General features: G+C 37.8%; 55 protein-coding genes and 3 riboswitches (2 of these 58 cut by a window edge). Of the genes, 13 read left to right on the top strand and 42 right to left on the bottom strand.

Features of this window, described 5'->3' with window-relative positions; all coding sequences use genetic code 11:
• Nucleotides 1–339 carry the 5' portion of an NfeD family protein gene (locus JFU50_RS21475; protein ID WP_053346546.1) on the bottom strand. The gene continues 180 nt to the left of window position 1, outside the view, so the window shows 339 of its 519 coding nt (coding positions 1–339); it begins with the start codon at nt 337–339; its stop codon lies beyond the left edge, outside the window.
• 359 nt (nt 340–698) lie between these two features.
• Between JFU50_RS21475 and JFU50_RS21470 the strand changes: the two genes are divergently transcribed.
• The gene (locus JFU50_RS21470) at nt 699–1,265 is read left to right on the top strand and encodes a biotin transporter BioY (protein WP_201224026.1); all 567 of its coding nucleotides are present in this window, start codon (nt 699–701) and stop codon (nt 1,263–1,265) included.
• A 412-nt stretch (nt 1,266–1,677) separates the two neighbouring features.
• Here JFU50_RS21470 and JFU50_RS21465 read toward each other — a convergent pair whose 3' ends face one another.
• The 5 genes from JFU50_RS21465 to JFU50_RS21445 form a co-directional block, all read right to left on the bottom strand.
• Nucleotides 1,678–2,163, bottom strand: coding sequence for a YusW family protein (locus tag JFU50_RS21465; protein WP_201224025.1), 486 nt, complete (start codon nt 2,161–2,163; stop codon nt 1,678–1,680).
• Between the two features lie 114 nt (nt 2,164–2,277).
• Nucleotides 2,278–2,922 (bottom strand): PAQR family membrane homeostasis protein TrhA, encoded by a 645-nt coding sequence (trhA, locus tag JFU50_RS21460; protein ID WP_201224023.1) that lies wholly within the window; start codon nt 2,920–2,922, stop codon nt 2,278–2,280.
• 234 nt (nt 2,923–3,156) lie between these two features.
• Complete coding sequence (locus JFU50_RS21455) at nt 3,157–3,756, bottom strand: cell wall hydrolase (RefSeq protein WP_201185341.1); 600 nt, start codon at nt 3,754–3,756, stop codon at nt 3,157–3,159.
• A gap of 133 nt (nt 3,757–3,889) precedes the next feature.
• Entirely contained in the window at nt 3,890–4,468 is a 579-nt protein-coding gene (locus tag JFU50_RS21450; RefSeq protein ID WP_201185342.1) for a GNAT family N-acetyltransferase, read from the bottom strand.
• Between the two features lie 42 nt (nt 4,469–4,510).
• Complete coding sequence (locus JFU50_RS21445; protein WP_201185343.1) at nt 4,511–4,909, bottom strand: secondary thiamine-phosphate synthase enzyme YjbQ; 399 nt, start codon at nt 4,907–4,909, stop codon at nt 4,511–4,513.
• A gap of 196 nt (nt 4,910–5,105) precedes the next feature.
• On the opposite strand from JFU50_RS21445, the gene JFU50_RS21440 reads away from it, so the two are divergent.
• On the top strand, nt 5,106–5,474 hold the full coding sequence (locus JFU50_RS21440; protein WP_201185344.1) for a VOC family protein: 369 nt from the start codon (nt 5,106–5,108) through the stop codon (nt 5,472–5,474).
• A gap of 44 nt (nt 5,475–5,518) precedes the next feature.
• Here the strand turns inward: JFU50_RS21440 and JFU50_RS21435 are convergent, their stop codons facing one another.
• The 11 genes from JFU50_RS21435 to ku form a co-directional block, all read right to left on the bottom strand.
• The gene (locus tag JFU50_RS21435) at nt 5,519–7,417 is read right to left on the bottom strand and encodes a PTS fructose transporter subunit IIABC (RefSeq protein WP_201185345.1); all 1,899 of its coding nucleotides are present in this window, start codon (nt 7,415–7,417) and stop codon (nt 5,519–5,521) included.
• 4 nt (nt 7,418–7,421) lie between these two features.
• On the bottom strand, nt 7,422–8,342 hold the full coding sequence (pfkB, locus tag JFU50_RS21430) for a 1-phosphofructokinase (RefSeq protein WP_056520708.1): 921 nt from the start codon (nt 8,340–8,342) through the stop codon (nt 7,422–7,424).
• Nucleotides 8,342–9,154 carry a DeoR/GlpR family DNA-binding transcription regulator gene (locus JFU50_RS21425; RefSeq protein WP_201224022.1) on the bottom strand — a complete coding sequence of 271 codons (813 nt, stop codon included), beginning with the start codon at nt 9,152–9,154 and terminating at the stop codon, nt 8,342–8,344. The genes pfkB and JFU50_RS21425 overlap by 1 nt, the downstream gene beginning before the upstream one ends.
• Before the next feature lie 247 nt (nt 9,155–9,401).
• A complete protein-coding gene (gene odhB, locus JFU50_RS21420) occupies nt 9,402–10,673 on the bottom strand; it encodes a 2-oxoglutarate dehydrogenase complex dihydrolipoyllysine-residue succinyltransferase (RefSeq protein WP_201224021.1) in 1,272 nt (423 codons plus the stop codon).
• A gap of 1 nt (nt 10,674) precedes the next feature.
• Complete coding sequence (gene sucA, locus JFU50_RS21415; protein ID WP_098176341.1) at nt 10,675–13,527, bottom strand: 2-oxoglutarate dehydrogenase E1 component; 2,853 nt, start codon at nt 13,525–13,527, stop codon at nt 10,675–10,677.
• Between the two features lie 362 nt (nt 13,528–13,889).
• Nucleotides 13,890–14,660, bottom strand: a complete 771-nt coding sequence (locus JFU50_RS21410; protein ID WP_201224020.1) for a dioxygenase family protein — start codon at nt 14,658–14,660, stop codon at nt 13,890–13,892.
• A gap of 74 nt (nt 14,661–14,734) precedes the next feature.
• Entirely contained in the window at nt 14,735–15,442 is a 708-nt protein-coding gene (locus tag JFU50_RS21405; RefSeq protein ID WP_242489137.1) for a polysaccharide deacetylase family protein, read from the bottom strand.
• Between the two features lie 156 nt (nt 15,443–15,598).
• On the bottom strand, nt 15,599–19,048 hold the full coding sequence (metH, locus tag JFU50_RS21400) for a methionine synthase (protein ID WP_201224018.1): 3,450 nt from the start codon (nt 19,046–19,048) through the stop codon (nt 15,599–15,601).
• Complete coding sequence (locus JFU50_RS21395) at nt 19,041–20,888, bottom strand: bifunctional homocysteine S-methyltransferase/methylenetetrahydrofolate reductase (protein WP_201185353.1); 1,848 nt, start codon at nt 20,886–20,888, stop codon at nt 19,041–19,043. Before JFU50_RS21395 ends, metH begins: the two co-directional genes overlap by 8 nt.
• A 103-nt stretch (nt 20,889–20,991) precedes the next feature.
• A riboswitch (SAM riboswitch) is annotated at nt 20,992–21,090 on the bottom strand.
• A gap of 126 nt (nt 21,091–21,216) precedes the next feature.
• A complete protein-coding gene (locus JFU50_RS21390) occupies nt 21,217–21,852 on the bottom strand; it encodes an MOSC domain-containing protein (RefSeq protein WP_201224016.1) in 636 nt (211 codons plus the stop codon).
• 752 nt (nt 21,853–22,604) lie between these two features.
• A complete protein-coding gene (gene ku / locus JFU50_RS21385; protein WP_098176335.1) occupies nt 22,605–23,450 on the bottom strand; it encodes a non-homologous end joining protein Ku in 846 nt (281 codons plus the stop codon).
• Nucleotides 23,451–23,566: 116 nt separating this feature from the next.
• Here ku and JFU50_RS21380 point away from each other — a divergent pair, with 116 nt between their 5' ends.
• Nucleotides 23,567–25,447 (top strand): DNA ligase D, encoded by a 1,881-nt coding sequence (locus JFU50_RS21380; RefSeq protein ID WP_242489071.1) that lies wholly within the window; start codon nt 23,567–23,569, stop codon nt 25,445–25,447.
• 13 nt (nt 25,448–25,460) lie between these two features.
• Here JFU50_RS21380 and dapF read toward each other — a convergent pair whose 3' ends face one another.
• From dapF to JFU50_RS21355, 5 genes are all read right to left on the bottom strand, one after another.
• Nucleotides 25,461–26,447 carry a diaminopimelate epimerase gene (dapF, locus tag JFU50_RS21375; RefSeq protein ID WP_201224015.1) on the bottom strand — a complete coding sequence of 329 codons (987 nt, stop codon included), beginning with the start codon at nt 26,445–26,447 and terminating at the stop codon, nt 25,461–25,463.
• A 249-nt stretch (nt 26,448–26,696) separates the two neighbouring features.
• Nucleotides 26,697–27,998: an NCS2 family permease gene (locus JFU50_RS21370; RefSeq protein WP_057219073.1), complete on the bottom strand. Its 1,302-nt coding sequence runs from the start codon at nt 27,996–27,998 to the stop codon at nt 26,697–26,699.
• Nucleotides 27,999–28,161: 163 nt separating this feature from the next.
• Complete coding sequence (locus tag JFU50_RS21365) at nt 28,162–28,737, bottom strand: beta-class carbonic anhydrase (protein ID WP_053346567.1); 576 nt, start codon at nt 28,735–28,737, stop codon at nt 28,162–28,164.
• A gap of 77 nt (nt 28,738–28,814) precedes the next feature.
• Complete coding sequence (locus JFU50_RS21360; RefSeq protein WP_201224013.1) at nt 28,815–29,609, bottom strand: hypothetical protein; 795 nt, start codon at nt 29,607–29,609, stop codon at nt 28,815–28,817.
• Between the two features lie 266 nt (nt 29,610–29,875).
• Nucleotides 29,876–30,196: a DUF4870 domain-containing protein gene (locus tag JFU50_RS21355; protein ID WP_056520737.1), complete on the bottom strand. Its 321-nt coding sequence runs from the start codon at nt 30,194–30,196 to the stop codon at nt 29,876–29,878.
• A gap of 222 nt (nt 30,197–30,418) precedes the next feature.
• On the opposite strand from JFU50_RS21355, the gene JFU50_RS21350 reads away from it, so the two are divergent.
• The 4 genes from JFU50_RS21350 to JFU50_RS21335 all read left to right on the top strand — a co-directional run bounded on the left by JFU50_RS21350 (nt 30,419) and on the right by JFU50_RS21335 (nt 33,375).
• Complete coding sequence (locus JFU50_RS21350; protein ID WP_201224011.1) at nt 30,419–31,201, top strand: undecaprenyl-diphosphate phosphatase; 783 nt, start codon at nt 30,419–30,421, stop codon at nt 31,199–31,201.
• A gap of 352 nt (nt 31,202–31,553) precedes the next feature.
• The gene (locus JFU50_RS21345) at nt 31,554–32,108 is read left to right on the top strand and encodes a GNAT family N-acetyltransferase (protein WP_201224009.1); all 555 of its coding nucleotides are present in this window, start codon (nt 31,554–31,556) and stop codon (nt 32,106–32,108) included.
• Nucleotides 32,109–32,324: 216 nt separating this feature from the next.
• Nucleotides 32,325–32,717 (top strand): CidA/LrgA family protein, encoded by a 393-nt coding sequence (locus JFU50_RS21340; protein WP_053346572.1) that lies wholly within the window; start codon nt 32,325–32,327, stop codon nt 32,715–32,717.
• Nucleotides 32,692–33,375 carry an LrgB family protein gene (locus JFU50_RS21335; RefSeq protein WP_201224007.1) on the top strand — a complete coding sequence of 228 codons (684 nt, stop codon included), beginning with the start codon at nt 32,692–32,694 and terminating at the stop codon, nt 33,373–33,375. The genes JFU50_RS21340 and JFU50_RS21335 overlap by 26 nt, the downstream gene beginning before the upstream one ends.
• A gap of 75 nt (nt 33,376–33,450) precedes the next feature.
• Here the strand turns inward: JFU50_RS21335 and JFU50_RS21330 are convergent, their stop codons facing one another.
• From JFU50_RS21330 to JFU50_RS21310, 5 genes are all read right to left on the bottom strand, one after another.
• Nucleotides 33,451–34,620: a Ger(x)C family spore germination protein gene (locus JFU50_RS21330; protein WP_201224004.1), complete on the bottom strand. Its 1,170-nt coding sequence runs from the start codon at nt 34,618–34,620 to the stop codon at nt 33,451–33,453.
• A gap of 2 nt (nt 34,621–34,622) precedes the next feature.
• Nucleotides 34,623–36,095 carry a spore germination protein gene (locus tag JFU50_RS21325; RefSeq protein ID WP_201224002.1) on the bottom strand — a complete coding sequence of 491 codons (1,473 nt, stop codon included), beginning with the start codon at nt 36,093–36,095 and terminating at the stop codon, nt 34,623–34,625.
• Complete coding sequence (locus tag JFU50_RS21320) at nt 36,076–37,179, bottom strand: GerAB/ArcD/ProY family transporter (RefSeq protein ID WP_201224000.1); 1,104 nt, start codon at nt 37,177–37,179, stop codon at nt 36,076–36,078. Before JFU50_RS21320 ends, JFU50_RS21325 begins: the two co-directional genes overlap by 20 nt.
• Nucleotides 37,180–37,484: 305 nt before the next feature.
• Nucleotides 37,485–37,634, bottom strand: coding sequence for a DUF2639 domain-containing protein (locus tag JFU50_RS21315; RefSeq protein ID WP_082527397.1), 150 nt, complete (start codon nt 37,632–37,634; stop codon nt 37,485–37,487).
• A 52-nt stretch (nt 37,635–37,686) separates the two neighbouring features.
• Nucleotides 37,687–38,775 (bottom strand): undecaprenyldiphospho-muramoylpentapeptide beta-N-acetylglucosaminyltransferase, encoded by a 1,089-nt coding sequence (locus JFU50_RS21310; RefSeq protein WP_446728147.1) that lies wholly within the window; start codon nt 38,773–38,775, stop codon nt 37,687–37,689.
• A gap of 192 nt (nt 38,776–38,967) precedes the next feature.
• On the opposite strand from JFU50_RS21310, the gene JFU50_RS21305 reads away from it, so the two are divergent.
• Both JFU50_RS21305 and JFU50_RS21300 read left to right on the top strand, forming a co-directional pair.
• The gene (locus JFU50_RS21305) at nt 38,968–40,077 is read left to right on the top strand and encodes a mechanosensitive ion channel family protein (protein WP_207196109.1); all 1,110 of its coding nucleotides are present in this window, start codon (nt 38,968–38,970) and stop codon (nt 40,075–40,077) included.
• A gap of 129 nt (nt 40,078–40,206) precedes the next feature.
• Nucleotides 40,207–41,562 carry an MATE family efflux transporter gene (locus tag JFU50_RS21300; protein ID WP_201185381.1) on the top strand — a complete coding sequence of 452 codons (1,356 nt, stop codon included), beginning with the start codon at nt 40,207–40,209 and terminating at the stop codon, nt 41,560–41,562.
• A gap of 62 nt (nt 41,563–41,624) precedes the next feature.
• Here the strand turns inward: JFU50_RS21300 and JFU50_RS21295 are convergent, their stop codons facing one another.
• The gene (locus JFU50_RS21295; RefSeq protein WP_053346579.1) at nt 41,625–42,398 is read right to left on the bottom strand and encodes an SDR family oxidoreductase; all 774 of its coding nucleotides are present in this window, start codon (nt 42,396–42,398) and stop codon (nt 41,625–41,627) included.
• Between the two features lie 158 nt (nt 42,399–42,556).
• Between JFU50_RS21295 and JFU50_RS21290 the strand changes: the two genes are divergently transcribed.
• Nucleotides 42,557–43,024: an Hsp20/alpha crystallin family protein gene (locus tag JFU50_RS21290; protein WP_201185383.1), complete on the top strand. Its 468-nt coding sequence runs from the start codon at nt 42,557–42,559 to the stop codon at nt 43,022–43,024.
• A gap of 243 nt (nt 43,025–43,267) precedes the next feature.
• Here JFU50_RS21290 and JFU50_RS21285 read toward each other — a convergent pair whose 3' ends face one another.
• The 7 genes from JFU50_RS21285 to JFU50_RS21255 all read right to left on the bottom strand — a co-directional run bounded on the left by JFU50_RS21285 (nt 43,268) and on the right by JFU50_RS21255 (nt 50,213).
• Entirely contained in the window at nt 43,268–43,996 is a 729-nt protein-coding gene (locus JFU50_RS21285) for a CAP domain-containing protein (RefSeq protein WP_201223994.1), read from the bottom strand.
• Nucleotides 43,997–44,575: 579 nt separating this feature from the next.
• A complete protein-coding gene (locus tag JFU50_RS21280) occupies nt 44,576–45,934 on the bottom strand; it encodes an IS1182 family transposase (RefSeq protein ID WP_201223992.1) in 1,359 nt (452 codons plus the stop codon).
• 331 nt (nt 45,935–46,265) lie between these two features.
• Nucleotides 46,266–46,706, bottom strand: coding sequence for a FixH family protein (locus JFU50_RS21275; protein ID WP_201185385.1), 441 nt, complete (start codon nt 46,704–46,706; stop codon nt 46,266–46,268).
• Nucleotides 46,707–46,723: 17 nt separating this feature from the next.
• Nucleotides 46,724–48,139, bottom strand: coding sequence for a sensor histidine kinase (locus JFU50_RS21270; protein ID WP_201185387.1), 1,416 nt, complete (start codon nt 48,137–48,139; stop codon nt 46,724–46,726).
• Nucleotides 48,132–48,821: a response regulator transcription factor gene (locus JFU50_RS21265; protein WP_201185389.1), complete on the bottom strand. Its 690-nt coding sequence runs from the start codon at nt 48,819–48,821 to the stop codon at nt 48,132–48,134. The genes JFU50_RS21270 and JFU50_RS21265 overlap by 8 nt, the downstream gene beginning before the upstream one ends.
• 5 nt (nt 48,822–48,826) lie before the next feature.
• Nucleotides 48,827–49,789: a YncE family protein gene (locus JFU50_RS21260; RefSeq protein WP_201185391.1), complete on the bottom strand. Its 963-nt coding sequence runs from the start codon at nt 49,787–49,789 to the stop codon at nt 48,827–48,829.
• Between the two features lie 109 nt (nt 49,790–49,898).
• Entirely contained in the window at nt 49,899–50,213 is a 315-nt protein-coding gene (locus JFU50_RS21255; RefSeq protein ID WP_242489070.1) for a hypothetical protein, read from the bottom strand.
• A gap of 76 nt (nt 50,214–50,289) precedes the next feature.
• Here JFU50_RS21255 and JFU50_RS21250 point away from each other — a divergent pair, with 76 nt between their 5' ends.
• Nucleotides 50,290–50,535 (top strand): hypothetical protein, encoded by a 246-nt coding sequence (locus JFU50_RS21250; protein WP_056520764.1) that lies wholly within the window; start codon nt 50,290–50,292, stop codon nt 50,533–50,535.
• Nucleotides 50,536–50,572: 37 nt separating this feature from the next.
• Here JFU50_RS21250 and JFU50_RS21245 read toward each other — a convergent pair whose 3' ends face one another.
• From JFU50_RS21245 to JFU50_RS21215, 7 genes are all read right to left on the bottom strand, one after another.
• On the bottom strand, nt 50,573–50,740 hold the full coding sequence (locus tag JFU50_RS21245; RefSeq protein ID WP_201223990.1) for a hypothetical protein: 168 nt from the start codon (nt 50,738–50,740) through the stop codon (nt 50,573–50,575).
• 63 nt (nt 50,741–50,803) lie between these two features.
• Nucleotides 50,804–51,730, bottom strand: a complete 927-nt coding sequence (locus tag JFU50_RS21240; RefSeq protein WP_201223988.1) for a CobW family GTP-binding protein — start codon at nt 51,728–51,730, stop codon at nt 50,804–50,806.
• Between the two features lie 124 nt (nt 51,731–51,854).
• A complete protein-coding gene (locus tag JFU50_RS21235) occupies nt 51,855–52,388 on the bottom strand; it encodes a cupin domain-containing protein (RefSeq protein WP_201223986.1) in 534 nt (177 codons plus the stop codon).
• 24 nt (nt 52,389–52,412) lie between these two features.
• Nucleotides 52,413–53,042 (bottom strand): methylthioribulose 1-phosphate dehydratase, encoded by a 630-nt coding sequence (locus tag JFU50_RS21230; RefSeq protein WP_201185395.1) that lies wholly within the window; start codon nt 53,040–53,042, stop codon nt 52,413–52,415.
• A complete protein-coding gene (locus JFU50_RS21225; protein ID WP_201223984.1) occupies nt 53,039–53,698 on the bottom strand; it encodes a 2-hydroxy-3-keto-5-methylthiopentenyl-1-phosphate phosphatase in 660 nt (219 codons plus the stop codon). The genes JFU50_RS21230 and JFU50_RS21225 overlap by 4 nt, the downstream gene beginning before the upstream one ends.
• Before the next feature lie 6 nt (nt 53,699–53,704).
• On the bottom strand, nt 53,705–54,937 hold the full coding sequence (gene mtnW / locus JFU50_RS21220; protein WP_201223982.1) for a 2,3-diketo-5-methylthiopentyl-1-phosphate enolase: 1,233 nt from the start codon (nt 54,935–54,937) through the stop codon (nt 53,705–53,707).
• Between the two features lie 177 nt (nt 54,938–55,114).
• Nucleotides 55,115–55,267: riboswitch (SAM riboswitch) on the bottom strand.
• Between the two features lie 124 nt (nt 55,268–55,391).
• A complete protein-coding gene (locus JFU50_RS21215; RefSeq protein WP_274608360.1) occupies nt 55,392–56,570 on the bottom strand; it encodes a pyridoxal phosphate-dependent aminotransferase in 1,179 nt (392 codons plus the stop codon).
• Between the two features lie 274 nt (nt 56,571–56,844).
• Here JFU50_RS21215 and JFU50_RS21210 point away from each other — a divergent pair, with 274 nt between their 5' ends.
• Nucleotides 56,845–57,180 carry a nitrilase-related carbon-nitrogen hydrolase gene (locus JFU50_RS21210; RefSeq protein ID WP_201223980.1) on the top strand — a complete coding sequence of 112 codons (336 nt, stop codon included), beginning with the start codon at nt 56,845–56,847 and terminating at the stop codon, nt 57,178–57,180.
• A 117-nt stretch (nt 57,181–57,297) separates the two neighbouring features.
• Nucleotides 57,298–57,452, top strand: a riboswitch (SAM riboswitch).
• Nucleotides 57,453–57,532: 80 nt separating this feature from the next.
• Nucleotides 57,533–57,671, top strand: partial view of an S-methyl-5-thioribose kinase gene (gene mtnK, locus JFU50_RS21205; RefSeq protein WP_201223979.1) — the beginning only. 1,064 nt of this gene lie beyond the right edge of the window; only the first 139 of its 1,203 coding nucleotides appear in the window; the start codon lies at nt 57,533–57,535; its stop codon lies off the right edge, out of view.

Raw genomic sequence — 57,671 nt, 5'->3', positions numbered from 1 at the left:
AACCCTTCCTCTCAGGTCATTATCATGAAATGCTAAACTTTCCTCTGCTGATGAGATGGGAATCAAAACAAATACATTCAATAAGGTGACAGTGGACAATGATATAAGCAAGGAAATCGCCGCAATCACTCCACTATTAAGACCTGTGACCGATTCAAACAAAAAACCACTTGCAAAAAATACAGTTAAAAAACTAAAAATGAGAGTTGGATTAAATTGGTCCGGTAATTCTAATCCGGAAAATATATCATTAAACAAAATAAATAAAAAAGTTAGTACACCGGAAATAATTAATCCATATAAATAAATTGTTTCTAATGGAACCCCAAATAACTCCATCTCTTTCATCCTTTAAATTGGATTTTTTATGCCCCAATACCTAAACAGCTTGAAGTAAGCTTCTAACTGATTAGTTTATGTTTTGTTCTAACCTATATATGCAAAAAAGTATTGTTATATTCCCCCTTTAAATACTTTCCCTACCAAATTATACGAATTAAAGCTTTAAAGGTTTCATTTTTTTATCATTCTCTTTTAAATCCGGACACACCCTCTCAGTACCTTTTAATACTTGACCTTTTAAAAACAGCTTTATAAAAAGAAAAATTCAAAATATTATTGACAGCGTTTACTTATCATATTAAAATTCTTATATGTTAACTTAACTAACAGATGGGTTTACAATAGGAGGCAACATTATGAAGGAAAGTCATGAAAAATTAAGAATGATGATGGTTACAGCCTTATTTGCAGCACTAATAGGAATATTCGCCCAAATTACTATCCCACTGCCTTTGGTTCCGATTACAGGTCAGACTCTGGCCATTGGACTGGCGGCTACTATACTTGGTTCACGTTATGGAACCTCTTCAGTTTTATTGTACTTGTTTATTGGGGCTGCAGGTGTACCGGTATTTGCTGAAATGTCTGGAGGACTTGCAAAAATATTCGGTCCGACTGGCGGTTATTTATTATCCTATATACCAACAGTCTATATTACCGGTCTGATTTTAGAAAAGACCCGTTTTACAGTTGCAATAGCTTTCCTTGCAAATATCATCGGGATGATTATTACCTTAATCATAGGGACGGTATGGCTAAAATATATGGCTTCATTAACATGGACAGCAGCCATAGCTAGTGGATTTGCTCCATTTGTAATTGTCGGTACCCTAAAAGCCTTCCTTGCCTCATGGCTTGGCATTACGATTCGTTCAAGGTTAGCATCTGCTAAAATGCTACCTAAAAAAAATGCAACAATCTAATAATATTTCTATCCAGGTAATCAGAAAACAGGATACCACAAATGTGGTATCCTCTCTTACATTTTAAAAAAGAATTATCAACCCCTGAATTCTTGAAGTTCCTGTCTGTTATATCTCTATAAATACTATTTCAAGTAATTCGCAATTAATCCATCTTGATCAAGTTTTTTTGAAGTTAAAGGAAGGAAAAAAAAAGACTCTTTCTGAAAAAGAATCTTTTTTTACAAGTAATTATTGCGGTCCTATCCCCATAAGTCCGAATATGAATAGCAAATGTATGTTAACCCCTTTGCTAACCGTAATCATTTTACTATAGTAATAGTGTTTTGACAACTATTGAAGGAACATGAATTCGCTACGATATTGGGCAAAAAAATACTATTTCATATAGGATTATGTAGCTGATATTGAATTATTTATTATACACTTTATATTCTTTTTTCGTACCATCATCGTAATTCACTTCTAAGTCGAATTCTTCATAATCATCTTTCAAATTAAAAGCCTTTGTTACATCTTGAATGACCTCATCATCAGAAGAATCTTTGGTGAATGTCAGCTTTTCTAATATCGGCGTTAGCTCTTCCAACGCTTCTTCACTGTGGACTTCGTGTTTATTTAGTTGGTCATCAATAGAGGCTTCTGTTTGGACTCCCATCGCATCATATTCTGCTTCATATTCGTTGTCATTACCTGCATAGTCAACTTCTAATTGAAAATCCTTAAAAGTAAAAGGCAGCTTTTTATTATTATCCGTTCCTGTTTCAGAATTGGTTTCTGCTTTGTTTTCATTTTCCTCAACCGGTCGATTCTTAACTTCATCGTTATCTTCCCCGCACCCAGCCATAACAAGCATGGCTGCAAATGGGAGTGATAGTACTTTTATTGTTTTTCTCATAAGTCATTTCCTTCCTTAGTCTGTATAGCTTATTTATTTCCTAAAAGAATGCAATTAAAACCTCTTCCAAGTGTCATAAGGTAGAGCAGATTAAAGAATAAAGTCCTTCTAGGATTAAAGGGGAATGATATAAAACAATACAGCAAAGAAGTGCGCGACAGAGCCTGCAAGCACAAATAGATGCCAAATAGCATGATGATAAGGGAAACCGCGCCAAACATAAAAGACAGCCCCAAACGTATAAAGCAATCCCCCTGCAACCAATAGCTGGATACCTGTTGAAGGCATTGCTGCTGATAGTGGACCCCATGCAATAACAATCAACCACCCCATCGCGATATAAAGAATTGTAGAAAGGAAAAGAAACTTCTTCACAAAGAAAGCTTTGAATACAACGCCTATAACTGCCACTCCCCATACAATTCCAAGCAGTGTCCATCCTAGTGTCCCTTGGATTACAAGCAGCATGATAGGCGTGTACGTTCCTGCTATGAAGAGATAAATTGCTGAATGATCAAAGATTTCAAATAGGTCCTTCGTTTTCCCTGCTGGAAAGCTATGAACTAAAGTTGAAGAAACATATAAGAGTAGCATGGAAACCCCATAAATGACTGAAATCACTACATGCCAGGCCGACCCCTTCTGAACTGAGAAAATTATTAAAAACACAAGAGCGGCAATACTTAACAAGACACCTACTCCATGAGTAATTGCATTTACCACTTCTTCTTTTTTTGTATAAACATGTGTATTAGCCACGTTACAGCTCCTTAATCTTAGGAAAAAATTATTGTTTTGAAATTCTTCTCAATTATACATCAGTTCTTCAAAGCAATATAGGAAAGTAATTCAATCTTTGACTTATATATATGTAATTATCAAGAAAAAGATTTTCCACCATGTCGTTCCACCACCAATTATCGTCTAACTGTAGCCGGTATAGAAAAAAGGACCGGCTCCATTAAATGGTGAGCCGGTCCTTGAGAATTTTAGTTAAATGGCAAAATGGTGGCCGCCAATAATTTTGATTACCTCCAATTGTTTCATCCATTCGCTGTCCGATATACTTGGGTTCCAGAAATACAATGCATCATTTGTGTAGCCATGGATCGCTATAGCTTCATTTACAGCTCTCTTAGCATCAGCTCCTGCTGCTTTATTAATACTACCATCACCAACAGGGGAGAATTGATTTTTTTGATAAATCACTTCACGGATCGTATCGGGAAATTCATTGCTATCTAGGCGATTCAAAACAACTCCCGCAACCTCGACCTTTCCTCGGTATGGCTCTCCTTTTGCTTCAGCATGCACCAGCCTAGCTAATAGATCTTTATCATTTTCACTCATTACATGAGGAATAATCAATGTTTTACCTGGATCGGCAACATTATTTTCATTATGATTGACTTCTTTTAACGTACCAATTGGCACTCCGTATTGCTTCGCAATATCCCATATCGATTCACCTTGCTTAATGACATGTTTTTTTGCGCCATTAGAAGCTTTACTTATGGTTCCAAAAGGGAATGCTATTCCAAGTACGATGACGCTTAGAGTTATTATCACTGTTAATAATGCTGATAATTTCATCCTGTAACCTCCTTGTTAAGCATCTACCTAGGATAACAGACCCAATTGGAGAAAACAGTGCTAAATTATTTCCAAGGGAATCCAGGTAAAATATTACACACTTTGAATTTTTATTTAACTCTTTCAAATCCGCTTAATTATTTATTTTTTGAAGGGATTCCCATTCTTCACGTAAAATTCCCATCCTTATGGAATCGTAATAATAACCATCAAAATAACGGCATTTCCTCATTCTTCCTTCAAGCTGCATACCTACTTTTAATGCAACAGCCATCATCCGCTCATTTCCTGACCAGGTCGTCAGTCCAACCCGTTCGATTTCAATGTTTTCAAATAAATAGGTGATAAACAACTTTATGGCTTCCGTGCCATATCCGCCATTCCAATAATTGGTCTCAAAAATAGTAATACCGATTTCAAGCCAACGCGATGGTTCATGTTCCCAATAATATACAATTGATCCGATTATTTGATGATCCTTTTCCATTATTAACTCGGAGTATACTCCCATTTTCTCATCATAGTTCCGATGTTTCTCTTCTTTATCGATATACGTATTAAAATCAATGAGTTCGTGAGGATAATATGGTGCATCCCATTTTTTCCACTCTGGATTCTCTTCCCCATACTTTAAGCTCCACAAAAGTTTTAAATCATCTTTTTTTACGTTTCTCAATACTACATTTCTTCCTTTAATCCAAACATCATCCAATCTGATTCCTCCTATTTTACCCTTACCTGACTATTCCTAGCCTTAACTAGTCAATTTGATAAAGTACTGCCTCTCTCTAGGACCATCGAATTCACAAAAATAAAGACCCTGCCATGTACCCAGAATCAAACTTCCTTTATGAATAATCACTTGTTGTGACGAACCTACCGTACTTGATTTCAAATGGGCTGCAGTATTCCCTTCCATATGTAGATCTAGAGTATGATTCCATGGATATTGCTCGTCCAGCCTCCTTAGCATATCCTTTTTGACGTTTGGATCCGCATTTTCATTAATCGTGATTCCAGCAGTAGTATGTGAACAATATACAAGAGCTATACCCTCTTGAATACCAGTTTCCGTGATAAATGCCTGCACTTCTGTTGTAACATCAATCATATCATCCCTTTTAGTAGTTTTTAATGAATTTTTCTTCAGCATGAACGTTCCACTCCTTTAATACCTTTTTATACACATACCCAAAAACATTTGAAAACATGCTTTTGTTCGTTTAATTATGCAGAATTAAATAGTAAAAATAAGAATAACTTATCGACATTAATAAATAGATTAATCTGTTCTTATTAACAGTATTGCATTAAAATTGGATATATAAGGAATGAGGAGGCGTATTAAGATGAGCTTTAATTTTATATCCATCGATCATTTCCAATTAGCATCTCCTAAAAATACAGAAGAGATAGCAAGGAAGTTTTTCACTAATGTATTAAAGTTTCAGGAAATTGATAAGCCTGAAACTTTAAAGTCCAATGGAGGAGTATGGTTTAAATCTGGATCGATCCAAATTCATATTGGAACCGAAGATCATTTTATTCCAGCACGGAAAGCCCATCCAGCTCTAGAAGTTGAAAATCTAGTAGACCTTAAACAACATCTAATAAGTAATCATATACCTTTTATTGAAGATAAAAAGCTACCAGGAGCAAATCGAATTTATGTATCCGACCCCTTTGGTAATCGAATTGAAATTTTAGAGTGGATATGAAAAAAGCGGGTTCAATGATTATTGAACCCGCCTTTTTTCGTGATTTATTTCTGTTTCTTTTTCCAGATTCCCAATATAAACGCAGTAATAAGAGAACCTATTAATATTGCCAGCATATAGCGAAATGGATGATTGACTAGCGGGATAACAAATATACCGCCATGTGGTGCCGGAAGAGTGACGTTAAAAGCCATCGACAGTGCACCAGCTGTTGCAGCCCCGATTACACTGCTTACGATAACTCGAAAAGGGTCAGCTGCCGCAAAAGGAATAGCTCCTTCTGTAATGAATGATGCACCCATAAAGTAATTAGTGAATCCAGATTTTCTTTCCATTTCACTGAATTTACTTTTAAAGAATGTAGTCGCAAAGGCAATTCCGAGAGGAGGTACCATTCCACCTGCCATTACGGCAGCATGAGGCCCGAAACTTTGTGCTTCAATAGCTGCAAGTCCGAAAGTGAAAGCGGCTTTATTCAGGGGTCCACCCATATCTACAGCCATCATACCTCCTAAAATCAATCCAAGCAAAATAGCATTCGTACCTGATAAACCTTGTAGCCAGTTGGTTAAGCCTATGTTTACTGCAGTTACTGGCTCATTTATTACAAATATCATGATTAAACCTGTAATTAACATGCCGAATACAGGATAAAGTAAAACTGGCTTAATCCCTTCGAAGTTCTGTGGCAACTTGGAAAACAATTTTTTCAATAATAAAACGACATATCCGGCAAGAAAACCAGCAATTAGACCACCTAGAAAACCAGCATTAGCTTGTGCTGCCAATAACCCTCCAACCATACCAGGAGCAAAACCTGGACGATCAGCGATACTTGAGGCAATGAAACCGGCTAGTACCGGGACAAGCAAGAAGAAGGCACCGCTAGCCCCTCCGCCAATATCACTTAATGCTTTGGCAATGGGATTAAATTCAGGCTTTGTTGGATCTGCTGCTTCAATTCCGAAAAAGAAAGAAAGCGCAACCAAGATTCCGCCTCCTACAACAAATGGAAGCATATTACTTACACCGTTCATTAAATGCTTGTAAATCCCAAGCCCTCCTTTTGATGAATCACCATCCTCACTTCTTTCATTCCCGGTTCCTTTATAAACTGGTGTATCCTGATTTATGGCCCGATTTAGCAGTTCTTCAGGCTTCCTAATACCATGGGCAACTGGGACGATAATGACATGTTTTCCATTAAAACGATCCATCTCGACCTGCTTATCCGCAGCAACAATAATCGCATCAGCATCTGCAATATCTCTAGCTGTTAACCCATTTTTGATTCCCGTTGAACCATTTGTCTCTACTTTGAAATCGATTCCCATTTCTTTTGCCTTCGCCTTCAAGGCATCGGCCGCCATATAAGTATGGGCAATCCCGGTTGGACAAGCTGTAACGGCAAGAACTTTTCCTTTGGTACTTATAGCAGTGGCACTTGTTCGTTGTTCTTCTTGTTCTTCTCTTTCTTCTTCATCCGCTTCCTGTTCTTTTTGATTGATTATGCCTAGCACTTCCTCTTTGGAAGTAGCAGAAATCAGACGGGACCTGAAGTTTGTATCCATTAGTAATGAAGAAAGCCGGGAGAGTGTCTCTAAGTGGTCTGTATTGGCCCCTTCGCTAGCTGCAATCATAAAAAATAGATGTGCTGGCTGACCGTCAAGCGACTCATAATCAATACCTGATACCGATTTACCGAAACAGATAGCCGGTGTTTTCACAGCACTTGTTTTTGCGTGTGGAATAGCTATTCCCTCACCAATCCCTGTGGTGCTTTGTTCTTCACGTTTTAAAATGGCTGCTTTGAAAGTATTTTCATCATTTAATTTGTCGGCTTTGGCTAACTTCCCAGACAATTCATCAATAACAGCTTGCTTTGTATCACTTTGTAAATCGATAATAATTGTATCTAATTTCAACAAGTCTGTAATTTTCATAGAGTTAGCCCCCAGTTATCTTATTTATTTCAATTTGCGGTAATAATTCTTCGATTTTATCCAATGTACAGAGATCGGATGAAAAGGCTGTAGCACTTCCTGATGCAAGACTGAAACAAAAAGAAGAGAAAATATCCTCTGTTTTTTCATATGTTCCAATAAACCCAGCCACCATGGAATCACCGGCACCCACCGAGTTTATAACTTTTCCTTTTGGAACATTAGCGGTATATGAATCGCCATCTGTGCAAAGTACAGCACCGCTTCCTGCCATTGAAACTATTACGTGCTGAGCACCGGATTCAACCAATTTAGATCCGTATTTGCTTGCATCCTCAACATTTTTAATTTTAGTAGAGAAAAGTTCACCAAGTTCATGATGATTAGGCTTAATAAGAAAGGGTCGATGTTGAAGTACGCTCAACAACTCTTTTCCGCTCGTATCCACTACTAATTTAATGCCATTATCTGAACACGTTTTAGCCATAGATTCGTATACATCAGAAGGAACGCTTGATGGAATGCTCCCTGATAAAACAAGAATATCGTTGTTTTTCAGCTGTTCGATTTGACTAAATAACTGTTGATAATTCGCCTTTGAAATAACTGGTCCTTGGCTATTAATTTCCGTCTCCATTCCCGTTTTCAACTTAATGTTGATTCTCGTATCTCCTGCTATCTCTGTAAAGTCCGTAAAAATCTCTTCTTGTCTTAAATACCTTTTTACAAACTCTCCAGTTTGTCCGCCAATGAAACCAAAAGCTGTTGTATCATTTCCAAGTCTTTTCAGCACCCGGGAAACATTAATTCCTTTCCCACCAGGAAATTTAACTTCATAGCTTGTTCGATTCACCTTGCCCATTTGAAAATTTTCCACCTCAACCAGATAATCGATGGATGGGTTGAGTGTTACTGTATAAATCATTAAATAGTCACGACCTTTATCTTGGGATTTTTTTTGAATTGAGCAATAGCATCTTCATTATTCCTATCAGTTAGGATTATGGCATCGCTTACATCCGCAACCTTAGCGAAAGTAGCTTCATTCAATTTAGAACTGTCAGCAAGCACGTAACTTTCGTTAGAGAGTCGCAATGCTATTTTCTTCAACAAAGCTTCCTCAGGGTCTGGAGTGGTGAAACCCATTTCTTGATGGATACCATTCATACCTAAGAAACATTTATCGAAGCGATATTCGTTTAGAAACTGTACAGCGGTGCTGCCTATAACTGCATTAGTGGAGAATTTAATCGTTCCACCTACTAAAACAGTTTTGATTTCTAACTCGATCAATTTTGGAATATGCATAAGGCCATTTGTTAAGACCGTTACATTTTTATCTTTTAAATAGGGAATCATTTCTGATATGGTCGTACCTGCATCAAGGTAAATACAATCATTCTTCTCAACAAATGATGAGCCTAACTTGGCTATACTTTGTTTTTCAACTATTGCTTTATTTTGCTTTTCCATTGTTGAAGGCTCCAGGCCTTTTCTTTGAAGCAATGCCGCTCCGCCATGCACACGTTTTAATGCCTTCATTTCTTCGAGCTGCACTAAATCTCTTCGAATGGTTGATTCTGATGCATGTAACAGATCTACAAGCTCCTGCAACTTAATCGTTCCTTGTTTCTTAAGAAGCGATATGATGAACTGGTGCCTTTCTGTTGTCAACAATTCGCCCACCTCCAGTTTAATACCATCATCATATATGAAAAAGATAGAATAATCAATCATAAACGTTTAAATTTATTCAAATTCATTCACTTTTCTCCATCTAATTCATTCAAAAACATTCATTTAAAGATTAAAATCAAAATCATTATTTATTTAAGCATTTATTAATTTTTTCATTTACCCTTTCAAGAATTTCATTTCCTATTACCTTGATTAGACGGTTCTTCCCTATGAAAATATGTATTTATTTTCCTGCATCAAAAAAACCCTCTGTCATGATGACAGAGGGTTTTAATAATTTTACTAATTAACCTTGAAGTAAAAGTTGTTCTGGATCTTCAAGCATATCCTTGATTGCTACTAAGAAACCAACTGCTTCTTTTCCATCAACGATACGGTGATCATATGATAATGCAAGATACATCATTGGTCTGTTTTCGATTTGATCTCCAACAGCGATTGGACGTGTCTTAATTGTATGCATCCCTAGGATACCAACTTGTGGAGCATTCAAAATTGGTGTAGATAAAAGGGAACCGAAAGTTCCACCGTTTGTGATAGTAAAAGTACCACCAGATAAATCTGAAAGTCCTAATTTGTTGTTACGCGCTTTAACAGCTAAATCCGAAATGTTTTGTTCGATTTCAGCAAAGCTTTTACGGTCAGCGTCTCTTACTACAGGAACAACTAATCCTTCATCAGTGGATACTGCTACACCGATATCATAGAAGTTCTTTTTCAGAATATGGTCGCCTTTGATTTCAGCATTCAATAATGGATACTTTTTCAAAGCTCCAATAACAGCTTTAGTAAAGAATGACATAAAACCAAGTTTAACATCATTAGCTTTAACGAAAGAATCTTTATGACGGCTACGTAATTCCATAACAGCAGAAAGGTCGACTTCGTTGAAAGTTGTAAGCATGGCAGCTTCAGATTGAACTTGAACTAGACGTTTAGCGATAGTTTGACGACGGCGAGTCATTTTCACTACTTCAATACGGTCATCGTTCACTTCAACAGGAGCTGCTGCTTGTTTAGCTGCAGGAGCTGCTTGCTTAGGTGCTGCTACAGGTGCAGGGGCATTACTTGCTGCTTCTACGTCTTGTACACGTACACGACCTAGTGGATCAACAACAGGCACTTGAGTTAAGTCAATTCCTTTTTCACGAGCCAATTTTCTTGCCGCTGGTGAAGCAATAACTTGCTGAGTTGAAGATGCTTCTTTCGTTTCTGCTTTAGGAGCTTCTTGTGCAGGTGCCGCTTGTTCCGCTTTAACTGGTTCTGCTTTCACTTCTTCAGTCTTAGGAGCTTCCGCCTTTGGCGCTGCTGCTGCTGCTGTTCCATTTTCATCAACGATAGCGATAGATTGTCCAACTTGGACTGTATCGCCTTCTTCTGCTAAAAGTTCTGTAAGCGTACCAGTATAATCTGAAATGATTTCTACGTTTACTTTATCAGTTTCCAGTTCAAGGACATATTCACCTTTTTCAACACGGTCACCGGGTTGTTTTAACCATTGCGCAATAGATCCTTCAGAAATTGATTCTGCTAATTCAGGTACTTTTACTTCAGCCATTTTATTTCTCCCCCTCATTATTGCGTGTTATTGCTTGAGTCATAATCCGTTGTTGTTCGTTTTTATGGACTAGTGGATCTCCCTCAGCCGGACTGGATCTGCGTTTTCTGCCGATATATGTTACAGAAAGGTTACCTGGTGCCGCTGCATTTAAGCGAGGTTCAACAAATGTCCAAGCTCCCATGTTTTTCGGTTCTTCTTGTGCCCAGAAGATTTCTTTTAGGTTGGTATATTTTTTCAATGCTTCTTGAACGCCAGTGAACGGGAATGGATAAATCTCTTCGATACTGATGATTTGCAACCAATCCGTATTTTTTTCAGCTGCTGCTTTTTCACGAAGTTCAACAACCAATTTACCTGTTGCAAAAACAATGCGCTCTACTGCTTTTGGTTTTTTGCCCAATGCTTTTGTTTCAACGAATGATTCAAAACTACCTTCACTGAATTCTTCAGCTGTAGAAGCCATCACCTGATTACGAAGCATACTCTTCGGTGTCATGATGACAAGTGGACGTACTTGCTCTTGTTCCAGTATCTTAGCTTGTCTTCTAAGGATATGGAAGTATTGAGCTGCCGAACTTAAGTTAGCAACTGTCCAGTTGTTTTCAGCTGCTAATTGAAGGAAACGTTCCAAGCGGGCACTTGAATGCTCTGGTCCTTGTCCTTCATATCCGTGTGGAAGCAGCATAACAAGACCTGATCTTTGACCCCATTTTGCACGGCCTGCCGCGATAAATTGGTCAAAGATTACTTGTGCTGTATTTGCAAAGTCACCGAATTGACCTTCCCAAAGAACAAGTGTTTCAGGTGCGAATACATTATAACCATATTCATACGCTAGAACTGCTGTTTCAGTAAGCGGGCTGTTATGAACAGCGAAAGAAGCTTTAGCAGTTTCAAGTGTGTGAAGTGGTGAATATGTTTTTCCATTAACACTGTCATGCAACATAATGTTACGCTGTGCGAATGTTCCACGCTCTGAATCTTGTCCAGTTAGACGAATTGGAGTACCGTCATTCAAAATGGATGCAAATGCAAGTGTTTCAGCATGCGCCCAGTCAATTTTACCGTCATCTCCAAATGAATCTAAGCGACGTGATAGGATTTTTCCTAATTTTTTATTAGGTGTAAATCCTTCTGGCCATTTAACAAGTTCTTCATTAATTGAAACAAGTTCTCCTTTTGATACAGCTGTTTCAATAGTAGGAAGTCCTTTTTCAATAATGCCCGGCGGGTTACATTCTTTAGTAGCTTCTGGTTTATTTCCAGAAATTCTCGCATAAGCATCTGCCAGTTTTGTATCTACTTGCTCTGCCACTGTTTTAACTTCATCTTCTGTGAACTCGCCAGATTGAATTAGTTTTTTAGCATAAAGTTCTTTAACTGTTGGATGCTTATGAATCAATGCATACATTTCAGGTTGAGTAACCAATGGCTCATCCATTTCATTATGACCGAAACGTCTGTAACCGATTAAATCGATCAAGAAATCTTTATTATATTTTTCGCGATATTGGTTAGCAAGGTTTACTGCAGCCATACATGCTTCTGGATCGTCAGCATTCACATGCACGATAGGCACTTCAAAGCCTTTAGCCAAATCACTAGCATATTTAGTTGAGCGTGAATCTTCACTTTCCGTTGTAAAACCAATCATGTTATTAGCGATGATATGAATAGCTCCGCCAACTTGGTAACCGCGCAGACGGCTTAAGTTAAACGTTTCCGGTACAATTCCTTCACCAGGGAATGCTGCATCACCATGAATCAGGATTGCAAGTGATTTTGAAATATCTTGAACTGGGAAGCCTTTTTCTGTACGGTCTTCTTGGGCCGCACGAGAATACCCTTCCACGATTGGACCAACTACTTCCAAGTGACTTGGGTTATTGGCAAGAGTAATTCTTGCTTTTTGTATATTTGCTTTAGTAATTTGTTTATCCAGACCTAAATGGTATTTAACATCTCCTGTCCATCCGTAATTAATGCCGGTTGAACCTTCGGAAGGAACTAAATCTTTATTAGGTGAATGTTGGAATTCTGAAAAAATAACCTCATATGGTTTTCCTAGAACATGTGCAAGTACATTTAAACGTCCTCGGTGAGCCATCGCAATATTTACATTTCCAGTTCCATTTTGAACAGTCTGTGAAATCATTTCATCTAAAATCGGTACTAAAGTATCTAGTCCTTCAATAGAGAAACGTTTTTGCCCTACATATGTGCGATGAAGGAATTTTTCGAAACCTTCAACTTCATTCAAGCGTTTAAGTAATAATGCTTTTTTCTCTTTAGCCACTTCCGGGAACATGTTTCCGGATTCGACCATATCAGTAAGCCATTGCTTTTCGTCCAGGTCATTAACATGGTGAAATTCAAAGGCTATCGTTTTTGTATAAAGTTGTTTTAGGTATTGTACGGCTTCGTATCCGTCTTTCACATCATTAGGTGATTCGGGACAAATAAAGTCAGCCGGGATTTTTCTTAAATCATCTGCAGTCAACCCATATTTTTCGAAGTGAATTTGTTCCGTGTCTAATGCTTCTTCTTTTAAAGGATAAATATTTGCAGCTAGATGTCCATATGCACGGATATTTTCCGCTAATTTTACTGCAGACATTATTTTCTTCATAGGAAGAACTTCTCCAGTTTGTACAGTTGGTGCATTTCCGATAGTTACTTCAGCCGATACATCTAATGAAGGAGGACCTGATACTTCAAAAAAGTTTCTCAGTTCCGGATCTACTTCTTCCGGATTGGCTTGAAATAGATCGTATTGCTCCATGACATACCCAAGGTTTGGACCTGAAAAAGTTTTCCATGGGTCGTATGCCTTAGCGTCCTTGATGGTCATTTTGTAAACCCCCAAATTTTTCTCATAATTTTTTTCATTTCGTTTTATCCATCCCCAAATTCTTACTTCTAAATTTTCCCCAAATATATAATATATAATAAACAAATTTGGTTATTGAATAATAAAATTTTAAAGGATAAAACGTTTTCAGATGTTATATTAACATGTTTTTGTCGAAATATCCAAAGGTTAAAACACTTTATTCACCCTTTTTGAAACTATTTTTCTGCTTAATTCGTCATATTACGCCTTTAACAGACTTTATTGCTCATTTAAGTCCTTTTTCGCTAAAAAAAGATTTTTGTATTTTTGCATTTTGATTATTACCAGGTATATTTTACCATACCAAAAACCCTTTAAAATCAGTCAAACTGCCAAGCTGTTAAACTCAGATTCCCATATTGGAAAGTCCGGTGTAACAGCTTTGGCTTTTTGTTGTCATCCCCTGATCCCATGGCGATGACTAATGGAATAAAATGCTCTTTTGTAGGTACAGCATCTTTACTATAAGGAGCCATTTGCTCATAGTTAACCAAAGTCTCCATATCCCAATTCATGATCCTTTCTTCTACCCACTCCTCAAAACTGATTGCCCATCCCTCTGCCACATGCATATCTTCCTGAATATGGTTAAAGTTATGGACAATTCCACCGCTCCCGATAATAAGGACATTACTTTTCTTAAGATCCCCCAATACTTTGCCGATCTCATATTGCTTCGCAAATGGAAGATCGGGACTAATAGACAATGATACGATAGGGATATCGGCTTCAGGGTACATAATATGCAAAAGTCCCCATGCCCCGTGATCGAGCGGACGCCTATCATCTAGTTCCCCTAATACCCCTATTTTTGACAATAGGGTTAATATTTTATCGGATAACTCTAGACATCCCGAAGCGGGATATGTCACCTGATATATTTCTTCAGGAAAACCGGCAAAATCATAAATAACTTCATGTTTACTGACTGCTGAAATCAACTGCTCCTTACTTTCCCAATGTGCTGACAGGATAACGATTGCAGTTGGTTTATTCATAACTTTCATATATTCCTTTAAAAAAGAAGTGTAGCTGTTCTTTTCCAATGCTAATAGAGGTGTTCCATGTGATAAAAACAATGATGGCATCATAGAAACGATATATCCTTTCCCATGTAATCTCTTATCCCTATACCTTAATTTACTATATATAAACACTGAGTTCATCATTTAAATTGTATTTTAGGAGTTGTCTCATCAATCGTATCAAAGGTATACCCTTCTCTTTTTAGGTTTTCTATAATATCCGGCAATGCTTTTACCGTATTTTTCATACTATTGATATCATGTAATAAGATATTAACATGCTTTTGATCTTTCAATCCTCTTTTCACAGAGGTAATGATTTGTTGCTCACTTATCGACGGACTGATGCCATCTGTTGAATCGATGTTCCAATCAAAGTAAATATAACCTTTTTCTGATAATTGTTGAAGGATTCCATTAATGATTGGTCTAGTTGTAACCTGATGTCTAAGATGATTATTTGAACCACCCGGTATACGTACAATACGGCTCTTTACCCCATACTCTTTTTCAAGCATGGTTTCAAGCCTATTCAGATCTTGAAAAAAACTTTCCGTTGACCGATAAACAATAGAATAATCATGTGTATAGGAATGGAGGGCGATTTCATGACCCCGGGAAATCATTTCTTTATAGCATTGTTTTGCGTAAGGTTCTTCATTACCTTTTACAAAAAAGGTAGCTTTAACATGATATCGATCTAATATATCTAAAATATCCATCGTATTCGTAGACGGTCCATCATCGAATGTCAAATATGCAATTTTCTGATCTTCTTTACTTTTTACAAGCGGTGTTATTTCTTCCGGAATTGTTGCGTGTACAAGAACTGGCGGTTCACCTGTCATAACCAAGATAATGAAAGCACACATTATGAAAAGATATAGTCGGAATAGACTCCTCATATAGTTGTATCCCCTTCCTTTTGACCATTAAGGTGTACTAATTCAGGGGTTTCATGCGCAATAAGACAGCGGTAAAAAATACCGCTGTCTCCTCACTGCTTATCGATCGACATTAAAGTAACGCGCTTCAGGATGAGCAAATACAATAGCTGAAACAGAAGCCTCTGGTTCCATCATGAATCCTTCAGTCAATTCTACTCCAATATCCTGCGGTTGTAACAAACGGAATAGCTTTTCTTGGTCTTCCAGATTTGGACAAGCTGGATAACCAAATGAAAACCTTTGACCGGTATACTTGGCTGCGAACCGCTCTTTCATTGACATTTCTATAGGATCGCTTATACCCAGGTCATCTCTCATCAATTGGTGGATTCTTTCTGCAAATCCTTCTGCAGTTTCAAGAGCCAGTGATTGAAGAGCATGGTTTTTCAAGAAATCACCTTCAAGTTTTAGTTGTTCTGCCCATTTTCTGATACCTCTACCAGCTGTAACGAGGAAGAAACCAACATAATCCATTTCCCCGGAAGAAACCGGCTTCGCAAAATCCGCCAAACAAAGGTGTGGACTTGTATCTTGTCTAGGAAAATCAAAAGTTTCCAATACTTCCTGATGATTATCCGGATTATAAATGAATAACTGGTCTCCATCACTTTGAGCAGGGAAAAATTGATAAATAGCATTTAACCCGTAGTCTGGTTCTGCCTTTAAGAATTCAATCAGCTCATCAACCAAATCATTCAGTTGAATTGCTTTTTCATTCCCTTGCTTCACCAGCTCAGCAACTTTACCTTTTAATCCTAAATGATGACCAATTAACATTTGCCTATTAATATATGGTTGGATGACATCTAATGGATAATTTTTCAAAACATGTCTTTTGATGTCACGCGGTTTTTGAACCGGGACATTGCTTAACGGAGCTGCTGGTGTTTGCTTGCGAACTGGTTTTTCCATGGTTGCTGCAATTGCCGCATTGGCTTTCGATTTTTCCCGTTTTGCAACTAACTCCTCTAAGTAGACAACCTTTTTGTTGGAATCATGTAAAATATTCGTGACAGCTAATCCATCCATAGCATCTTTGGAATATAAAACAGGACCGCCATATTCTGGTGAAATTTTGAAATCAGTGAATTTACGGGATAATGCTGCTCCCCCCACTAATATTGGAGTATCAATCCCTGCCTGTTTTAAATCCTGGGCAGTTAAAACCATTTGCTGTGCTGATTTTACAAGTAATCCAGACAGGCCTATGATAGTAGGCTCATGTTTTCGGACCTCTTCAATAATTTGTTGTGGTGCGACTTTAATTCCAAGGTCAATGACTTCATAGCCATTATTGGAAAGAATGATATCCACTAGGTTTTTACCAATATCATGTACGTCACCCTTGACAGTCGCTAAAAGGATCTTACCTTTCTTAGCACTATCTTCAGCATTTTCCATGAGTGGTTCAAGATGTGAGACAGCAGCCTTCATCGCCTCGGCACTTTGAAGTACTTCCGCGACAATGAGCTGATTATCATTAAATAACCTACCCACTTCACTCATCCCATCCATCAATGGTCCATTGATGATTTCTAATGGAGCGTCCCCACGCTCGATTGCTTTATTTAAATCTTCAATTAAGCCTTCTTTCGTTCCCTCAATAATATAGTTACCTAAACGTTCGTTTAACGGAAGGATAACACCATTATCTTTCTTCTCCGCTTTTTTTCCACGATAAAATTCAGTGAAGATAGCTAATGTTTCTGTGGAGGTATTAAACAGGAGTGCTTCGGCCAGTTTCACTTCCTCTTCCGGTATCAAAGCAAAACGTTCAAGTTTTTCCGTATTCACAATTGCGTAGTCAAGACCAGCCTTTGTACAGTGATATAAGAAAACGGCATTTAGAATTTCCCTTCCGCGTGATGGGAGGCCGAATGACACATTTGAAATTCCAAGAATCGTTAAGCATTCTGGAAATTTCTCTTTGATTGCCTTAATTCCTTTAACCGTTTCTAAAGCAGAGCCTATATATTGCTCATCTCCCGTACCTACAGGGAAAACAAGCGGATCAAAAATGAGGTCGCTTTCGTTTAGGCCATATTTATTTACTAGCAAGTCCACAGAGCGGGTAGCCACTTCAATTTTCCGTTCAGCATCAACGGCCATTCCAATCTCGTCAATTGTTCCTACCACAACGGCAGCACCGTATTGATGAACGAGTGGAACAATTTTTTCAAAGCGCTCTTCACCATCTTCAAGGTTGATAGAATTAATAATTGACTTTCCTTGAGAATGCTTTAAAGCCTGTTCAAGAACGGCTTCATCTGTAGTATCAATGACTAATGGTACTTTCACTTTTTTGACAACTTCTTCGACGAATTCCTTCATATCACCTAACTCATCACCATCAGGATCAGCAAGACAAATATCAATGACATGGGCGCCTTTCTTCACCTGAGCACGAGCAATTTCGGCAGCTGGCTCATAATGCTTCCCACGAATTAACTCCTTGAATTTACGAGATCCGATGACGTTCGTTCTCTCACCGACGAACAAGGGACGCATTGAATCATCATAAATAAGTGGCTCAATTCCTGATACGGCATGACCATGTGCTGATTCCTTCATTTCACGGGGCTGTACGCCTTCTAGAACCTTAGAAAGCTCTTTAATATGTTCTGGTGTTGTTCCACAGCAGCCCCCAATGATATTGACCCAGCCTTTTTCTGCAAATTGCTTCATTTTCTCTGCAAGGGAAGTCGGGGATTCATGATAATGACCTTCTTCATCAGGTAGGCCTGCATTCGGATAACAGCTAATGGCGCTGTTTGATATATCTGCAAGCGTCCGAATATGGTCTATCATGAACTCTGGTCCTGTCGCACAGTTCAAACCAACAGCCACAGGCTTCATATGTTCAACTGATAAATAGAACGCTTCAATGGACTGACCGGCTAGGGTAGTACCCATCGGTTCGATTGTCCCCGAAATGATGACAGGCACTTCTTTCCCTGTTTTAGCAAAGGCCGCTTTTATTCCAGAAAAGGCAGCCTTAACATTAAGCATATCCTGACAGGTTTCCACTAACAACAGGTCCACACCACCGTCTAATAGACCGAGTGCCTGTTCTTCATAAGAATCGGTTAAAATATCAAATGTGGTTCCTCCTGTAACAGAAAGTGTTTTTGTTGTTGGTCCCATTGAACCAGCAACATATCTTGGCCATTTATCATTTGAATATTTTTCACAAGCTTTCACGGCAAGTTCAGCTGAAATTTTATTAAGCTTATAAGCAATCGTACTTATTTGGTATTCCTCAAGAACGATGCTCGTGGCTCCGAAGGTATTTGTCTCAATAATATCGGCACCTGCTGCTAAGTATTTTTCATGGATGGTTTGGATGATTTCAGGTTGCGTCAGTGATAAATATTCATTACATCCCTCGAATTGTTCTCCCCCAAAGTCCTTTGCTGTTAAATTCTCAGCTTGTAGCATGGTTCCCATTGCACCATCAAGAAGGAGAATCTTAGACTTTAACTGTTCTTGAATCGCTTTTTTATTCATGTACTGCCACCTCTGATGTATGTTTACTATCGACTTCTCTAATATATTTTGTAAGTTCCGCAGTCATTTCATAGCGAAGGAATGGTGTAATTAAATAAATCCCCTTGAATTTTTCTCTTGCGGCGTCCACCAGTTCTCTGGCGATATTCACACCTTCCATTCTTGACTTTATCGGGTCATCCCCTGCTAAAGCCATAGCCCGCCTTACATTATCAGGTAATTTAATACCCGGTATTTCGTTATGGATAAATTCCGCATTTCGTGTGCTCGTTAACGGCATAATTCCGACGAAAATCGGAGTATCTATATGTTTTGTCGCTTCATAAACCTCTTCAATCTGATCGACTGAATAAATCGGTTGGGTCAAAAAGGACTGAGCACCGCAAGCAATCTTCTTTTCCATCCGCTGAACGGCCTTATTCAAATATTTCACATTTGGGTTAAAGGCAGCCGCAATTTTAAAATTTGCCCGTTGACCAAGACTTTGACCGGAATAGGAAAGACCTTCATTAAATTGTTTTACCATACTAATTAAGTCAAATGACGATAAATCATAGACTGAAGTTGCACCTGGGAAGTCCCCTATTTTTGAAGGATCACCAGTGATAATCAGAATCTCGTTCAACCCCACCGTTTGAAGCCCCATTAAATGTGATTGAAGGCCAATTAAGTTCCTATCACGGCACGTAATATGCACCATTGGATTTACATCTAATTGGTTTTTCAACAAATTGGCCAGCGCCTCATTAGATATCCTCGGCGAAGCAAGTGAATTATCAGCTAATGTAATCGAATCAACACCCGCATTTTTTAATGCCTCCGCACCAGCCATAAAACCTTCAATTCCTAATTTTTTCGGCGGATCAAGTTCAACAAGAATCGTTCTTTCAGTTTTGGCCTGCTCATGCAGGGGTAGTTCCAGTTCTCTATGATTCACTTCAATTATTTCGATTTCACGTGCTTTCGTCATTTTTTCTTCTACTGGAACTAAACTCCCAATCGCATTTTTCACAGATTGAATATGAAGTGGTGTTGTTCCACAACACCCACCGATTATCGTGGCACCCTGCTCACGAAGCTCAAGGGCACTTGAGCCAAAATATTCAGGCACTGCTTTATAAACTAGTCTTCCATCCACGTAATCCGGTAGGCTAGCATTTGGATAGATAGCGATAGCCGCATGCTTTGGCAAAGTCACTTCTTCCAAGGCGCGAATCATATGATGTGGACCTAGACGGCAATTCACACCAACAACATCAGCACCCAATTGCTCGAGTTTTTGAAATGCTTCATTTAAATGGATCCCATTTTGAAGATTACCTAATTCATGCATCGATACATTTGCAATAATTGGCAATTCCGTTTCTTTTTTAGCAATTTGCAACACGGTTTCAAGTTCTTCCAGATCATAAAATGTTTCAAGGAGAATCCCATCAGGATTTTCTATAAGCAGACTATATAGCTGCTCACGAAAACCTCGCTTAATTTCTTCCATGCTTAAATCCGATTTACGGATACTTCGCTGAGCCCCTATAGTACCAAATACAAATGCATTGCCTTTTGCAGCTTTTTTAGCAAGGATAACTCCCTGTCGGTTAATTCGGCTTACTTCATCTTCAAGACCATGCCTTTTCAATTTATTAAAGTTGGCTCCGTAAGTATTCGATTGTAGAATATCAGCACCTGCTTCTAAATAGGCACGATGAATGGATTCAATTTGATCAGGATTAGTGCAGTTTAATTCCTCATAACATTGATCGATTCCATATGAGTATAATAATGTTCCCATTGCTCCTTCTCCAACCAGCATTCTTTCTTTCAATTCTTTACGAAAATCCATATGTACACCCTCTCTCAAAAACAATTCTGTTTTTGTCGTTTTCTATGAGTATGAGAGAAAAGAAAAAAAACCTTCTCAAAGAAGAAGGTTTTTTGAAACATTCTCCTCATCTATCAAGCTCTGCTTGCTGGATTTAGCACCTTTGCCTAAGCTGGTTGCTGAGGTTTCCTCGGGCCAGTCCCTCCACCTCTCTCGATAAGATCCATTTATAAAGTTTTCTTAACATTTCAAAATTTGTTTATATTTAATTTACATTAATAATCTGTCAATTTCAATAGTTTGATAGTCATTTTTTTCTTTTCTACTAAGATCATACATCCTTCAAAGTTTAAACTCTCTTTAATATCCTTTGTTTCCAGTCCACCGCTAACGAATCTACAGAAAGTAGAGCATGAGCTCCATCCTGTCCGTCTCGATTATGCAGGATCACTTCAGTTGCATAATATACAGAGATGTTTTCTTGAAGTCGATCTAATAAAACAATTTCATCTTGTTTTTTAATAACTCCTTCTTGAATGACCTTTGCAAAATAACCAGTAAAACTTGTTTTCATCACTGATGTCAAAAACTTAGGTTCTTGGTTAAAATGAGAAATAGTCGAGCAAGGAATTCGTCCTTGGGTGATCTGAACAATTGTCCCACCTATTTGATAGATATCACCGATATACGTTTGAGTTTCCATCATCCCAGCTACTGTTAAATTCTCACCAAAAGCAGGGATATCAAGCTGTTTAGAGAATTTTTCATTCCAAAATGAGTAATGCTCAAAAGGATAAATGCACAATGCACGGTCAGGGCCTCCATGGAACTTTAGATTCCCTACTCCGTCTCCAACTATTCCTGATTTTGTTACGGTCACATTATCCAAAGTTTTTTTATCCATAGCTGATAAAATCTTAACATTCGAAAACATTTCCTGTTTAGGCTTTCCGGCTTGAAGGGACACGATTTTTCCATTTTCCAATTAACATCTTCCAATCCTATTTACTTTATATCATCCTTATATGAATACATTATACTAAAAATTCATTTTATTCTGCATCTATTTTAATTACTTTACTATTTCAGAGAAGATAAAAACGTCTACTTCCGGGAGAAATGGTGGAAAATTACTGATTTTCAGAAAAATCGTACTATAGTTTCGGTAATTTGGTTGCTATTTCAGAATTAAATATGGTAGAATATGAACACAATATATAGTCGAAAAACAAAATTGGTCGCCTATATGTTGATTTCACGATTAATTTCCTCTTTGTCGCTCTTCAGGGAGCGAATTTTTTTGCCTTCTTCAAATCCACTACTCAATCCCTACAATAAAGATCAGCCATATATCGCCTTACTGAATGACACTATCATCTTCAGAATAATATTTTGCTCTGCTCAGAATCACTCCATTAAAACACATCAGCCTAAAACACTACCTTTTCTTTTTAAATTCTCAGCTTCTTCTCTGTCAAAAAGAACCATTTCGTTTTTCTTACTAAAAAAACCAAGGGTTTTAATTCACATTCTTCCTCTACCGCATAGATTAGTCCTACAAATATCTCCACGGGCAACCCAATTATCTATACAAAACACAAACTTTATTAATATGTATTCCGTTTAAACTCTTCAGCTATGTGTACCTCTTTAACCACTGTATTCACTTTGTTCCCCTTCTGAAAAAACAAAAAGAAGCTGAGAGACATTGGTTCGTCTTCCACTCAGCTTCTTTTTTTACGCTTGTTTCTTTTTTTTCGGTGCCGCTTTTTTCCGGGTCGTCGTTTTTTTCCCTTCCAGTTTATCAGGTTTCGTTCGATCAATGGATGCTTGTAAAGCTTCCATTAAATCGGTAACATTGTTGGACACTGTTTCTTTTGTTTTGGCTGTAATCGTCTTCTGTCCTGTCTTCTTTGATTCAATCAGCTCAAGTAACGCCGTTCGATAATCATCATTGTATTTTGTCGGATCGAAAGTCGTCGTTAATTGATCTATTAATAAAATTGCCGTATCAATTTCTTTTTTTACAATTGTATCATTTGCAGGGATATTCGGAACATCTGCTGCGGAGCGTACTTCATCTGGATAATGAATCGTTTCCATCAACAAGGTGTTATCTACAACCCTTATAACCGCCATTTGTTCCTTTGAACGGATGATGATTTTTGCTAACCCAACTTTATTCGATTCCTTGAGTGCTTGCCGCAATAGGGAATAGGCTTTTATGCCACCATCATTTGGAGACATAAAATAACTACGGTTAAAATATATCGGATCTATTTCTTCAATTTTAACAAAATCCATGATTTCCACTGATTTTTCTTCATTTTGTTTTTTAAGTTCTTCTAGCTCATTGTCTTCTAATACAACAAACTTTCCTTTTGTATATTCAAAAGCACGAACAATGTCTTCCTTGCCTACTTCCTTCTGGCAGACCGGACAAACTTTTTCGTATTTAATTGGTGAGTGGCATTCCTTATGCAACGTTCGCAAGGATATGTCCTTATCTTCCGTTGCGGCATGAAGTTTTATCGGAATGTTCACCAAACCGAAAGAAATGCTTCCCTTCCAAATGGTATGCATATTCATCACCTCATAACTTTTTATAAATAGAAGTACAGGCTTATTATTCCCTCTTGTCTAAAATAATTCGAAAAAACATTTGCCAACTCTAACACCTCATTATTTTGGCAAAAATAATGTCAATCACTTATTGCGGAGGTACAAATAAAATGAAACCGATGCTGCCAACATATTACCCCGAAGCCCCGAAATCCACGGATTGGCGTTATGAAGTCAAATATGACGGTTTTCGTGCCATTTTAACAATAGATGCCCATACGGTAAAAATTACGAGTCGAAACGGGAAGGAATTATCTTCCCTTTTCCCAGAAATCAGTACATTTATTAATGACCTAGATCTTAAAAGTTTTCTACCACTGCAGTTAGATGGTGAATTAGTCTGGCTCACAAATGAAGCAAAAGCAGACTTTTTTGAGGTACAATGGCGTGGCCGCCTACGGAAACAATCCCTGATTTCTGAAAAAGCTAATTTTACCCCATGCCGGTTTATCGTGTTTGACCTGCTTAGGATCAACGGAAATGACCTTACCACTAATTCAATGTCAGAACGAAGGAAAATGATTAAAAACCTTGGAGAAATACTTGAATTGCCTATGCCTCCTAATCCAAATGATAAGGCTTTAATTCAATTGATTGAGAGTTATGTCGATTTAGATAAGGCAATAAATAAAGTCATCCTCTTAGATGGAGAAGGGATAGTCGCCAAGGAAATTCAAAGTACTTGGCAAGAAGGAAAACGTTCCACTTCCTGGATCAAAGTGAAAAATTGGAGGGCTGTTTCCTGCTTCATCACAGCTTTGAATAAAGAAAACGGATATGTTTCCCTCGCAGTATATAAAGGGAATGAAATCACGAAAATTGGTAGTGTCAAAAATGGGCTTAGCGCTCATGATAAAAGTATCTTACACGAACTGATAAAACAAAATGCTTCAGAAGAAGACGAACAATTCTTTTATATACATCCGTCCATTTGTATTGAAGTTCAATTTTTACATGTATACGAGGAAAATGAATTACGTGAACCTCAGTTTTCACAATGGCTTTTACAGACATCCCCCAATGAATGTACTTGGGAAAAATTCGTAATCAGCCAATTTACATTTCCAGATTCAATACAAATATCTTCCCGGGATAAACCACTTTGGATAATCGATGACAAACAGGTGATAAAAGTTGAATACCTTCAATATTTACGAGAGGTTTCTGCATTTTTCTTACCCTTTTTAAAGGATAAACTGCTAACAACGATTCGTTATCCCCATGGATCTATGGACAATGAAAAATTTTTCCAAAAAAACAAACCAGATTATGCGCCTGCATCTATTAAAACGTTCTGGGATGAGGATATTGAGTATATGTTGTGTAATGATATTGAAACATTGCTGTGGTTTGGCAACCAACTTGCACTAGAGTTTCATACTCCATTTCAGAAAGCGGGAAAAGTAAAACCTGATGAAATCGTCCTGGATTTAGATCCACCCTCGATTGAATTTTTTTCTTTAGCAATTAAAGCTGCACTTGAAATAAAGAAGGTAATGGATTCTTTAAATATCAAAGCATTTGTAAAAACTTCCGGAAACAAAGGGCTGCAAATTCATATTCCACTACCGGAAGACATCTTTTCCTATCAAGAAACACGTATGTTCACCGATTTTCTCGGTCATTACTTAATAAGCTCTTACCCAGATGATTTTACAATGGAACGATTGAAGAAAAATCGGCAAAATCGACTCTACCTTGACTTTGTACAGCATAGTGAAGGGAAAACCATTATTGCCCCTTATTCCCCGCGCGGTAATCCGTTTGCTGGTGTTGCTACACCATTATATTGGGAAGAAGTGGGCGAAAGACTTCAGCTCAAAGACTTTACGATTGAAACCGTACCAAATAGAATTAAAAGATTGGGGTGTGCCTTTAAGGATTACAGACATGTCAATAATGGCCCTGCTTTTCTTGAGGTTTTGTCCTTTCTCAAACAAAAAAAGACCAACTCATAGTTGGTCTCGTACTTTATAGCGTAGTTTTTAAATAGCTTTGTACTTCTGCCTGCAACTTAGCATACAGACTTGTTTCCGCGTCATAGTCATGTTTTTCAAGTAGTTCAAACTTTTCCGGCTGATTTAAGTCAATTTCAATCAACGCCTTATATTCATAGGTTGCGTTCCCGATTAAATCAATCGAATATTTTTTGCTTTCTTTATCATAATGCACAACACATTTAACTTTCCCGCCATTATTATAAACGGAAATTTCACTTTCTAATGAGTTTAGTCCAACAGAACATGTAATCAGACTAGAAGCCGACATCGCTGTTCCGCAGGCATTTGTGAATCCTACGCCTCGTTCAAATGTCCGGACATAAATACTACCTGGCTCCAGCTCTTTCACAAAACTGACATTGACACCATCAGGGAACAGCTCGTTCGACTGATTGACCTTCATTGAAAGTTCTGCCTGCAATTCACTTTGCAGCACATCACTATCGACCAAAGTAATTAAATGCGGATTAGGAACTGCCAATGCCGAAAATAAAAGGGAATCATGTAGCTCCGGCAATGGTTCATTTTGCAATTGTTCCTTTTCAACGATAAGCGGAAGGTCCTTTACCTTAAAACTAACTGGGGAAATTTCCACCTTGAAAGTTGGAATCCCTTTATAGATATCTTCCGTTTTTTCAACGAGTAAATTTGCTTTCATCGTCTCCACAATCATTTTATCAAGCCCTAGAACGTCATATGCATAACGAGCCACACAACGAAGTCCATTACCACACATTGATGCTTCCGACCCATCCGCATTAAAGACACGCATTCTTGCATCTGCATGTTCACTTTTCATTACAAATAAAATACCATCCGCTCCGAGCTTTTCCCTATTACAAAGAGTCTGGGCTAAATTTTTGCGTTCTTCTTCAGTAAACGTCAAGGTTGTTGTTAATTCATCAATGATTAAAAAATCATTGCCTGATCCATGGCTTTTTAAACCTTCAATAATCATCCTGTCACTTCCTCAATTTGCTACTTTTATATATCATTATTTTAATATCTTTTATCATAGCATTTTCAGAACAGATGTGTCATTGCGAAATTTACAATAAATCGAAATTTCCTTCAGGAGTTTTTTTCATCTCACCTATTAAAGGCACAGAGTGTAAGCAACATTATAGTCCACTCCATTTTAGTTACTATATGCAATAAAGAGCGGCTAGAATAAGAAGTTTCTTATTCCAACCGCTCTTCCAAAATGTCAACCAATCATTCCGATAATAAAATAGACGATAAACAATCCCGCACTCACATACATCGGAGTTGAGACCTCTTTTGCTTTTCCAGTTACCAGTTTCAAGAACGGGTAAAGGATAAAACCAAAAGCCATTCCATCTGCAATACTGTAAGTAAATGGAATGATTGTGATAATTAAGATTGCCGGTATGCTTTCGGTAAAGTCGCTAAAATCTAGCTTTTTAATATTTTCTAGCATCAGAATGCCAATAATAATTAATATTGGAGCAATGGCACTGTCTGGGATCACTTTAATTACCGGTATAAATAATAGGGAAAGAATGAATAACAGGCCTGTCACTACTGATGTCAAACCAGTTCTGCCTCCTGATGCGATTCCAGCTGCTGTTTCGACAGTTGCAACCGTAGGACTAGAACCGAAGATACCTGAAAGAAGAACGGAAACACTTGTAGCTTGCAGTGACTTTTTATAAGCTTCAGGACGGTTGATACTTTGTACATGTCCGTGTACAAGACCAATATTTTCAAAGACAAGAACCATTGTCATAGCAAAGACGCTTATCCAGAATTCAATTCTGCCTGCCTCAATGAACGATAATGAAAAGAAGAGATCACTATAGGAGGCTGTGTCTAAACCTGAAAATTGGATATCCGAGAGTTGAACTGTACCAAACCAGTAAGCAATAAGACTACCTGCTATGATGGTAATCATAAAATTACCTGGAACATTCTTGATAAATAACGTGATGGCCAGTAAAAATGTCAGCACCGTCGAAAGCACAGCTGGATCACCTAAATCTCCAAGGGCAACAATTGACGACGAACCGCCTGTTATAATCCCGCCCTTTTCGAGACCGATTAGCATCAAAAATAAACCTAGACCCACAGAGATGGCATCTTTTATCGAACTTGGGATTGAATCACTAATTAATTTCGAGTATTTTGTAAAAGCGATGACTACAAAAATAAACCCCGAGATAAAAACAGCACCAAGTGCCGATTGCCAAGACAGACCCATTCCTTGAACCATTGTATATGCAAAAAGGGCATTGACACCCATGCCTGGAACGATAAGGATTGGAACATTTGCCCAAAGCCCTATCATGATACAGCTTAAAGCTGATAGAAGAATTGTGGCAATTACTGCACCATTAATCGGTATGCCCGCCTCTGATAAAATCAGAGAATTCACGACGAGAATATACACTATCGTAAAATAGCCGACAACTCCGGCGAGGATTTCACGTTTTCCATTCGTTTCATATTTGGAAAAATGAAAAAACGCTTCCAAGTTTTTTTTATTCATGTTGTATCCTTACTAAATTTATCCCTCACCCACCCGTTTGTATCTGTGACAAACTACACTTGGTGATTTTAACAAAAAAACTGATAAAAATAAATAGCATTTCTCAAACTTAAAAAAACTGTCGGAAATAATTCCGACAGTTTTTTCAACGAACCAATTGTTTTTATTGGTTTTCTTCTACCGCATAACCATCAACAACCAATTCTAATTTACCTGTATCCGGCGAAATAATCAGTCCATGTACAGGAATATTCTTTGGAATTAAAGGATGGCCTTTGATTACTTCCACGCTTTTTTTAACACTTTCATATACATCATCAAATCCGCGAAGCCAACTACGGATATCTATTCCCGCAGCTCCAAGTGTATCAATGGTACTTTTCGGAATATCACGATCAATCATCTTTTCAACTACAGAATCAGCATCAACTGATGCCATTCCACAGTCATGATGAGGTATAACAAAAACTTCATCTGCTTTTAGCTCATAAATAGCTACAAGAATACTCCGCATGACGCTTCCAAATGGATGGGAGACGATTGCGCCAGCAGTTTTCAATATTTTCACATCGCCATTTTTGACATTCATAGATTTTGGCAATAACTCGACAAGCCGAGTATCCATACAACTGATAATAACCATACGTTTCTCAGGGTACTTATCAGTTGTGTACTTAACATATTCACCTTCTTCTACAAACTGTTCATTAAATTCAAGAATTTCATTAAGTAAACTCATAATTACCACCCTTTTTTCTATGTATTTCACTTTTATTATATCAAATATTTCGAAGATTGGTTAAAAAGATATTTTAGTCAATTAGAGCGATGGTTTAGAGTAGCTGCACAAAACCCAAATATGATGATCTTTGGACTTTCTTCAACGTTAGATGAAAAGGTAAGAATAGGTGTATTTGTCTTAAATCTTTTCCCCCACTCTAAGGGCATCCACCCTTCTTGGTACGAAACAACCTTTTCTCCTTCTTTTGTCTTAATCTCAAAAGAAGTTAAACTTCCCGATGTTTGAACAGGCATCCATTCTGTCCCGTCAAACTTATAAATCATTCCATTAATTTTCACGAGTGACTTATTTTCTTGATAAAACCCAATAACCCCACCTTGATGATCCAAAATCGTAACCTTATTAAAAAGGCCTCTTTTAATATAGTACTTAGCAAGTAAATGCCCCTCATGGTCGACCAATTCATATCGCTTAGGCAATAGCATCGATAAGAAATTCGGAACCATCCACATGAACCACTTCATATTTAAATCTCGAATTTCGCCCAAAAGAGACCCATTAGGCGCAAATAGGAGTAGCCGTAAAGTTGGAGCAGGCATAAAAGTCAGTAGTACATGTTTAGTTTGTAATAAACCTGTATTCGTTTCAATTAGTTCGATAGGCAATTCCTTTATTCTATTTTCATAAATCCGATGACTTACAAATTGGGCAATACTTAAAAAAATAAATGGAGCCGTTATCAATAAAATGTTACCAGGAATTATTGTAAAAGCATGACAAATAAAAAAAACAATGGCCAATACAAGAGAGATCCAAGATGCATGAAAATTTGAATTGCTCGTTTTTTGATAATATTCGCGAATATTCATATTCTGCTCCTTACTCCTTATATAGAAGAATCACCGTCTGAATTGACAATTATCGGCAAGGTGTCAAGCGACCTGTCACTCATTTCTCTTAAAGGTTATTGAAGGAAATATTATAATACTTTATTCGCTTTAATGTGACCTATTCCCTTTTTTAATAATAAGGCAATTATCGAACTAAACACAGCGTCGTAATTATTTTTCCTAACAAAGTAAATATTCCCAGATGATAAAAAGGGACTCGTGTATAACGAACCCCTTTTTACATTCTATAAAATTCTAAAAATTAGTGGAAAGCGATAGTCTGTTCCTTCATAAGCCCTGACTGCAGCAATGATAGTAAATACGATTAAAGCTATTCCGATAACCGGCAATAGTAAGAATCCAATCAGTACCAGTGACAGAATCCCTGCAACAATCGAATATACGGTGTAGGAAATAAAAAAGTTCAGATATTCCCTTCCGTGATAATCTACAAATTGTGACGAGTCCTTCTTAAGTAGCCAAATGACCAAAGGACCGACAAAAGCTGTAAAAAAGCTGATGACATATATAAGGGCAGCAAACACTCTTTCATCTTTAGTAGGCATAGTGTCTTCTCCTCCTCTCTCATATGAATAATTACGAATCAAATAACAAATAGTTTCATTTTCCTTTCATTATATTCGAAAAAAGTTGAAGAGGACTATCTTTTCCTTCACAAATCTTGTTGGTAATTTAATTTCCAAAAAATCTGAACATTTTCATCCTTCTTGTGCATACAGATAAAATAAAGGATTGTCCTAAAACACCTAGACTGGGGTGATGTTTTTTTGCTAAATCAATTTCAAGCCTTTATCCTTGGAATCATTCAAGGCTTGACTGAGTTTTTACCTATTTCAAGTACAGGACATTTATATTTAGGGCGGCATTTATTCCATCTTGACGAGGCAGGCATTTTTCTAGATACCATGCTTCATATCGGAACCTTGCTTGCCTTATTAGTTGTCTACAAGGATGACATTATTTTCTTACTGAAAAACCCTTTCTCCAAAATGACGCTGCTCTTGATTGCAGGAACATTCCCTGCTGTGGTTGCCGGTCTTTTACTAGGCGATTGGTTTGACGGCCTATCAAAAACAGGAGTGACAATCGCCTGGGAATTTTTAGTCACCGGACTGATTTTATGGTTAGCAGACGGGGTAAGAAAAGGGAGCAAATCGCTGAATGAAATTTCCATAAAAGATGCCCTTATTATCGGGACATTTCAAGCCGCTGCCATCATGCCTGCCCTATCACGTTCTGGATTGACCATCGCCGCTGGACTTTTCTGCAAGCTTGACAGAGCCACTGCCGCCTATTTTTCCTTTTTGTTATCGATTCCTGCAATTACAGGGGGCATCGTATTTCAGATGAAACCCATTTTTACAGGAGATGTTGAACGGCTTCCAATCACAGCCCTTTTTGTCGGTACCCTGGCCGCAGCAATCTTTGGCTATATCGCCGTTGTGTGGATGATTGATTTTTTAAAGAAGCGTTCACTGAAAATATTTTCTATTTATGTTTGGGCACTCGGTACGATCATTTTATTCATGCAAATTACAGGGAAATTTTAATAAAAACAAAAAGCATTTCTCAAAAAAATAGGGAATAAAATCAATTTTTCTAAAGAAAAAAGCACGCGTTTGCCTTCCAATTTTAACCTTCATAAAAAAGTTGAAATTTGACGAAAAAAAAGGCAAAAAACCTATTCCCAAACCGTTTTTTTTTTAGTATTATACCTTCGTAAGGTTCTTTAGATTTATATATTTTCAGACAATAAAAATAGGGAAGGCAAATGGTGCGCCACCGGTTTCCGGTTCTAGTGGGTTCGATTCCCACCCCGAAATTTTTTGACGAACGACTTAAAAAATTTCGAGGGTGGGCAGCGACTACGCATAAGAACTGCCCTCAAACGGAGGGACGGAAATGTTAAAAAAGAGAGATTTTACAGATTGTTTTTCTCTTTATGAACAAATGACGCATCCAGATGTCTTCCCTTTCGTGCGCCATAAAGTAGATTCATATGAAGAATATGTATTCGTTACTAAGCAAACGATCGAGGCCGAAGAAACTGGTGAACTCATTTCACGAACAATTTTAGATGAATGGGAAAACCCCATCGGTTGTATTTCTTTATACGATATTGAAAATGGTGCAGGTTTCCTTGGCACGTGGCTTGGCAAACCCTATCATGGTAAAGGATATAATGCCATCGCAAAAGATGCTTTCTTTAAAGAGCTTTTTTTCGAGCTCGGTATGGAAACAGTCTTCATGCGTATTCGCAAAAAAAATATCCGTTCTTTGAAAGCCGCTGAAAAGCTCCCCTATGCCGTCAATGCAAACGGAACAAGAAAGTCCCTTTATGATCAAATTAATCATGGTGAAGATATCTTTGATTTGTATGAAATTCCTAAAGATTTATACACCTTTCACATCCTTAGACAGAACGATGATGACGAACAGCAGTTACTTGAAGCATAAAAGAAATAACGCAAGTTAATATCCTTGGATAAGATAGGTTACTTATTATTCATATAAGATAGGAGCTTCCTAAATTGGAACGCTCCTTTTTCAATTTTTACAGGAAGATATAAAAGAATGTTGCAATACCCTATTATTTTTAGGATTATTTTTTTATAATGAATACACTTGACTTATTCACAAATATATTCAAACCGTTTTTGAAAGGAACTAATCATGAAAAAATCATTTACTTTTATCATGCAACTTTTAATGTTGCTTATCCTTTGCAAGCTTGGCTATTATTTATCTGATCACCTTCAATTGCCTATTCCAGGTAATGTAATCGGCATGATTCTTTTATTCATTTTGTTACAGACAAGAATTCTAAAAGTCGAGTGGATTGAACTTACTTCAGGATTTCTGGTGAAGCACCTTGCCTTTTTCTTTATCCCTATTTCTATTAGCTTAATGACCATGGGGTGGCTTTTCATAAAATTTGGTCTGCCGTTAGCACTCACATTGGGCGTCAGTTTAATTTTTGGATTTATCGTTTCAGCCTGGACGGTTCAGAAGTTATCCCATAGAGGAGAGGTTAAACAGCATGACAACGCTCATTACCATTTATAGCATATTAATAACAATCCTTGCCTATTTTATTGGAAGGAAAATATATGCTAAACATCCATCACCCTTTACGACTCCCGTATTTTTTAGTACGGTAACAATTATTCTTGTGCTTCTGTTCAGCGGTTTAGATTTCAATGATTATTCAACAGGTAAAGACATCATTACCTATTTCCTGGGCCCAGCTACCGTTGCCTTGGCCGTACCACTTTATAAAAATAGGACCATAATTGTTAAATATGGAATTCCTGCTATTAGCGGCATGCTTTTAGGGCTTACGGTAACATTAATTCTTGCCTTCGTCATCGCCAATGCCTTTTCTCTTCCACAGTTCATTCTTCAAGGATTAGCGGTTAAGTCAATTACAGTACCAATCGCTGTAGAAATCACCGAACTTTATGGAGGTAACCCTAATGTTTCAGCCGCCTTCGTTATTTTGACCGGAGTATTAGGTACGATGATTGCCCCTAGAATGATGGATAAACTTAACATTACTATGCCATTCGCTCGCGGCATTGCTTATGGTACTATTGCTCATGGTCTCGGTACTGCGCAAGCTACACAGGAAAGTGAATTTACTGGTGCTGTCGCAGGCGCAGCCATGGCTATCGCCGGTATCCTTATTTCCTGCTTCTTTCCTCTAATAGATAATTTTTTATAAAATAAAAGAACCGCAACGTCAAGAGACGTTGCGGTTCTTTTGAAACTGCCAGTCCCTGTTTTTTTAATGCTGAACTTAGTTATTAGGGAGTTTTTCATTTTTAAACGGATTGTATTCGAGAGTACCAGCATTGGCAAGGTTAACATTTATGTTAATTTGTTCGAAAGAATTTGCATGCAAATAATCCTTCGGTTCATTAATATTGTTGTTCTTCCAAAATCGCAAGTCTTTTCGGTACAATTTTTGGCCAAGACCAAGTGGATCCCCATTGCGTTTTAAGCCAATTTCAAATGTTTGTTCAATGTCTTTTTTTATATAATCCTGAACAAATTTTTCAAGGTTTTTCAAGCTATCGTTTGTTGATAATTCTAAAATACTCCCCTTAATGTCAACATCTAAGGTGAATTTAGCTTCATTATTTTTCACAATCGGTTTAATTTTTACATGAGGGTGAGTTAACGAAATATAAGTTGTCCCATTCGCTTTTGTGAATTCGATTGGTGTTCTATTCGTTTTCTTTGTAATCCAACGCGATCCTTTCAAGTCTTCAACTGAATACCAATTCATGGATTTTTTATAATAAATCACATAAGCCCCGTCAATTGTAAAGGTCTTCCGCTTTTTTTTATCTTCAGTCCAATCATTGCCACTCCATGAAATAGTTGGGAGTGTTGTTGTGATAGATACATCCCTGTAGGTGGAAATAAAGGTTCTCAATGTAATCGGTTCAATATAGGAAAGGTTTTCATAGATAGGTTTTGGAAAATGCAACTCTGAGTATAAAGGGGTTAAATTAAAAAACCCTTTTATAGAAAACAATTCATCCAAAGGTTTTTTTGTCGCAAAAATATTACTTGAATACCTGATTAAATTAAACCTGAAGGCGGCATCCACTATATCATTAATATTATGCTCTATTGCTTTATCTGTGAGCACAAATGTTGAAACTTGTCCAAGATATAATCGCTGTTGAGCTGTTTGATATAAGTGATTAATGGCTTCTGATATGGATTTCCCACTATGTTTGCCTATATAAACTTTTGTTGGTTCCGAACTTTTAGCTTCAGTTTTGGCAACAGCAGACAAATCAACAAGTTGCACATACACAACATACTTACCGTCTTCATAATCTACTCCTAAAGCAGTTACATAATGGATATCCTGAATGTCTTTATAATCCCAGCAACCTGTTAAAATGAACAAGACCGAAAAGATAAGGAAAAGCTTCGACAAACGTCGTGTCATTGTTACTCCCCCTTTTGCGTGCGATCAAGAGCACCTTCATTTTTTTTCTTTGAATACCACGGTCTTTTGAAAATAGCATCTGTGAGTTTTTGGAAATTAGGCGGTGAAAATTCATTCATATATGGAACTCCAAATGACTCAAGACAAGAGACCCAACAAGTAACAATTAAGAAACCAACAAGAAGACCATAGATGCCTAGAACAGAACCTAATATTAAGATAAATAAACGAAGCACAGATACAGTCCCCGTTAAAGATTGATTAACTAATGTATAGGATGCGACTGATGTGACCGAAGCGATAACAAGCATCGTTGGGGACGTCAAACCGGCACGGATAGCTGCATCACCGACAATTAAACCACCTACAACCGCCACAGTTTGACCAACTGCTTGTGGCAGCCTTACTCCAGATTCTCGAAATAGCTCAAATAAACCGAGCATAAGGAACATTTCAATGGCAACAGAAACAGGAAGGCCCAACCTTGAGATGCTGACTGTTGCAAGTAAAGGAAAAGGCATCTGGTCAATGTTATATGCTGATAAAGCTACCCAAAACCCTGGAAGTAAAATAGAAAAAATCAAACCAAATCCTCGAAGAAACCGTTCAAAAGAAACGAATAGAAAAGGAAGACTCGAATCTTCAGCTGCTTTAATCTGAAGCAATAAAGTGGTCGGGGCTATGATAACAGTAGGTGCACCGTTCATAAGTACTATAAACCTGCCTTGGGTTAATGATCCGACACAAAAATCGGGTCTGCTTGTATAATGAGTCAAAGGAAATAATTTGAATTTCCCTTTAGAGATGAGTTCCTCAAGCTGATGGCTACTAATTAACACATCAACATCTAGAGTATTCAGTCTTTCACGGACGAGCCTAACAAGTTCAGGATTGATGATGTCATCTATATACATCAGTGCTACTGTAGTTTGACTGCGATTCCCAATAATAAACTCTTCGTAAGAGAGGGAACCTGTTCTCAGCCGTTTACGAATGAGAGCAACGTTTGTCGAAAGGTCTTCAACAAATCCATCACGTGGTCCACGAAGGGATACTTCAAATGAAGATTCCTCTGGCTTCCGGTTGGGAACATCAGGCAAAGGTAATGAAAATAGCTGTTGTGATTGTTGAAAGAAAATTAACACTTCGCCGCTAAAAATCCGTCTATTTACATCGTCGTTGTCAACTGGACTGCAAGAAATTTCTGTCAATGCTAATGAAGGATGAAATGCCGTTATCATATTTCTAATATTATCTTTCTTATCTAACATTGATTTGAGGTTTCGTAATACATTGCCATTCAACTCAAGAGTATCTACCATTCCAGGATAAAAAAATAAAGTGATTTTAGCTGTTTCGTCATTTTCACCTAATATCACCTTAAATGATACGTCCGGACTATTGCTGAAAAGTCGCCTGAAGAACTCTTCGTTATAAAATGACTGTTCAATTTGTTTATTTTTGAATAGTTTCATCAGAAACCTCCTTCCGTTTAGGTTGTATAACTGCGGTAACTGTAAACAAAAGAATTAGGGTTACAAGGAAAAAGAAAGTTCCTTGAAAATAATAGTTCTTTAAAAAATCATAAAAAATGATATTACTAAGAGGAATAATAGTGATGATAACCATCATAATGGCAAGACTCATGAGTATCCCCTTTTTAATGAGCAGTGATTTGACTCTTAATAAATCAGGAATTAAAAACATGGCTATAGAAATTCGAATAAATGCGCCTGAAAGCCATTGATATATGGAAAAGAAGTCAGTATGGGCAATATATTTTCCAATTGTCAACAGTCGCCATTGTTCATAAGCCGGATAGCGCATTTCATTAGACAGGACGGGTCCAAACTCAACAATGGCACCAGTAAGCGGCCCGAGAATTAATATAGTTACAATAACCATCATTCCAATAACTGTTTTCAGCTTAATGGAATCCCCATTAGATAGGTGATGCTGGAACAATATAATGATAATCAACTCCAAATATCCATTTGCTATGTAGTACATTGACTTAATGCCATGAAAATAGCCTTGTTCGAATAGAGGAAATAGAAAATCATAATTTTTTTCGGGAATATTACCAGTGGCTACAAAGATACCAAGGATAATGACAAAAGGTAATAAAATAGCTGAATTAATAGCAATTGATCTAAGATTCGAGTAAGAAAGTGCAGCACATATCAACGCAAAAGGAATAATAATGGCAAATGGTGGTGTTTGATTTAAAGAAGTTGTATTGATCCAGTCAACCATATCTTTAGCTGTCGTCAAGATGATCGTAATCAAATAAATTACGAGGAAAAAGAATATCAGCTTGGTAAATCGTTTACCAATCCGATTTTCCAGCCAGGGAAAGAGGTGTTCTTTTTTTTTCTTTTTTAATATCCAATATAAAAGGAACCCCCAAGCTATTGATAAAAGTCCTGTAAGAGCGGCAAATAACCAAGCATCTCTTCCCGCTACCTCTAGTACGAGAGGAATAATCATAACGTGATTCAGCAATCCTACTGAAAGGACAACAATATTTAGTGAGGATTTGGAATTAATCTTTGTCATGTTTTAAACTCCGAACTTAAAGTATTTTATATAGGAACCAGCAACTGTTTACTGTTTATTATTGAGGTTTATCTTTTGCTGAATATTGGGTTTATATCCAAGGATTATTTTTCATACAAAAAAAGAAGCCGATCCTCTAGTTAGAAATTCCCAAAAAGAGTCGGCTTCTTTATTATTTATTCTAGTTTCGTACTATTCTACTATTATAGACTTTTCACAAATTTTTTTAGGTTTACTAATCTCCTCACAAAAAGTTAACGACGTTTAGAAAAAAGAACCGCAACGTACTAGCAGTTACGGTTCTTTTATGGTTTCTCTTTTTGCAGGTCTTCGTATAAACGTCTCAAAATATGGGTTTTATAAAGCTCCAGCTTTCTTCGCTCAATTGGATGGTATCTTATTTCTGCATCTTTTAATTGTTGAACGAACCAACCTTTGGAATATTTATAAGCCATACTACCCCCTCCTCTGTTCGAAAAAGATATGCTTTGAAGAGGGAATTGATACTTATTTTTTTGCTGTCATTACATCAATTAATAAATCATACATTTCAGCCGCCGTTTTGAATGGGCGCTTTTGACGCATTTTCGCTTGATACTCATCTGATTTATTCACTAAATCAGCTAATGTGCTATTAAAGATTTGATCATTTAAATCTTCTTCTTGAATGACTTTACAAAAACCTTGTTTTTCAAAGCTTGAAGCATTTAAAATTTGATCCCCACGAGATGCATTGGCACTTAGCGGAATGAGCAACATTGGCTTTTGCAGACCAAGGAATTCAAAGATTGAATTTGAACCAGCCCTTGAAACAACTACATCAGCCGCTGCTAAAAGGTCAAATAATTCTTCGTGGACATATTCAAAAGGAGCATACCCTCTTTGTTTCAATTCCGTTTGGACATTCCCTTTTCCACAAATATGAATAATCTGGTAGTCCTTTAATAATGCTTCAAGGTTTTCAGTAATCAATTTATTGATTTTTACAGCTCCAAGGCTGCCACCCATAACGAGTAACACTGGCTTGTTGTTCGTAAAACCACAAAATGCTTTTCCACTCGAAGCGTTTCCAGAAAAAATCCCATCCCGTAATACTGCTCCAAGATACATGGCCTTCTCTTTTGGCAAGTCCTTTTCTGTCTCCTGGAACGTGGTGAAAATTTTCGATGCAAGCGGCATTGCAATTTTATTAGCTAGGCCAGGTGTATAGTCCGATTCATGTATGGCAATCGGGATTCTCAGCATCCTTCCCGCCAATACGACTGGTACGGATACGAACCCGCCTTTTGAAAATATGAAATCAGGCTTTGTCTTTTTTAAAATTTTTCGTGCATCAAAAATCCCTTTAATGACTCGGAACGGATCTTTTAGGTTCTCCGCTGATAGGTATCGTCTGAATTTCCCAACTGAAATCGTTTCATAACGGATTTCAGGAAATTCCTTTTCGATAATATTTTTTTCTATACCTTTTTTTGAACCAATATAAGTAATATCCCAATCATGCTCTAAAAATTCCGGGATAATGGTCGCATTAACAGACACGTGGCCGGCTGAGCCGCCTCCGGTAAACACTATTTTCTTAGTCAATATTTCCACCTTCCAAACTTAAAAAATCACTTTGCATCCATATTACCATATATCCCTAACATTAATAACTTGAAAAAGTATTCAGTGAACCGTAATGTAACGTAATAAATGTAATCATCGATTAATTTTCCTTTTTCATTATGATTATATTATAATCTTAGTATTCTACAATACTACAAGATACATTGGAGGAGTAATACATTGCAAGAAGTTTCTCAATCTCTCCATCAATTTGATGGAATAGAGGCATGGACCAAACTAGGAATTTCAATAGGTATTTTTCTAATCGTCCTTTTGCTTCGGAAAGTATTTACCACCTATATATTCAAGTTCTTTCTACGAGTTGCAAAAAAACGCAAAGTTGAATTTGCAGCCAACTTAATGCTTGCCTTAGAACAGCCGATGAGATGGCTTATCGTTTTGCTCGGTGTGATTCTATCGTTGTATTATTTTCCGATTGACATACCTTCGGATGAATTAAAATCGAAGATATACCGTTCATTTTTTGCTTTCTTATTCTTTTGGACGATGATCAATATCAGTTCGATCTTAACCATCCTTTTTCCGAAATTGGTCAGTAAATTCGGTCTTGAGGTAGATCTAATTGTCATGCCATTCTTTACAAAAATCATTAAAATAATCATCATGGCTTTGGGCTTCTCTATCATTGCGGAAGAGTGGGGATTTAACGTCAATGGATTTGTTGCCGGACTTGGCTTAGGAGGATTAGCCTTTGCACTTGCCGCTAAGGATACCGTCAGCAATTTCTTTGGAGGAATTGTCATCGTTACAGAAAAACCCTTTACCATTGGTGATTGGATCAAAACACCAAGCGTGGAAGGAACCATTGAAGATATCACATTTCGAAGTACCAAAGTACGGACTTTTGCCCAAGCTTTAGTTACTGTCCCGAATGCTACCCTTTCGAATGAACCTATCATCAACTGGTCAAAAATGGGTAAAAGACAGATTGCTTTTCATCTAGGTATAAATTTCACAACACCAAAAGATAAGTTGGAAAACGTCATTAAGAGAATAGAAAATATGCTCATTGAACACCCAGAAATACATCCAGAAACGATTCTTGTGAAATTTGACGAGTTTAGTCATTCTGGTTTCAATCTCTACCTATATTTCTTCTCAAATGCAACAGACTTTGGGGGATATCTATCACTCAAAGAAGATGTTAACTTTAATATAATGGAGATACTTGAAAATGAAGACGTTCAAATCGCCATCCCTTCACAAGCATTCATCCTTCAAAAAGACTCAACCGCGGACATGAATGAATTTGAATCCATGCGCGACTGACAAAAAGACTTGCCGTTTTTACGGTAAGTCTTTTTTGGTATCAAATAAAAACTTAAACCATCACAAGCTTATGTGATATAATTCTTTCATTGTGTGGAAAATTTCAAATATTGATATTGAGGTACATCGATGAATCAGACTTATACAAAATCACAAAAGATCCGCCTATTATTTTATATATTAATCCCCATTCTGATCACTCAAATTGGCCTTTATGCCATGACATTTTTTGATGTGATGATGTCGGGACAGTACAGTACGCAGGACGTTGCTGGCGTTTCAATCGGTAGTTCACTTTGGACACCTGTTTATACGGGGTTGAGCGGGATTTTGATTGCCTTAACGCCGGTGGTCTCACAGCTCGTCGGTTCCAAGCAGTCGAAATCCGTTTCCTATTCAGTAATGCAGGCAGTTTATTTAGCCGTCACTTTAGCTTTAGTCATTTTAATCATTGGGGCGTTTGCATTAAACCCCATATTAAATGCCATGAATCTTGAAGATACTGTCCACCGGGTAGCCCATGACTATTTGATCGCCCTTTCAATCGGGATTATTCCCCTATTCGTTTATAATGCGTTGAGAGCCTTCATTGATGCGCTTGGCCAAACTAGAATTTCTATGATAATAACCTTATGTGCACTGCCAATTAACGTCGTATTTAATTACCTGTTAATATACGGAAAGTTTGGATTCCCTGAACTTGGCGGCGTTGGTTCAGGGTATGCAACAGCAATTACTTATTGGTTAATTGCCCTGGTTGCCATCCTTGTTGTGGTTAAAATCAGCCCATTTTCAACCTATAAAGTTTTCCGTGAGTTTTTCCGGATTTCCTGGAAAGAGTGGCGTGCACTATTAATAATTGGGGTGCCTATCGGGCTGGCTATCTTTTTTGAAACAAGTATTTTCTCAGCGGTTACCCTTTTGATGAGTAAATATGATACCGTGACAATTGCTTCGCACCAGATTGCAATGAATTTTGCATCATTGCTTTATATGATGCCGCTAAGTATATCAATGGCATTGACAATTGTAATTGGATTTGAAATCGGGGCAGCTCGATACAAAGATGCCAAAGAATACAGCTGGATTGGGATTACCATGGCATTAACGATGTCGCTTGTTTTGTCGGCCATTCTATTTCTCTTCCGTGAACCCGTCGCGTCGGCATACACAAAAGACTATAATGTAATGATGCTGACATCACATTTTTTAATATATGCAATCTTCTTTCAGATTTCTGATGCACTCCAGGCACCTATACAAGGAATACTACGAGGATATAAAGATGTAAATGTTACCTTCGCTATGTCTCTAGTATCCTATTGGATTCTAGGGCTACCCATCGGTTTTATATTTGCAAAATATACAGGTATGGGAGCCTTCGGATATTGGATTGGCTTAATTTCCGGTTTGGCTCTTGGAGCTATAGGTTTGGCAGCACGTTTAAGGTATATACAGCAAGTAAAATATAAAAAAATGGTTTAAAAAAAGGTGAGGCCGAATTAACGGACTCACCTTTTTCCATTTTAATAACCAAATTAAACAAACTAAGCTTTGTGAATTTTCCCCAAAACATCTTTTCCACCTGTAACCGGAATGATGCTTCCGGTAATAAAATCGGATTGTTCATCACATAAGAACGTGATGACTCGAGCTAAATCTTCTCCCGTCCCCGGTCTGCCAATTGGAACAGTTACATCCTTTTGTCCTTTTGCAACTATTATCTCTTCTTCCTTCCATTCACCAATAATATCGCCGGGACAGACCATATTCACGGTGATTCCATTTGTTGCTTCTTCAACCGCTAAAGTTCTAGTTAAGGAAGTCAATCCGCTTTTGGCTGCGGCAAAAGCGGAACGATAAATCCAACCTGGTGCCGTCTCACAGCGGTCAAACCCTAAAGTAATGATCCTACCCCAACTTCTTCTGCGCATATGAGGAATAATTTCCTTAGCAAAATAGAAAAAACCATTTAAATTACCGTTCATAATGTAATTCCACTCATCACTGCTATATTCAGTCATAGGCCTACGTTCATGCATATATGGCCCAGCATTATGAATGAACATGTCAACATGTCCGAAGGCTTCTATGACCAATTCTGTTACCTGTTTACAATCTTTCTCACTTGAAGCATCACCTTCAAGAGCGAGCGCCTTAATATGGTACCTTTCCTGCAATTCAGTCACCAATGCTAAAGCTGCTTTTTTACTTTTTCGATACGTAATGATAATAGACACTCCATTATTTGCGAGTGAATAGGCGATTCTCTTGCCGATTCCCGTTGCTCCTCCAGTTATAAAAGCTACTTTATCATCCACAGGCATTCCCTCTTTATCTAATGGATTTTACTTAATTATACATAAGTTTGATTCATTTTCTATAATTTAGCAAATATACAAATGAACATCTAGGCTTCAGCCTGCATAAAATAACAGAAATAACCCTGTCAGTTGATTGCAGGAGAGAGGAATTCAACATGTTTCCTTGGAATTCACTTTTTTCTTTAAAAAATAATTCAAACCAAAAGGATTTCATGAAAAATATGCAGCAAAGTGATGTACAGTCGTTCATTGAAAAGATATTTTCGCAGATGATCCCTGAAAATATGCAAGGAATGATGCAACAAAACGATACTAGCTCACAAAAAGAAAATACTAGAACTGAACACCCTTTACATGCCGAGGTATTTGAAACCCATTTATTTGTCTTTGTAAGAATTCCCATAGAAGATGAAGCATGGCTAAAAAAAATGAAACTTTACCATACATCTAATCAATCCATCGTTGAGGGAATCCCAGAAGCGACGGACCGGCATGTAATTACATTGCCTGCTCTTGTAAAGAAGAAAGGAGCATCCGCACAATTTAAAGAATCAACATTGGAAATCCGTCTGCAGAAAAGTTTCAATGCCCAGTATTCGGAAATTGATGTATCTGATATTTAATTTGGCGCTACTGGAGCCTCACTAATGAATAAGTGCGGTTCCTGCTTTTGTGTTGATGCGAGTATTTGTAAAATCGATGCTATTTATAGCAGTATCGACTAAATTTTATTCGGATTTGATGGAATTCATTCTATTTAGAATCAATTCCCTTATCTATCCTATATATTTCAACGACTTAATAAAAAAAAAGAGTGCACCCATATGATTCCCAGGGTACACTCTACTATTAATCTATCATTCTTATTATTTTCCGATGAACTGTTGAGTCCAGTAGTTACCAGATTCTACGTAGCCTACTCCGATATGAGTAAAGCTTGAGTTCATGATGTTTTCACGATGTCCTTGGCTGTTCATCCAAGCTTCAACTACTTCTTCAGGTGTTTTTTGACCTTGTGCGATATTTTCCCCAGCTGATGTGTAGCTGATTCCAAATTTTTTCATCATATCAAATGGAGAGCCGTAAGTTGGGCTATTATGATCAAAGTAATTTTTGTCTTTCATATCTTGAGATTTCAAACGAGCAACCTTGCTCAATTCTGTATCTATTTTAAGAGCTGCCAATCCTTGTTTTGCACGCTCTGCATTAGTTAATTTAACCACTTGTTGTTCAAAAGCGCTTAATTCAGAGCTTGTCTCTGTTTTTTCATCAGTATTTTTTTCAGGTTGTGAATTCGTAGTTCCAGCTGGTTTTTGAACTGGTTTTTGAACTGGTTTTTGAGCTTGTTCTTGAGCTGGTTTTTGAACTGGTTGTTGAACTGGTTGTTGAACTTGTAAGGATTGTGAAGCAGGTAATGTTATGTTGTATTTAGTTAAATATTGGTTAAGGACTTTTTGCATATCTTCTTGATTAATAGATTTATATGTTACTTGTTTAACAGTATCACAGTTTGCTGCTTCTGCTTGGTTAGCTCCCACTCCAGTGAAAATTATAGCTGCTGCTGCTGCTGCTGACATAAACATTTTCTTTTTCATTTGTAATTCCTCCTGTAAAGTTCATTGGTGTTTTGTTTCTGGATTCATCATAACATGCGTTTTTTGTAATATAGGAACCATCTATTTCCATATGTTTTACAGGTAACGAATGTGAAAAAATTTTGATCCAAGTTTCAGAGAAAGTAATCAAAAAAGCTTTCTCTATCGATGTTTTGGGATCTAGTACATATACTCATATTTTTCCAGACAATCCTTGTCAATGGTAGTTACATAGAACCATTTCCATGGAATACTAATAACTTTTAGTTGACATCTCGTTGCCAAACCCTTTAGTATGACTTTCTTTACTTTTATGTTACAAATTTATCGATTTAAAGTTGATTTTCGTCATTTTTATGTGTACTTTTTTCTTAAGTAATGAGAATTCAAAATTCATATACTCTAAAACTATTTTAAAACCCTTAATTTTTACAAAAATAAAAAACAATCCGGGTAAACCCCGAATTGTTCAGTTTGTAGACAAAAGGGGTCCAGAATGTTTTAATTCTATACCCCTTTTGAAATTCCCTTTGAATTTTGATCAAGATTAAGAGATTGGGCCTCTACGAGCCCACTTTATTAAGCCATTATTGGACCTTGCCATGTCCAATTGGCAATCTTCTTTAAATTCATGGCGACGAATGTAAGCATCGCCTGCATCGACAATTTTTTAAGTCCCCTTAAAGTAGTCCAACGCATACCATGCTTTTCTTTTGCATCTGCGAATACACGCTCTATTGTTTCTTTGCGTTTCGCATATATAGGTTTTACATCCTTGTGGTGACGCAGATGATCTGCTTCTTCCATATAATTTTGCCAGATATGGCGTGTCACCACTTTTTGATGGTCTTTGCTTACTGTACACTGTGATAAAAATGAGCATGTCGCACAAGTGTGTTTGGGTGATTTGTACTCGCGATAGCCCTCTTTATTTGTTGTTGAGTACTTTAAAATCTCGCCCGATGGGCAGAGATAACAATTAAAATGTTCATCGTAAACATAGTCATGCTTGCGAAAGAACCCTTCTTTTGTTCGTGGACGTGTATAGGGTAAAGCTGGTGTGATTTCTTTCCCAAAAAGGTAGCTTGTAATGGCTGGTGTTTTGTAAGCTGCATCTGCGGCAACAGCTTCAGGTTTTCCAACTTTCTCAATCACTTGTTCAACATGAGGCTCTAAGATATGACTATCATGCGTATTTCCTGGTGTTACAATCGTCCCCAGCACAAAACCGTTGCGGTCTGCAGCCGCATGAAATGAATAGGCAAACTGTTTTGTTCGTTCATCTTTTACATAGTAGCCACTCTCAGGGTCAGTTGAACTTTCTTTAATTTCTTTGGTTTCTTCTTTATCAAATTTATCCGGTGGAAAAGGCTTCTTTCCATTGTTTTCACGATCTTGATTTATTTCTTCTTGAAGGCGTCCTTGATATGCTCGTGTTTCCTTACGAACGATTTTCTTTTCGAATTTCCGCTTATTCGCACTGGCTTTCACATGTGTTGAATCAACGAATACGTGCTCTGCACTAATTAACTTTCTTTCTGAGGCTGTCATTAAGATACGATAAAAAATCTGTTCAAACAGGTCTGTATCTTTAAAGCGACGCTCATAATTTTTCCCGAACGTTGAGAAGTGAGGTACTTTATCATGGAAACCGTAACCTAAAAACCAACGGTAAGCCATATTCGTTTCAACTTCTTCAATCGTTTTACGCATCGAACGAATACCGAAGGTATATTGAATGAATGTCAATTTAACTAAAATAACTGGATCAATACTTGGGCGGCCTATCTCTGAATACATCTCTTTCACCAAGTCATAAATGAAAGTGAAGTCAATGGCCCCCTCAATTTTACGAACCAAATGGTTCGCTGGCACCAGTTGATCCAAAGTAATCATTTCAAGTTGATCTCGCTGAATAGAATTATGTTTCGAAAGCATCGTCATCACCTCAAGTTTTAATACTCCTATATTAAAACAAAAAAGACTGTAGGAAAAAGTGTTTATTTCTAATTGTTAAAACAAAGTTGATTGGAACGGAAGGTGCGAGACTCCTGCGGGAAAAGCGTGTCCAAGGGAGACCCCACAGGCGCAAAGGCGCCGAGGAGGCTCCCTGACCGCCCGCGGAAAGCGAGTGCCTGGAGTGGAAATCAACGTTCGAATTTTTACACCCCTCAAAAAACTGTAGACAAACTCGATTTTCATCGAGTTTGTCTACAGTCTGAACAATCCGGGTAAACCCCGAATTGTTTTAGTTTTATCAGTAAAATTATTATTTCTTTTCTTCATCATTCATCTCGTCCATTTCCTTTTTACCTCCGTTTTCTTCAGGCTGACTTGGTTTGCCTATGACGAATTCCTCTTTAGGCATGTTGTGCATATTCCTTGCCGTTACATGAGCATAAACATAATAGGTTCCTTCTTTATCAAAGGTTTTTTCCAATTCATAGATACCTTTTCCTTTATGTTTTACAGCCGTTTTGTCGTGGTCATCACTATTTGCAAGCCATATTTCAAAACTGACATCATCCGCATCCGTCACTTCTTCATCCCCATAAGTCACTTTTGCCTGAAACTTTACCGGCTCATTTATTTCTCCTTGAACAGGATCGACAGTTAACTCGACATTTAGCATTTTCGGAATTTCCTCTTCCTTGCCACATCCTGCCAACAAGATTAAAGCTGTACATAATAACATTATCTTTTTTATCATTGAACGTTTCCCCTTTTTTATGAAGTCCAATCTTCTTTTATGGTCGGAAGCACAATGCTGACTTTTGTACCTGTATGTTCCCTGCTTTCTATTTCAATTTTACCATTTTGTAGCTCCACCAATTTTTTCACGATGGAAAGACCCAGCCCCGATCCGCCATCAAATCGGCTTCGTGCTTTGTTTACTCTATAAAAGCGATTCATTACATAAGGTAAATCAGCTGCAGGAATCCCGTTGCCCGTGTCAGTGACTATGAGCTCGCAATCTCCTTTATACTGTCTTAAAGTAATTTTGATGAATCCATCTGGATTCGTATACTTAACGGCGTTATCAAAGACATTATGAAGGATTTGCTCTATCCTTCCTTCATCTCCTAGTATAATTGGATCCGGATCTAGTTCGAGCTCTAAACCAAGCTGCTTTTCTTTTAATATCGGTTCATATTTGGCAAGTACATCTTCAATGAATTGTGCATAGGCAATCGGAGTTTTATTTAAAGTGAATTGATCACTGTCCAATTTAGATAAGTCCATCAAATCACCTACAAGCCGCTGTAGCCTAAGTGCTTCCCTTGAAATAAGTTGAAGATATTTTTGCTCTTCTTCCTCATTTTTCACAACACCATCCAATATAGCCTGCGTGTAACCTTTCACGTAACTTAGCGGCGTCCGGAGTTCATGGGCAACATTTTCGAGAAACTCTTTTTTTCTTTCTTCCTCTAAATGAATGGATTTGGCCATTTCATTAAAAGCATGTGCTAGATTCCCTATTTCATCATGGCTCTTTACCTGAATCTGTATGTCATAATCTCCCTCTGAGACACGATGGACAGCTGTCTCGATTTCCTTAATCGGACTGACTAGCTTTTTCAACCATTTTGTTGTCAATAAAATGGAAACAATTAAGAATAAGAGAACGGCTGCCATCCATTTTGCAGCAAATTCCTTAAGTAAATCTGTAATCGAGTCTACAGGAATATATGTATAGATGATACCTTCGAGGCGGTCTTCATCAATCAAGGGAATGATAGCCGCTACGATGTTCTTTTCAAACCTTTTCTCATACCCCTCTTTTTCAACAACCTTTCCATCTAAGAGCATTTGCCGTTCTTCTGCAGAAATGAGGGTGTCATAATTGATTTCAAAGGGAAGGCAGGCACTTAATTCCCTTGGATTATTGACGACAAAGACCTCGCTGTCACTTTTACTGTTAAACCATTCAACTTGTTGTTTGAAGTCATCACTGATCTCACCTCCGAAATAGTCCGCTCCAAGCAAGGAAGCTTCATTGACTAGATCGGTTTTCAACTTTTCCACATACAAATTTTTATAATAATATTGAGAAAGAGAATAAGCGAACAACACTGAAAGAATGATTGCTGTAATAATAGTTAGCCATAGTTTAAAAGAGAGTGATGACCACTTATTACTCATTTTTTTCCTCAATCTTATAACCAATTCCCCAGACAGTTTGAATATAATCGGCCGCCCTCAATTTCATCCTAAGCGTTTTGATATGGGTATCGACCGTACGTAAAGATCCTCCATATTCTCCGCTCCAAACATTTTCAAGTAGTTGTTCACGGCTGAGTGCCTGATTTTTATGACGCATAAGAAATAGAAGCAATTCAAACTCTTTCAAGGTCAAATTGATTGGCTTCCCATCTAGCAGAACCGTTCTTGATTGGAGGTTTAAATTGATTTTACCGAATCGGACGGAAGTTTGATTTTCTTCATTCAATGAGATTTTCCCTGTTCTTCTTAATACCGCTTCCACCCTTGCTACGAGTTCACCCGGATTAAATGGCTTTACAATGTAATCGTCCCCACCGAGCTTCAACCCTTTTACCTTATCCCATTCTTCACCTTTCGCACTAACAAAAATTACAGGAACATCCGAACTTGAACGGATTTTTTCACAGACGCAAAAACCGTCCATTTCTGGCATCATGATATCCAAAAGGATTAAATCGACTTCATATGTTTCAACCAGACTTATAGCCTCTTTACCATTTGCAGCTTGAAGGCATCGATACCCTGAGTTAAGCAAATACATTTCAACTAAATTACGCATATCTTCTTCATCATCAACGACTAAAATGGTGTAACCGTGCATGTTATCTACTCCCTCAACATCAATTGAAATGGACCTTGACCGACTTTGATGGTTTTTTTAACCTCGACTGTTTCAGCATCCATTACATACACTTCATCACTATCATATCCCGCCACAATCACGTCTTGTTTAAAGTTCGCCATTTCAAAAGGATTGACGCCGACCACTCTGCTTTTCACTTCTTCATACTGATCATTCAATTTATATAAGGAGCTAGTGCCGTGACTGAGGATAAAAATCCCTTCAGCATTCTCAATGAACTTTATCGGCATAGTTGGGGCCTTCAACTTTTGCTTCAACTCTCCCGTTTTTGCCGAATAAATATAGAGATTTTCTTCTACTTGGTCTCCAACACCATGGCCGCCTATCCAAACTTCATCCTTTTCTTCCCTTAATAAGGTGCCTGTGGAAGAACTATGTATCGGAAATTCCATATCCACCTTTTTCGTCTCCAGATTGATTACCGAACATTTGGTATCGCCAAAGTTAATGACATACAAGCGATTCGCTTTCTCTCCTTGAAGAACGGTCAATGGGCTTTTCCCAACCTTGACTATATCCTGCTCCTCACCTTTATCATTTAAAAAATAGATGGAATGATTCGACTGATTGACTGCCACGATGCTTTTTCCGTCATGAAGCAACAGCATATTGACAATCCCTTTCCCTATTTCCCAGCTGTCTATCAGTTTTCCGGCTGATAATGAAAACACCTGGATTTTCTCCATCTCTTTTCCATAAAGAAGTATAGTATCTTTATCTGCTAGGAGCAATGCTCCGGTAAATGGTTCTGAAATATCCCAATTGGCAAAAGGTTGATAGTTTTTATCTATGAATGTAAGGGACGTATCCTTAATATTGACTGTCGCCAAAAAAGATTTATCTTTGTTTATTTTTGTATATGTATCACTTCTATTACACCCACTAAGTAGTATGACGGCAAACAAAAGCGCAACACCCCACTTCATATTTTAGGCTCCTTATTCATAAAATATCTATTTTTTTTAAATTTTAACAATGAGTTGTGAAAAAAGTATGAAACAAAAAAGAATATTAACTAACATTCACTTGTGATATTTACTTCGAGGATGAGAGCCTTTCGAGTTCCTTAACATAGGCCATAACGATTGCGTTCTTTTTCTCATCAGAAAGCGAAGATTCCATCACCCGTTTAATGCTGAGGTAAAACTTTTCAAGTATTGGTTTTCGGGCACGAGGATGGGTGTTTTCATCTAAAAGTTCACGTCGGATAAGTTCTGATAACACTTTTCCCCCTTCCCCATTTGTTATCTTCCGATTATTCCAGATACTTATATATGCTTCCAATAATGCTTCATTCATGACCGTTTCTTTCATAAAATTATCCCTTCCATCCATTACTAATTTATACATATTAAGAATCATTTTCGTAAAGACTACCTTTATAATACGATTACACTTTTAAAAATTCAAAAAAGGAGTGAGTATATTGTCTCAAGTATACCGCTGTCCGAATTGCCGGACAAATAAATCTCGCTTCAATCTCATTCAGCAAATACCAACACCTGTTAAAAAGGATCCGCAATCCGGTGAGATTGTTGAACAATACTCGAACGATTCTCTTCAGCCATTCCATCTAGCTTATAATGGTCCTGAAGTTCGTGTGCAATGTGCAGCATGCGGGTTAATTGAAGATGAGAAAACATTTGCAGCCTTTGGTGGGTTGCAGCAATAAAAATAGTCAGACCCGTTTAATGGGGTCTGACCATTTTTCAATCTTTTTTGACAGCCATTTTGGCCCGGTCAATGGCAATTGGAATAGCTTTTCCATCCTTATAGCCTTCATTAAGTAAGGCATTCGCAATCTCAATTGCTTTTTCTCGGACATCTTTATCAAGATTATTCATTGAATCAGTGTAATCGTTTTTATTCCAGGGCACAAATACCGCCTCCTTGAAAAGAAAGTTAACTTTCTTTTCCCCTCTTTCATCGGCAGTAATCGTTTAATGTGGTGCTTTTGCTTCCAAAGCTTTTAACTGACTAATCATCATTTCTTTATCCAATTTCTCACCGATAATAACGATATTTTGTGGCATTTTTATCATTTCATTCATATACATTGGCATTCCGTATGAGTATTGAAATAAATGAGGGTATTGTGAATGTGTGAAGGAAATGTATCCTTTCATTCGATAGACCGTTTCTGGAAGTGCCCTAAGCCAATCTTCAAAGTCGGTTTGTACCACTGCCCCTTCAAATGTATGAACAACGGCCGTTAAATGCAAATGGCTCTGGACATCCAGTTTTTGATGGACTTTATGCTGTTTCCTTTGCATCTGTTGCAAAGATATCAAGGAGACAGCTGCATACTCTGTCAATAAACATACAGCTTCAGGATTCAGACCTTGAATGGAATAAATAAGTTGGGCTGCCTCCATTTCGCTTACTAGATCCGCTTTATTTAATAAAATGAAATCCGCATGATGGATTTGCTCAGCAAGCAACTGGCGTAGCTGTGGAGAAAGCTCATCTCGGTCGCGCCACCTCAACAAGTCAACAACTGTTATAATCCCTTTATATTCCAGTTTTTTCGCGAATAGCGGTGACATAATACCATCCAGCACTTCAACTGGATGCGCAGCACCTGTTGTTTCAATATAAACGGCGTCTAAATCATTTTCCGTCAACAATTCATGCAGCTGAACTTCGAGCTTATCCTGTATTGTACAACAGATACAACCGTCAAACAGCTCCTTCAGAGGTACATCATCACCAATCAAACCGCTGTCCACTGAAACACTGCCGAGCTCATTTAATAGCACGGCCACTTTTCTACCCGCTACACTTTCCTGCTTTAATATATTTCGAAGAAGCGTTGTTTTCCCGCTACCGAGAAAACCACCTAATATGTACACTTCGGTTGTTTTCATTCGTATCTGCTCCTATAATCCAGCTAAATTTAATTCCGTTAAATTTTATCATACTTGCCCTTCTAAAGCACCCGCGAAGGCCATATAAAAAAACCAGCCCGATAGCTGGTTTTTCTCAATTGATTTATGCTTGAACTTCGTCTTTTTCGTAAATTGGAACCCAACCTGCTGCTGTTACGAAGATACGGACAGCTACAGTTTTTCTATCTTCTGCTAACGTGAAGTAATGACGCGTCGATTCTGGTACGCTGATTAAATCTCCAGGATTCAGTCGTACATCAAACCATTTTTGTTCACTGCCTTCAATAGCAAAGATACTGGTTCCACCTGCTATAAAACGTACTTCATCATCTTCATGATGATGTTCCTGCTTAAAGTTTTCAAGCATTTGATCCAAGTTTGGGTTTGCATCGGATAGTGTGATGATATCATGTGCTTTATATCCGCGTCTTTCAGAAATCTCTGCAATCTCTGATTTGAACGTTACAAGGATTTCATCTTTATCGTCATCCGTTAGATCATATTTTTCTACCAGATGGGACGGTAATTTCGATATATCCCATTGTTCGTATATAACACCTTGTGTTTCTAAAAAATCTTTTACCTGTTCACTGTTTTCAATAACCTCATTTGTTTCATGGAATCTAATTGTAGCCATTACCTATTCCTCCTCTATGAGTTTTTATCTTATCGAACCTGCAAATGCCTGTTGCTGATTGAGCAACAGTTGGTATTGAAACAAAAATTCACATGCTTCTAGAATTCTTTTTGCTTCGAGTCCACTTTTCCCCCAAACCGTGATTCCGTGATTGCGAATAAGCACCGCTCCTGAGTCTTCTTCAACATGTGGCTTGAACTTTTCAGTTAACAAAGGAATGTCAGCGTGATTGTATATTATTGGAATTCTAAACTCTGCATCTTCATTCCATCGCCCTGTCGCTTTAATAATTTCATGATTACGGAAAGTCACTTCCCCTTCATCTCCATATAATTCAGAAATCACATTATTTTCTACAGTATGGACATGGAGTACACAGTTCGCATTAGTTTTCTCGTAAATCACTGTATGAAGCAGAGTTTCAGCAGATGGCCTCAGCTCTGTTTTCTCAACTGGGATTCCTTTTAAATCCACTAGTAAAAAGTCCGCATCCGTTTGCTTCCGTTTATCCTTACCGCTTGCCGTAATATAAAAGGAACTGCTTCTAGACTCGCGAATGGATAAATTCCCACTCGTCCCCATAAACCAATCCCGTTCGGCAAGTTCAGCCTTAATTTCCGCTAATTCCTGCCACTTTTTAGTATGGTTCTTCATGCTTTTACCTCCATCTGCTGTTTTAAAATGTGCATCACATCATAAAACGTTTCAAATCCTTGATGGGGAATCTCTTCTGTTCTGCACCTCTCAAGCAGTATGTCACGGGCGATTACAAAATCAGCCTGCTTTGCCGCTTCAAAATCAGTCACCGAATCTCCAATAACAATTTTATAATCATCTGCTTCTGTAATTTCCCTCATTATAGATGGCTTACAGCAACCACAATCATTGTTACATTGTTTATCACAAGTATGCGGCCACTCAATTAAGATCTTTTCCTGATTGAAATAAGCTCTGTTGCAATAAACACAATCTGAAGGCAATATATCATTTAAAAGCGGTTCAATAAAAAAGTCCATACCGCCACTTACAATATACAAAGGTATGTTCGCTTGTTTTGTAAAATCCACAAATTCGTTGAACCCTGGGCGAATGCCGGCTGTATCCTTCACATATTGAATAATGTCTTCCTTTAGACTACTGTCAAGCAGGGAAAACATTTTCCCAACTCCTGTAGATATACTGATTTTTTGCTGAAGAACACCGTCTTTTAGCTCTTCCCATCCCGGAGGTGCAAATTTTTTCATGATAGCGATGATATTATCTGAGTTAGTAATTGTTCCGTCAAAATCACAAAAAATAATCGGTTTCATTATTCCTTACAAGCCTCCCCATAACTCAAGTGCTTTGCTTAGTGCTTCATCTTCATAAGCCGCATCAGATAATGCCTTGCCTGTAAGAACAGCTTCTACAGCAGAACGGAAAGCCTTTGCCCCGCCCTTTGCTCCGTCGGGATGTCCGTGGATTCCACCGCCTGCATTAATTACGCTGTCCTTCCCAAAATCCTTAATTAGATTAGGAACCATTCCCGGATGAATACCTGCTGAAGGAACCGGGAAGGCTTTTTTCCATGACGGCTCATCTTTCGTCAAAGCTTCAGCAATCGCTAATGTTTCCTCTTTCTCAAGTGCCACATTTCCATATGGAGAAGGGAATAGAGATAAATCCGCACCTGATAGTCTTACTAATTTTCCAAGCAATAACGCGTAGCTGACACCATAAAATGACGATGAAGCTACTGCTCCGCTATATGCAGGGTGAGCCATGATCGGTAGATTAATACGATCGTTTTCACGCAAAGCTTGAAGTACATCCAATCCATATGTATGAACGTTAAATAATAAGGCATCGGCACCTGCTTCTGCTGCACGCTCTGCCTTTTCTAATAATTCAAAAGTTTTACCTGATAGATTGACAGCATATAAAGTTCGATGGCCCGTTGTTTCATAGACTTCTTTCAAAATTTGTCTGCCCGTTCTTATTCTATCAATGAATGGGGTCTGCTCCTGATCGAAGAGAATCTCATCATCTTTTACCAGGTCGACTCCTCCTAATGCTTGTTGTTTCAGCTGCTCATTATGGAATAAGAGATCCCGTCCTAATACCCCTTTAAAAATACTCATCACCAGAGGCCGGTCCAATACGTTAATCTTTTCTCTTATACCTGTAATCCCAAATTGAGGTCCTGGAAAAGCCTTGTGTATATCGCCAACAAAATCCAAGTCAATCAGTTTGATTTCCCCATCCAATGACAATTTACCGAATACTGTCGTGAGAATAGCCGGTAAATCATTAGAAAAATTTCCCGACGGGTAGGCAATTTTTATCATCGAACGGTACACCTTACGATTGAAAAAACGGTTTGCTCTTTCTGCTTCAGGTAGAGGGGTGACGGAAACAACACGTCCTTTATGTTTCTCCAACTGCTTCTGGACCAAATGAGGCAGGTCCGTCCATGTTCCTACTGTCAAACCTAAGGCAATACTCTCGGCTTTTTTCTCATGTTCGCCATTGAAATCATGAATTAAATAAGTAGCGATTATCTCGCTCATCTGATCACTCCTATTAAACGTTAGTAAAGTCTTGAAGTCAGTATTCTAATATCTGGCTAATACGGTTTCCATCATTTTCCTATTACCTCGATATATGGAGAATGGAATCTTCGACTGTTAATCCATGTTAAAACAATAAAAGCCCCTTCATAAAGAAGAGGCTTTAAAAAAGCCATCTTCTTATCTCCCAGCTTATAGCTGCAAGAATTAGCACCGTGCCTTGTGGATTCCAAAAAAATCCGGCGAAGAATTCCGCCCCATTTCGCAATGGAATTACGGTCGGTTGCTGGGCTTCATAGGGCTAGTCCCTCCACCTGCTCAAAATAAGAAAACGCTGATATATTTAAACTTCAAGTATCAAAAGATTAAGAATTTATTTTGTATTCTGACAGGTAATCCATACTTTGTCAATAAGTTTTCAACAATTTAACGGTAGCTAACTTGGAATCTTCCACTATTCTCCAAATAAATTCAATGCGCGAATCCGTTCAACTGCTTCTTGAAGCCGTTCTTCAGAAGTAAGTAACCCCACCCTAACATATCCTTCTCCAAATTCACCGAATCCATTTCCAGCAGCAACAGCTACGTGAGCATGCGTTAATAAATAATCAGCAAAACTCTCGGACGTGAAACCTTCAGGAATCTTGAGCCATGCAAAGAAAGATGCTTTAGGAGCTTGGACATCCCAGCCGATGGAACGTAATCCATCAATAAAAACATTTCTGCGCCCTTCATATTTGTTCACTAATTCTTCTACGCAACTTTGTGAATCTAGTAACGCACTTGCCGTCGCTTCTTGAATTGCAGGGAAAAGACTTACATAAAGATGATCTTGCAACAGTTCAAGAGCTTCGATGACACTTTTATTTCCAACAGCGAAGCCCACTCTCCACCCTGCCATATTATATGTTTTAGATAAAGTATATATTTCGATACCTACATCTTTTGCCCCCTCTGCTTGAAGGAAACTAATCGGTTTTTTTCCATCAAATCCAATCGCTCCATAAGCAAAGTCGTGAACCACACAAATTGAATGTTCTTTCGCAAACGAGACGGTTTCCTCAAAAAAACCCTCAGTTGCTGATGCTCCAGTTGGATTATTCGGATAGTTCAAGAACATCATTTTGGCTCTTTCAAGGGTTTCTGTATGTATTTCTCCATAATGCGGAAGATAATCATTTTCTTCTGTCAAAGGCATGAATTCTGTTTTTGCTTGGGCTAAAACTACACCAGATAGATAATCAGGATAGCCTGGATCAGGTACCAGAATCGTATCCCCGGGATTCAATAAACATTGTGGAAGTTCGACAAGTCCTGCCTTTCCACCAAATAGAATAGCCACTTCACTATTAGGATCTAACTTGACACCATATTCACGTTCATAAAAGACAGTCGCAGCTTCTTTTAAGTATTGATGTCCTCGGAAAGGAGAATATTTATGATTTATTGTATTTTCTGCAGCAGTCTGCAAACTTTTCACAATATGCTCTGGCGTCGGCTGGTCAGGATTTCCCTGCCCTAAATTAATGACATCATGACCTTGCTCTGTAATTGCCTTAACTTTTGCAACTAGAGAAGCAAAAAACTGCTTGGGTAGTTCCTGAAGCTGTCTGGATTTTTCGAATTGCATCATTAAACACCTTCTCTGAAATTTCTTGAAATTCTAGTCACAAATGATATATGTTTATCATAGTCTTGTAAAGTGTTTTTTTACATATAGAGGTTTTAAAAAATGAAATGGAAAATCTCCTTCCACCAAATGGATATGCCTTTGGATAACCCTATATTAACTTTCATTTCGCAGTACAAATGGATAGAAAACGCCGTCTAATCTAATCCGGATATAGTTATTTTACCTGAACTTTGAACAGTTGGATACGACTTAACTAGGTTGAATGAGATTGCGGATGAAGAAGCAGAAAAAACGATTACATTCATTTGTTATAACATACGTATACAAGGATGTCAGTGAGTCCATGCCGTTCAAGGTGCGGAAGTTCTATTCGTATCCGCCGAGTGGCCCAAACCGAGCCTCGATCATTAGGGACCGATATAGGGTCAGCCGTGCCATGGAGAACCAACCCTACGTTTTAGCATTAAATCGTTCAGGGTCCGATTTTATTAAACTATTTGCCGAACAATCCCTGATTATAGATCCATGGGGGAATATCGTATGTGAAGCCGACGAAGAAAGAACTCCTAACAGGTACCCTGGACCTCTCAAAAGTAACGGAAGCATGTAACAAAACTGAATTCGAAGAACGTCGTGCGGATTATTATTAAATTACCCATTGACAAACTATTTAAAAAGTTGATATTATTTTCCCGAAGATTAAAATTTCAGAAAACATTTACATTTACTCTTATCAAGAGCAGGCTGAGGGATAAAGGCCCTATGAAGCCCAGCAACCGACTGTAATACCATTGTGAAATGGGGCGGAGTTTCCGCCGGATTATAAATCCACAGGGCACGGTGCTAATTCCACCAGAAAGCAATATTTCTGGAAGATAAGAGGTCCGAAGCTAAAACTTCTGCCTCTTTCTATATGAAAGAGGCTTTTTCATTATTATTTTAAATATTTGGAGGGGAAAATAATGACTTTAAACCATTCGAACTTTGAATTACTGTCAAATGAAACTGCAATAACCCTTGCAAAAAAACTAGGGTTGGTCAAAACAGATGCCACTTTAAAATGTAGAGAGATAGGCGATGGAAACTTAAATTATGTCTTTC

The sequence above is a fragment of the Peribacillus sp. TH14 genome (assembly GCF_016651145.1).
GTDB lineage: Bacteria > Bacillota > Bacilli > Bacillales > DSM-1321 > Peribacillus > Peribacillus butanolivorans.
The sequence above is the reverse complement of the archived record's forward strand: the minus strand, read 5'-3'. Positions and strand labels throughout refer to the sequence as shown.

What these genes read in the sequence shown, in the direction of transcription:
- metH (WP_201224018.1), bottom strand. Translation starts at nt 19,048, where the DNA reads ATGAATAAAAAAGCGATTCAAGAACAGTTAAAGTCTAAGATTCTCCTT.
- JFU50_RS21465 (WP_201224025.1), bottom strand. Translation starts at nt 2,163, where the DNA reads ATGAGAAAAACAATAAAAGTACTATCACTCCCATTTGCAGCCATGCTT.
- JFU50_RS21440 (WP_201185344.1), top strand. Translation starts at nt 5,106, where the DNA reads ATGAGCTTTAATTTTATATCCATCGATCATTTCCAATTAGCATCTCCT.
- JFU50_RS21290 (WP_201185383.1), top strand. Translation starts at nt 42,557, where the DNA reads ATGTTTCCTTGGAATTCACTTTTTTCTTTAAAAAATAATTCAAACCAA.
- JFU50_RS21470 (WP_201224026.1), top strand. Translation starts at nt 699, where the DNA reads ATGAAGGAAAGTCATGAAAAATTAAGAATGATGATGGTTACAGCCTTA.
- JFU50_RS21435 (WP_201185345.1), bottom strand. Translation starts at nt 7,417, where the DNA reads ATGAAAATTACAGACTTGTTGAAATTAGATACAATTATTATCGATTTA.
- JFU50_RS21215 (WP_274608360.1), bottom strand. Translation starts at nt 56,570, where the DNA reads ATGATGCAATTCGAAAAATCCAGACAGCTTCAGGAACTACCCAAGCAG.
- JFU50_RS21345 (WP_201224009.1), top strand. Translation starts at nt 31,554, where the DNA reads ATGTTAAAAAAGAGAGATTTTACAGATTGTTTTTCTCTTTATGAACAA.
- JFU50_RS21325 (WP_201224002.1), bottom strand. Translation starts at nt 36,095, where the DNA reads ATGAAACTATTCAAAAATAAACAAATTGAACAGTCATTTTATAACGAA.
- pfkB (WP_056520708.1), bottom strand. Translation starts at nt 8,342, where the DNA reads ATGATTTATACAGTAACACTCAACCCATCCATCGATTATCTGGTTGAG.
- JFU50_RS21455 (WP_201185341.1), bottom strand. Translation starts at nt 3,756, where the DNA reads ATGAAATTATCAGCATTATTAACAGTGATAATAACTCTAAGCGTCATC.
- JFU50_RS21330 (WP_201224004.1), bottom strand. Translation starts at nt 34,620, where the DNA reads ATGACACGACGTTTGTCGAAGCTTTTCCTTATCTTTTCGGTCTTGTTC.
- JFU50_RS21320 (WP_201224000.1), bottom strand. Translation starts at nt 37,179, where the DNA reads ATGACAAAGATTAATTCCAAATCCTCACTAAATATTGTTGTCCTTTCA.
- JFU50_RS21395 (WP_201185353.1), bottom strand. Translation starts at nt 20,888, where the DNA reads ATGGATTTTCGTAAAGAATTGAAAGAAAGAATGCTGGTTGGAGAAGGA.
- JFU50_RS21445 (WP_201185343.1), bottom strand. Translation starts at nt 4,909, where the DNA reads ATGCTGAAGAAAAATTCATTAAAAACTACTAAAAGGGATGATATGATT.
- JFU50_RS21370 (WP_057219073.1), bottom strand. Translation starts at nt 27,998, where the DNA reads ATGAATAAAAAAAACTTGGAAGCGTTTTTTCATTTTTCCAAATATGAA.
- JFU50_RS21230 (WP_201185395.1), bottom strand. Translation starts at nt 53,042, where the DNA reads ATGAAGAACCATACTAAAAAGTGGCAGGAATTAGCGGAAATTAAGGCT.
- JFU50_RS21235 (WP_201223986.1), bottom strand. Translation starts at nt 52,388, where the DNA reads ATGGCTACAATTAGATTCCATGAAACAAATGAGGTTATTGAAAACAGT.
- JFU50_RS21360 (WP_201224013.1), bottom strand. Translation starts at nt 29,609, where the DNA reads ATGAATATTCGCGAATATTATCAAAAAACGAGCAATTCAAATTTTCAT.
- dapF (WP_201224015.1), bottom strand. Translation starts at nt 26,447, where the DNA reads ATGATTATTGAAGGTTTAAAAAGCCATGGATCAGGCAATGATTTTTTA.
- JFU50_RS21260 (WP_201185391.1), bottom strand. Translation starts at nt 49,789, where the DNA reads ATGAAGTGGGGTGTTGCGCTTTTGTTTGCCGTCATACTACTTAGTGGG.
- JFU50_RS21355 (WP_056520737.1), bottom strand. Translation starts at nt 30,196, where the DNA reads ATGCCTACTAAAGATGAAAGAGTGTTTGCTGCCCTTATATATGTCATC.
- JFU50_RS21265 (WP_201185389.1), bottom strand. Translation starts at nt 48,821, where the DNA reads ATGCACGGTTACACCATTTTAGTCGTTGATGATGAAGAAGATATGCGT.
- JFU50_RS21300 (WP_201185381.1), top strand. Translation starts at nt 40,207, where the DNA reads ATGAATCAGACTTATACAAAATCACAAAAGATCCGCCTATTATTTTAT.
- sucA (WP_098176341.1), bottom strand. Translation starts at nt 13,527, where the DNA reads ATGACCATCAAGGACGCTAAGGCATACGACCCATGGAAAACTTTTTCA.
- JFU50_RS21410 (WP_201224020.1), bottom strand. Translation starts at nt 14,660, where the DNA reads ATGATGCCATCATTGTTTTTATCACATGGAACACCTCTATTAGCATTG.
- JFU50_RS21280 (WP_201223992.1), bottom strand. Translation starts at nt 45,934, where the DNA reads ATGCTTTCGAAACATAATTCTATTCAGCGAGATCAACTTGAAATGATT.
- JFU50_RS21340 (WP_053346572.1), top strand. Translation starts at nt 32,325, where the DNA reads ATGAAAAAATCATTTACTTTTATCATGCAACTTTTAATGTTGCTTATC.
- JFU50_RS21425 (WP_201224022.1), bottom strand. Translation starts at nt 9,154, where the DNA reads ATGATTGATTATTCTATCTTTTTCATATATGATGATGGTATTAAACTG.
- JFU50_RS21210 (WP_201223980.1), top strand. Translation starts at nt 56,845, where the DNA reads ATGAAGAAGCAGAAAAAACGATTACATTCATTTGTTATAACATACGTA.
- odhB (WP_201224021.1), bottom strand. Translation starts at nt 10,673, where the DNA reads ATGGCTGAAGTAAAAGTACCTGAATTAGCAGAATCAATTTCTGAAGGA.
- JFU50_RS21380 (WP_242489071.1), top strand. Translation starts at nt 23,567, where the DNA reads ATGTCAATCACTTATTGCGGAGGTACAAATAAAATGAAACCGATGCTG.
- ku (WP_098176335.1), bottom strand. Translation starts at nt 23,450, where the DNA reads ATGCATACCATTTGGAAGGGAAGCATTTCTTTCGGTTTGGTGAACATT.
- JFU50_RS21285 (WP_201223994.1), bottom strand. Translation starts at nt 43,996, where the DNA reads ATGAAAAAGAAAATGTTTATGTCAGCAGCAGCAGCAGCAGCTATAATT.
- JFU50_RS21255 (WP_242489070.1), bottom strand. Translation starts at nt 50,213, where the DNA reads ATGTATAAATTAGTAATGGATGGAAGGGATAATTTTATGAAAGAAACG.
- mtnW (WP_201223982.1), bottom strand. Translation starts at nt 54,937, where the DNA reads ATGAGCGAGATAATCGCTACTTATTTAATTCATGATTTCAATGGCGAA.
- JFU50_RS21270 (WP_201185387.1), bottom strand. Translation starts at nt 48,139, where the DNA reads ATGAGTAATAAGTGGTCATCACTCTCTTTTAAACTATGGCTAACTATT.
- JFU50_RS21365 (WP_053346567.1), bottom strand. Translation starts at nt 28,737, where the DNA reads ATGAGTTTACTTAATGAAATTCTTGAATTTAATGAACAGTTTGTAGAA.
- JFU50_RS21335 (WP_201224007.1), top strand. Translation starts at nt 32,692, where the DNA reads ATGACAACGCTCATTACCATTTATAGCATATTAATAACAATCCTTGCC.
- JFU50_RS21275 (WP_201185385.1), bottom strand. Translation starts at nt 46,706, where the DNA reads ATGATAAAAAAGATAATGTTATTATGTACAGCTTTAATCTTGTTGGCA.
- JFU50_RS21225 (WP_201223984.1), bottom strand. Translation starts at nt 53,698, where the DNA reads ATGAAACCGATTATTTTTTGTGATTTTGACGGAACAATTACTAACTCA.
- JFU50_RS21240 (WP_201223988.1), bottom strand. Translation starts at nt 51,730, where the DNA reads ATGAAAACAACCGAAGTGTACATATTAGGTGGTTTTCTCGGTAGCGGG.
- JFU50_RS21315 (WP_082527397.1), bottom strand. Translation starts at nt 37,634, where the DNA reads ATGGCTTATAAATATTCCAAAGGTTGGTTCGTTCAACAATTAAAAGAT.
- JFU50_RS21405 (WP_242489137.1), bottom strand. Translation starts at nt 15,442, where the DNA reads ATGACAGGTGAACCGCCAGTTCTTGTACACGCAACAATTCCGGAAGAA.